The organism is Cryomorphaceae bacterium (assembly GCA_007695365.1).
In the GTDB taxonomy this organism is placed as follows: Bacteria; Bacteroidota; Bacteroidia; order Flavobacteriales_D; family SKUL01; genus SKUL01.
In genome coordinates this window covers 1-57671 of the sequence record REDV01000089.1, presented here as the reverse complement: position 1 = coordinate 57671, position 57671 = coordinate 1, and the positions used below count along the sequence as shown (strand labels likewise).

The following is a 57671-nucleotide window of genomic DNA, read 5'->3' as shown; positions in this document are numbered from 1 at the left end:
TGAACTCACTTTCCATCAAGCCCAAATCCCTGGCCTGCTCAAGTGTGGCTACTTCTTTGGTTGCACTTTCCATTCTAACTTGTATTTGCCGCAAAGGTAGGTAAAGTCAAGCGGTAAGCAGTCTTGAGCCCGCATTAGTTTTCCCCCAAATTGTTGAAAAAATTGCCGAATGCCAGTAATTTTAAGGACGCCATCAAAAACCAACATCCGTTATATTTGTACGGGATGTTACTTGCATCCTACAAACAATGAACCAAGCCCAGGTAACCGGTGCCGCGCAGAACGATTCTGAGTACACCAATCTTAGCACAGTATCACCGTCGGAGCGTCGTTATTTGCAGTTGCTCAAAGAAGTAATCATTGACGTTGATAATGCCCATCGCTTTCAACTCACTCCTTACCCGCCCGACCGCAGCTACTGGCTGAAACGCACAGCCATCAACTCACTCATCAACACCCTCAGTAAGAAAGGCCTTACCATTACGGGGGTGAATGCGCGCGGATCCTCCGACCGTGAAATAGGCCTTGGGTGGCCCATTAACGGATACAGTATGATTGGCATGAAGCGCCTCAACAACATCCAATATTGTCTTGAGCAGGTATTTGCTGAAGGCATTCCCGGCGACTTTATCGAAACCGGTGTTTGGAGAGGGGGAGCCTGCATTTTTGCCCGTGCCGTTTGCGAGGTGTACAATGAAAACCGAATGATTTGGGTAGCTGATTCATTTGAAGGGCTACCCAAACCCAACGTGGAACTGTACCCGGCAGATGAGGGCGACGACCTATACAGCATTGAACAACTCAGGGTTTCCCTGGAGCAGGTAAAGGAGAATTTCAAGCGTTTTGATTTGCTGGATGACAAGGTGCAATTTCTGAAAGGCTGGTTTAAAGACACGCTGCCATCGGCTCCCATAGGGCAACTGTCAGTGGTGCGGTTAGACGGCGATATGTATGAATCAACCATGGACGCCCTGAAAAGTCTCTACCCAAAGCTATCGGCCGGTGGCTTTTTAATTGTGGATGACTACGGCGTGATCCCGGCCTGCAGAAAAGCAGTTCACGATTACCGCAATGAACACGGCATCACCGATGAAATCATAGACATTGACGGGTCAGGGCACTTCTGGCGGAAGTCGGGCAGCTAAGCCCAAGCGCTGAAAAACCTATTTTTACGAGCCAAAGCGCCAAACTGTGATTCTCTTTCTGCTATACCTTGTTGCATTCAGCTTTATCATCTGGCGCTCAGGATGGTTTTCGTTGGCAGGGATTCCAAGGTGGTTTGTTCTGGGAGGTTTCTGGTTGAAACTACTCGCCGGAATTGCTTTTTGGGCAGTGTATTCTTTTCACTACGGTGTTGATCACGGAAGCGATGCCTTTGCTTACTTTGATGAAGGACAGATTCTTCACCGCGTTTTTTACGAAAGTCCGGTTGATTTTTTCAGACTGCTTTTTGCTACCAACCCAAGCGACCCGACCTTGCAGGAATATATTGCCCCGATGGATCGCTGGAACCGAGCTGTAAACTATGGCGTGCTGAATGACAACCCCACCATCATCAAATTCAATGCACTGGTGATGTTTTTCTCAAGAGGTTTCATTCACACGCACACGCTCTTTATGGCATTTGTCAGCTTTTCGGGGTTGGTGCTGTGGTATCGCTTTTTTATCATATGGCTCACGAAAACACCTCGGATGTTCCTGTTTGCAGCACTCCTATTGCCTCCTTCGCTCTTGTTTTGGGGAAGCGGCGTGATGAAAGAAGGTCTTTTGATTTTCGGACTCGGACTGCTTTTTTTCGGAATGGCAAAGTTGAAGAACAAAAACTTCACAGGCATCATCTGGATGTTACTGGCTGGTCCTTTATTACTATTCACCAAAGCATATGTGCTCATTGCTTTTGCACCTGCCATACTGTTTTTGGGGCTCATGATTTCTGGCAACACCCGTCACCAGCTTGTCAAATTCGCCGGACTTCACGCCGCGCTTTTTGCTTTCGTACTTTCATTGGGCTTATGGGTGGAGGATTACAATGTATTTCACATGTTTCAGCTCAAGCAGAAAGACTTTTACAATGTGAGTGAAACGCAGCATGCAAGCAGCACCGTAGCCATTCCGCCGTTGAATCATTGGACTGATATGATTCTGAATGCACCCACGGCCATTTTCAACACCTATTTCCGGCCTCATTTGCTGGAGGCCAACAGCCTCACATTTGTGGTTTCGGCACTTGAAAACCTCTTTTATCTTCTGCTCATTGCTGCTACCATTATCCGCTTTAAAAGGCCCCGGGGCGATATGGCCACCATGGCGCTGTTTTGTGTGTCGTGCCTCATTGGTTTAGGGCTCCTGGTGGGTTTGGTTACTCCGGTGCTGGGCGCATTGGTTCGCTACAAAATACCCGCACTTCCTTTTCTGGTGGTGCTATGCGGAATCGTTATGCACCCCTCATTAGCATCTTTATCTTTGAGGCTTCAAACGATCATTCAACCCAAGCAAAAGAAACCATGAAAACCGTACTGGTAACCGGTGCTACAGCCGGAATCGGAGAAGCCATTGCCACCATTTTTGCGCGTGCAAACTACCGCGTTATCATCACCGGAAGGAGAAAAGAGCGCTTGCAAAAATTGCAGGAACAGCTCGAAATAAACTATGGCGCTGAGATACTTTCTCTTTGTTTTGATGTGCGCAACCGCAACGAAGTAAACCATGCTTTTGTAAGCCTTTCAGGCGACTGGAAGCAGGTTGAGATACTCGTGAACAACGCGGGTCTGGCGATGGGGCGTGATACGGTTGACAAAGCCGAGCTCGACGATTGGGATACCATGATTGATACCAACTTCAAGGGTTTGCTTTACATCACCCGCGCACTTACACCTCAAATGGTTGAAAGAAAAAGTGGGCATATTTTCAACATCGGCTCCATAGCCGGGAAAGAAACCTACTACCAGGGAAACGTGTATTGCGCCACCAAGCACGCCGTAGATTCGCTCACCAAAGCCATGCGCATTGACCTGCTGGAGCACAACATCAAGGTTACCGGTGTTTGTCCCGGGATTGTAGAAACCGAATTTTCGTTGGTGCGATACAAAGGTGATGCAGAGCGTGCGAAGAAAATTTACGAAGGCTACCACCCTCTTCGTCCGCGGGATGTGGCCGAAGTAGTCTTTTTCGCAGCTACTCGTCCGCCACACGTGTGCCTGAATGACATTGTGCTTACGCCCACTACCCAGGCAAGTTCGTTTTACTCAAGAAAAAACAACCCGTAATGCGTTTTTCCATCGCGCCGCTTTTGGCCTCACTCTTATTTTTGATTTTATTTTCCTGCCACTATCAACATATGGACGCCGACCTCATCATACACAATGCAACGATTTATACCATGGATGCCGCGCGCACCAAAGCCGAAGCCATGGCCATCAAAGACGGTGTGGTGCTCGCCACCGGTCCTGAGCGCGAAATTTTGAACCGATACAGCGCCCCGGAAAAAATTGACGCACGCAAACAACCTGTTTACCCTGGTTTTATTGATGCGCATTGCCACTTCCTTTACTATGGGCAATCGCTCAGAGAGGCCGAGTTGATGGGGTCTTCATCTATGGAGGAAGTGATTGAACGATTGCAGAATGCTACTCCGGGACGAGGAGGTTGGCTACTGGGAAGAGGTTGGGATCAAAACGAATGGGAAGACAAAAACTTTCCCACGAGCGCTTTGCTCGACGCAGCCTTTCCTGATGTACCTGTGTACATTACCCGCGTGGATGGCCATGCAGCTGTTGTGAACAAAAAAGCACTTGAACTCGCCGGGATCGACAGCTCCCGTGAAGTTGAGGGCGGAAAGATTGAGACTGCCAATGGCATACCCACAGGTTTGCTGATTGACCGCGCCATGGAACTGGTTCAAGCGGTGATACCTCCCTTTACGGATGAAGACATAGAAGCAGCTGTCAAACTCGCACAAGACAGGTGCTTTGCTGCAGGTATCACCTCGGTAGCAGATGCAGGACTTCCGGCATCCATGATTCGCAAATTGCATGCACTGGACGAGAGCGGTGTGTTGAAAATGCACATTTACCAAATGCTATCGCCGGATGATGAGGCTGAAAGCTGGATGCAAAACGGTCATTTTGAGTCGGAGCACATTGTGGTGCGTTCGTTGAAACTTTTCTCTGATGGGGCATTGGGATCGCGGGGTGCAGCGATGATAGAGCCCTACTCAGACGACCCTGGCAATTACGGCCTGATACTCAATCCGGCGAGCTACTACCAGAAATGGGCCGGCCGATGCACAGAATACAACTACCAGCTGGTAACACATGCCATTGGCGACAGCGCCAACCGCGAAGTGCTGGGTTGGTATGCCCACGAGTTGGGGGGCACCAACGACAAACGCTGGCGCATTGAACATGCACAGGTAGTGCACCCCAATGATATTGAGAAATTTGGCCAATACAGTATCATTCCCTCCATGCAGCCCACACATGCAACGTCGGATATGTTTTGGGCTGTAGACCGGCTGGGTGAACGCATCGGCGATTCATACCGTTTGGAAACCTTGAGGCAACAATTGGGAATGGTTCCGCTGGGCACTGATTTTCCTATAGAAGGTATTGACCCACTGCAGACTTTTTTCGCGGCGGTTTTTCGAACAACCCCGGACGGCAGGCCTGAGGGCGGTTTTCAGATGGAAGACGCTTTGAGCCGCGAACACACCCTGATGGGAATGACCATGTGGGCGGCCATTGCCAACTTTGAGGAAAACAGACGCGGAAGCCTGGAGCCCGGTAAAATGGCCGACGTGGTGATACTGAACCGCGACCTTATGACTGCTTCTGCATTTGACTTCAAAAATATTGAGGTGCAGATGACGTTGGTAAAGGGTGAAAAAGTGTATCAGGCATATTAGCGCTGCATGGATTTTGCTCCTGGCTACAGCGGGAGGTAGCATTGCACAGGACATCTTTCCGGGATACTCGAAGTCGGAGGTTAGCGCATTGCACACGGCGAAAAACGACGCATCCCATAGTAAGGAAGAACAAAAAGTGATTCTCATTATGAACCTTGCCAGGCATAATGGCACTGTGTTTTGGGACTCCATCGCCGCACCTTACATCCGTGAGAATGAAATGGCTGCAAGCAGCTATGTAAAAAGCCTGGAGCGCGACCTGAAGGAGGTTCGTGATTTACCCGCTCTTAAGCCCGATGAAATTCTGCGCAGAGCTGCCCAAAAGCATGCCGTTTCGAGCGGAAGGGCTGGCACATTGGGGCACGATTCGCCGGCAGGCAGTTTTGAATCCCGGCTCAAACACGTACTCAAAACCCATCACTTTGTACTTGAAAATTGCGACTACGGATCTGGTGACGCGCTGGATATTGTGATGAACCTACTCATTGATGAGGGCATTCCAGGCGTGGGGCACCGAAAAAACATTTTTCATCCTGACACCGACGCTGTGGGAGTATCCATAGCCCCACACAAAAGCTATGATCATAATTGCGTACAGGTGTTTGGTCAATTGAAAAGCCCGTAACTTTTACTAACTTCGGGCAAAAACTATGTTATGAGATTTTCTGCCTTTGTGTTCATGATTCTTTTGGTAGGTTGTGGGATTGAGCCCTCAGAGCCAAGTGTGAGGCATTTCTCGGTTTCTGACAGGCCCGATCCGGCCCACAACTCCCGCAATTCGCTTGATTACTGGGGGGTTTACCAGGGCACTGTGCCTTGCGCTGATTGTGAAGGTATTGAAATGACACTCGTTCTCCACGAAAATGACACCTACGAGCGGTTTCTCAAATATCTCGGGAAAGGCGATTCCCAACTCATAGAACAGCGAGGTTCTTTTGAATGGGATGACGCGGGAGGCGCCATTACGCTCGAAGAACGACACGGTTCCACCAAATACAAAGTTGGTGAAACATCGCTTCTTCAACTCGATACAGAAGGTGAAATCATAACAGGAGATCTCGCGAATATGTATATTCTGGAGAAAAAGTAAACTGAATACTGTTCTCACCAAACTGTAAAAATCTAAAATTTTGCTCAGTTTACGAGCAATGATGGGTTATCCTCCCACCGGATATCATAAACCCCCTCAAGAGCCACAACCATGATGCCTTGGTCGGTAAAAAACGCAGCATTGCCATTGGGTAATTCAGCAATCATTGTTAGCTTATTGTCAGCCAGGTAATGTGCATTACCATCTGTAAAGATGTGCATACCATTGTATGAATCCATCAGTCGATACGCCTGTTCCAGCGGAATTCGATCAATCAGTTCGTCTTCATCATCCATGATTAAAATATCTCCGCTATCAACGCCAATGACATGTGAAAACCTTGGATGCTGACTCACAGGAAAGAACTGCTCATTGGAAAAGTCGTACAACTCCTCGTAAACAAAAAACGCATCCTGATTACCTTCGGCGCCAGCAAACATGCGGGTGTAAGCCCAAATGCCATTGGATAGGTTGTAGCGAATAACACTGTTTCGCGTGAGCATTCTGGCCTCTTTGCCACTGATGTGGAGATCCAGAATATGTTCTCCTCCGCACTCAATAGGTTTTAAAAATCTGGGAGCTCCGTCGTACTCATCAAAGGCTGCGATGGTTGGAACGCCCGTTCTCATGGGGTGGCCATACGAATCATAGCCCAAACCGGTGTTCACCAACGACACCAATCCCTGATAGACCGAGAGCAATGATTGGCTTCCCATTTCTTTTGGAAGTGATTGCGTCCAGACCTGCCTGCCGTCCGGGCCAATTTTGGCAATGTGTTTTTTATCGGCTGCGTAAATAAACTCATTGTTCACCACCATGTTAGACTGTAATCTCTGCTTGGTATATCCGTCCGGGTCAGGCACAACCATCACTCCCAAAAGTCCAAAGAGTATTCCGGCGCCGATGGATGCTCCGATTGCAGCACCATCAGCCTTTTTTGTTTTCAGCTTGTAATCCCAGGTATCACCATCCTCAAAACGAACGCGATGCAAGGCATGCATGGACCTAAACACCATTACGCTATCTCCGTAAATATGCAGGTCTTCAAACTCCTGACCGAAAAACACCGGTGCTCTCCAGATTTCTGAGCCGTCATTTAAATCAACAGCTCTTGTTTTTTGGCCTAAATTACCGTCGGCTAATTTGTGAAACCCCACCCCTACGTTGTTTTCCCTATCGAAATGGATGAATCGTGTTTTGGTGGACCACAATTCTTTACCCGTTTCAAGATCATGCCACCCACAAAACTTTGAACCCTCCACAACAAGAAAACCTCCCTCAACCTGCAATGATGTGTGATGGTCTTGAATGTTCAGCCCCCAAAGCCTGTTCCCGTCTGAAACGCGGTATGCAGTCAAACTGCAACCTTGAGGCTCGCTCCATTTGTTATAGGCCTCTATTGACTTTACGAGAATCATTTGTTTTTCAGGCACTGACAACACTTCCACGAGATTTCCCGGGAAATCGTATTTCAAGCCGTGAATGGGCTCAACTGTTTCTACCACATATCCGGCTTCAACCGGTTCACCTATGGGCTGAGCTTTCACCACGAATTGGTTTATTGCAATCGCATTGAGCACGAGAAAAAAGATGAGCTTTTTTAGCATAGTGCAATGGTATTGATGTTAATTAGCCAAAAGTGATGGGTTTTCCTCCCACCGGATATCGTACACTCCATCCTCTGCGACAACCATAAAGCCATGTTCAGTAAAAAACGCATTGAAGCCTTTGGGCAGTGTGGTAATCAACTGAAGATCGCCATCCGCAAGGTAGATGACCTCTCCACCAGCAAGGAGATGATAATTATTGAAGCTGTCTAATTTCGTACAGCTTTGATTCTCTGACACACGATCAATCAGTTCATCATCCTCGTCCAGCATCAGGAACTGACCATCATCTAATCTTACCATGTGCGAAAATCTGGGGTGACTGTTCACCGGAAAAAAACGATTATCGGAAAAATCAAACAGGTCATCACTAGCGAAAGAAGCTTGTCTGTTTACATATTCTACCGGTAACTTTCGTTCGTATGCCCATAATCCGTTTGACATATTATAGCGGATGACAGCGGTTCCGGTAAGTAATCGACAAGTGTTTCCTTCCATCAATACATCGAGAATAGCTTCATCTCCGCATTCAACAGGTTTGAGAAAACGTTGCGCCCCATCATACTCATCAAAAGCGGCAATCATGGGAGTTCCTGACCTTTTCGGGTTGCCATAATTATCGTATGCCAGGCTCGTGTTCACAACCGTTACCACACCTTTGTGAAGGTTGACAATAGACTGGCTGGCCATTTCCTTGGGTAAGTCCTGTTTCCAAACAGCCTCACCGGTTGGGCCCAGTTTTACAATGTGCTTTTTATCTGCAACATAAATAAAGCCGCCTTTCACTACCATATTCGATTGCAAATTTCCTTTAACCATGAAGTCTGTAGCAGATATGAACGCGGCACCGAGAAGGCCAAAGGCAAATCCCATTCCCACCGCTACGCCAACAGCCACGCCATCACCCTTGCTTGTTTTAAGTTTGTAATGCCAGGTATCTCCTTCCGTAAAGCCAACCCTGTGCAATCCGTTCGGCGCCAAAACGAACATCACGCTGTCTCCATAAATCTGCACTTCATGGTATTCTTCGCCATACGGAACCCCAGTTTTCCAAATGGGTTTTCCGTCATCAAGGGACAACGCGGAAGCTCTTTGTCCGGTTTTTCCGGCTGCGATTTTGTTGAATCCCACCGCATAGTTCTTCGACGGATCAACATGAAGCAACCTTGTTTTGCTCAACCAAAGTGGCTCACTGGTAAGAATATCACACCATTCGGTGAGCTTCTCTCCTTCTATGAGAAGGTGGTCATCATAAATCTGATAAGAATCAACAGACTGCTCGAACTCAACCCTCCATAATTTTTTACCATCGGTGACCCTCTGCCCCCACAAACTGCCGGATATGGGGTTACCCTTTTTAGTCATTTCATCAATCGTTTCAACAAGAAGTAACTGATGTTTGGGATTCCAGTACGCAGCAGACACCATGCCTTCAAAATCACACTTATTCCATTTTACAGACAGCTCTGATTCAGCAATATCTCCTGTCTTCATCGGCGTAGCGGAAGGTTGAGCGAATGAAACGAGCGCATAGGCTGAACACAAGAGCAAAACAAATGAATAACTGAGCTTTCCTGACATGGCAGCAGTGTTTTGCTCAAAAATAGCCATGAAACCGGTATAAAAACAAATCTAACCGGAGAAACCTTAACCTCTTTTCAAAAATCTTCAGCGCAAATGCACGTTGCCAAAGACTGCATTGGCTTTGATTCGCAGATGGCGCCCTTTGGAGGCATCGCCCCACTCTGATTCCTGCTCTCCAATTCCGTCAATAGAGCGCTCGGCGCCACGCACCGAACCAAACACACTGCTTGCCTCCAAACTGACAAATACGTCGGGCGGAAGCTTCACATCCATGGATCCGAACACGGCATTCAACTCCAGCTTGGTACCACTTTCAAACTGCGTATTGCGCAAATCAATTTTGCTGTTGCCAAACACAATGCTGAATTCGTCTTTCTTGCTCAGCGACTCCGGTGTCATTTCTGTCTTTGTAAAAACACCCGACCGGTCATCCTCGTAGCTGCTGCTCTTGAAATTGAAGCTACCCAACAGAATCTTTACCCCGATGTAGATGATAAGCAGCGCAAAAAGAATTTTGAAAACCGGTAAATCAATCTTAAACAGGTAGTTCACAATGAGCGAAACACCTATAAAAATGATGACAATACCCCAAAATAGCTTTGAGTCCATAGTATTACGTATTGGTGTAAGCGAAGGTAAAAAGCTTTTCGGAACTACAACCAATCTCGTAAAAGGCAATTAGTTGTCGTACTCTTTGAGCAGGTAGCCTATTTCTTTGATAAGGCGTTTTACTTCTACATCAGAGGTGCCGTCGTAGAAGCCGCGCAGGCGTCTGTCTTTGTCAACCAATACAAAATTTTCGGTGTGAATGAAGTCTTGCACGCCGCCATCGCCTTCATCTAAACAGGCGAAATACGACTTACGGGCGAGTTCATAGATATGCTTTTTGGTACCTGTGGTGAGGTGCCACTTTCCGGGAATGGCTCCGTATCGCTCACCGTAGGCAGCAAGTGCAGCTACAGAGTCAATATCAGGGGTTACCGAGTGGCTTAGCAGCAGAACGTCGGGGTTATCTTTAAAAGCTTCCTGTACCACTGCAAAGTTTCGGCTCATGTCTTTACAGATGGTTGGACAGGTGGTGAAGAAGAAATCTGCTACGTAAATCTTTCCTTCAAAATCGCGGTGGGTGATGGTATCGCCCAGTTGGTTTACCAGTTCAAAATCAAGGGTTCGGTGCATGCGGGTAACCCGCTGAAGAGACTCATCTACCAGCTTGGGGTTGATATCGGCCGGATTGTAAATACGCAGCTTGGGTGTTTTTTGCACCATGGGGAATACAATCCATACGCCCAGCGCAAAAATCATCAGAAAGGCTACCACCGGATACCACCACTTTCCCTTTTTCCTCTTTGCCATGTTACTTATTGTATGACGTCGCGAGAGACCCTTTCCTCGTCTCTAAATTTCCTGAATACCTTTTGAAAACACCTGAATTGCCGCAGTGGTTGACTTTAGTAATCGAAAATAATGATGTCTTCCAATTCTACCTGCTCGTTTCTGTCGATGGTCACTTCACGAAAAATGGGATACTGCCCTCCAATTTGCACGCAGCCGGACTCTCCCAACCAGCATTCCGAAAATGCATAAATGGTATAGGTACCGGCGCGCAACCAACGAAAACGAAACCGTCCGTCAAAATCAGTCCGCATATCATCGTCGTACACTCTCGTTGTATCGCCGTAGATGATGTACACCCTTTCTTCGGGAGCATAAAACTCAGCCCTAACTGTTCCGTCCGGGCGCATTTGCTTCACATAGATTTTGCCAGTTATTGAGGCTCGTCCTCCTTCGCCTTCTGCTTTTTGGCATCCATAGGGTACCATTGCCCCTGCAACCAATAAAAGAGCAAGACTAAAACGGATGATAATTTTCATGATGGTTTCTTCAGTAACCACAAAGTAACGTCAATTTCACGAAATCGTGATGTACTCCCTGAATATTGACTTAAAGATACGACCAAGGGGTTTTATCAACTAGCTGTACAACGCTTCAATTTGCGATGCATAACGTTGGTGAATCTGCTTGCGTTTGAGCTTAAGCGTTGGGGTGAGTTCATCGGCCTCAATGGTCCACAATTCAGGGAGGAGCGTAAACTTTTTCACCTGTTCCCATTTTCCAAACCGCTCGTTGGCTTTGTCCACATCTTTCTGAACTCGATCAATGATCTTTTGGTTTTGAACCATTTCCTTGTCGGATGTATAGGAAATCCCGTGCTTTTCGCACCAGGTTCGCAAAGCGTCAAACGAAGGCACAATCAGCGCCGAGGGGAAATTCTTTCCTTCGCCCACCACAATACACTGCTCAACGAAAATGGATTCTTTCAGGGCGTTCTCAACAATTTGCGGGGCGATATACTTTCCGCCTGAGGTTTTAAAAATTTCCTTTTTGCGGTCGGTGATTTTCAGGAATCCGTCGCCGTCGAGCTCACCAATATCACCGGTATGGAACCACCCATCTTTCAGCACGTCGGCCGTGCGCTCGGGGTCTTTGTAATAACCCATCATCACATTGGGCCCACTACAAAGGATTTCACCGTCGGCTGCAATCTTTACTTTCACGTTGCTGATGATTTTTCCCACCGTGCCGACTTTAATCATTCCGGGTTGGTTGATGGTGTTTACCGAGATTACGGGAGAGGTTTCGGTTAATCCATATCCTTCGAGCAAGGGTATTCCGGCACCATTAAAGAATCGTGCAAGTTTGGCCTGCAGGGCGGCGCTTCCGGATGCAACACCGGCAATTTCAGTGAGCCCCAAAGCTTCTTTTACCTTGGAAAACACAAGTTTGCGCGCCAGGTTGATTTTGAATTCGTACCAGCCTCCGTTTTTTCCATCGGGCTCCCACTGCAACGCGGTGGCCACGGCCCAGGCAAAAAGTTTGGATTTGATGCCACCGGCAGCGGCACCCTTAGCCACAATACCGTCGAAAAATTTCTCAAAAAGGCGAGGCACTCCTGTGAACATGTGCGGTCTTGATGCCTGAAGATCTTCCTTAATCGTTTCGAGACTTTGGCCGAAGTAAATGGACACCCCGTTGTACATGTACATGTAGTGCAACATGCGCTCAAAAATGTGGCATACGGGCAAAAAACTGAGGCATCGGCTTTTTCCGGCGTACAAGGTTGGCACGCGCTCACTGCTGTCTATGGCATTGGTACATATATTATGGTGCGAAAGCATAACCCCCTTGGGTAGCCCTGTGGTACCGGAGGTATAAATCAAAGTGGCAAGTTCTTCGGGTTTAATGCCCGCAGCAATCTCGTCAACCTTTTCCTGGGCAACATCGCCCGATGCATTCAACACATCATGCCAGTTGGGTGCGCCATTTACTTTTTCGAAAGTGTACACCTCCTTTAATGTAGGCACCTGCGATTTAATGCTCTGCACTTTATGGAAGAGCTCCTCGTTGGACACAAAGCAAAGTTTAACCTCCGCATGATTGAGGATATACTGAATATCCTCCGGTGACATTGTGGGGTAAATGGGCACATCGATAGCCCCTATTTGCAGAATCCCCTGATCCATCACATTCCACTCACAGCGGTTGTTGTGCGAAATGAGACCGATTTTGTCACTCGGTTGCACACCTTTTGCGAGCAACCCACGACTGGCTTTGTTCATTTGCTCAATAAATGACTGGGAGGAGTACTCTTCCGTACTGTCGCCCAATGATTTCATCATCAGTTTGAGCGGGAATTTTTCCATCTGGTAGTATGGAAAGTCGAAAAGTCGGGTGGGGTTCTGCATGGCTTTTATCGTTTTAAAAAGGCGCCCTAATGTACAAAGTTTGTGGTTTTGAATGCTGTTCTATTCGTTGTTGTTAACCTCGTTTAACAGGTTGCGCAGCTCTTTTACCTCCGCGTTCAGTTCTTTAACAGCCTCGAGTAACACCGGAATAAGCTGGATATAGTCTACTGTTTTGTAATGACTGTCGTCTCCTGCGTTGCTGAAAAGTGCCCGCTCACTCACCATCTCCGGGAAGACGGCCTCCAGTTCCTGTGCGATGACACCGTATTGCTGACGTGTGCGCTGTTCAAGCTCACCTTCGGGTGTTCGAACCGGTGTGGTGATGGTGTAGTGCGTACCCCGCAACCCGGTAATTTTATCGAGCGCAGTCTTAATTTGGCGCACCTCACTTTTGAGTCGGGAATCGGAGGCGTTCACCCATCCGCCCAGGGCAAAGCCGGTTCCTTCTACGCCGACATCTGCGGTAAAATAGCCCGCCCAGCCTTGCACTACATCCGTAGTTTGCCCAAAAATTCCATTAAATCCAATACCGTAGGTTCCGATGCTAAGGTTGTCACCCGAGGCGGGATTTTCATTGGCTCCGAACACGCCAAAACCCTGTGCATTCGTGGCAATACCCACCGTGCCATTGAAGCCAACCCCTCTTAGGCCTGAGCCACCATCTGTTCGAAAGTTAGAGCCGAGAACAGCGGCATTTCCCGTTGCACCGACCGGTATCTGGCCTGCCAGTGCGAAACCGGCCCCTGCGTTCTGAGCGGTGAGGGCAGCATTATCCGCCAGTGAGCTGTTCGTCTCTACCTGCACGGCGGCAAACGTATTGGCCGGGTTGGTGCTTTCAGCTCGAATAGCCACACCAGAATTTTGCTGCGACGCATCGATAACGAATGAATTGGCAACGCTGCTGCTCACTTTCAGGGCGGTGGTGTTGCCTCCAGCATTCTCAATTTCAACTGCGCCTGCGTCGGCAATGATGATTCTACCCTCGCCTGCTCCACCTCCGTTGTAGGCTTCGTTAAGAGTAGTTTGGCCCCCTCCTTCTCCCGCATTGGCTGCATAAAATGCATAGGGCACACTCAGAAGATTACTCGTTCCGGATACGGTGTAATCCGTACCTCCATTTGGGTCGGTATCTACCTGAATGGAATACACACCATTACCCCAATCAATGGACTCCAAACTGCCGCTGAGGATATTACCCCCACCGATTTCAAGTGTTACCAATCCGTTTTGGTTTGTATTGGCAGTATGTTGTTCCAAAAACACCGGGAAAAAAGTTGATTCCTCAATGATACTGATCTGTATGCCTACCTGGGTATTGGTGAGCAGCATATCTGACTGATCCCGAATCACCGCCTGATAGTTCATGCGCTGGGGCGCTTGCGCTACAACTTCCATCCCTGCCAACAAGAAGGCAAAGGCCCAAAATATTCGTTTCATGCTTATCTGTTTTTGATGATTCTAAATGATTGGTTATTGGCTCCACTGATGCGAAGCACATAAGATCCGGGGGCCACATGGGCCATACTGATTTCGGTTCGGTTAGAGGTAATCATACCTGAGCCAAGGTGCTGCCCCGATACACTCACCATCTGATAGTGTGTTTCGCCAAGTTCAGCATCACCCAGCACCTCAAGCCACAGCACATCCGCTGTGGGATTGGGATAAGCCACGAGCTGAAAAAGATTTTCATCCTCTTGGAGTGATGTAACAGGAGATATTTCATACACCTGCTGCACACCTTCATTCACCGAGGCAGTTCCCTGATAGTGTTTGTACGCCACCTGACCCACCGAGAACGACACGCTCCCACCGGGTCCAACGGCATCACCTCCGCCGGCTACCGGCGATTGCTGCGCCAACACCCATGTGGGCAGGAGCATAAAGAGTAAAAGAAAACTTCTCATGGCTGTGTTTTTAATGTTCGTGCGTTCCAAAAATAACAATCCATTGGTGAAACCATTTCTCACCCCATGGGTCCATCCATTATACAAACGGCTTTGAGTTCGTCCCAGTAATGGGGAAAAGACTTAGCAACAACCGCAGGATTTTCGATTTTCAACTTTGGAAAGAGTACGTGCAGCGGTGCAAACGCCATAGCCATGCGGTGGTCGCCGTAGGTTCGAATAGTAACCGGCTTTGCCTTGCGGAATGAAATCAGTTCCAATCTGTTTTCATCCCAACTCATCAAGACTCCGAGTTTCATAAGCTCGAGATACAAGGCCCCCAGCCTGTCGGTTTCCTTATCCCTTAAAGTTGAAATACCTGTAAACCGGGCTGGTATTTTTAAGGCCGCACAAGCACAGGCAAAACTTTGCACTAAATCGGGGAAAGCGCTGCAGTCAATATCTATTTTCCCGGGAAGCTGTTGGTGCGGATTGTATTGAATGTGCACTCCTTTGCCGGTGAACTTACTCTCAACTCCCAACCGGCCATAAAAAGTTGCAGCGAAGGCATCACCCTGAAGGCTGTTCTTTTTTAGTCCGGGCAATACAAGAGAGCCTGTTCGCGCAACTGCCAGCAACTGGTAAAAAAACGCGGCAGAGCTCCAATCAGACTCTACCGAGCTGGGAAAGGAGTGATATAGCTTGGGCGGTACGATAAATCGGTTGTTAGTGATTTCTACTTCTGCGCCTGCCTCGCGCATCAGTGCCGCTGTCATCAGTGCGTAGGGCTTTGAATGAAATGGTGGCCGTACATCCAGTTCAAGCCCGTTCTTGAAATAGGGAGCCACCATCAGCAAGGCCGAAATAAACTGAGAGCTGATTTCACCGGAGATGCTCGCCTTGCCGCCTTTCATGTTCACTCCACCGATGCGCAAAGGCAGGAACCCTTCGTTACCCAGGCACGTGATGTCTGCACCCAATGATTGCAGAACATCAATGAGCGGGGCCATTGGGCGCAGCAGCATTCTGTCGGCTGCGGTAAGCAAATGCTCACCAGGCAGAATGGCCAATCGGGCGGTGAGAAAACGCGCTACCGTGCCGGCCATTCCGGCATAATATTGCTCCGGTTTTCTTTGCAGCAGGTTGCGCAAAAGGACCGAATCGCCGGAGTCTGAACTTGATTGGGGCGGTAGCTCCTGACCGGCAAGGTCGGCAATGATCAGAAGCCGGTTGAGAATGCTTTTGGAAGGAGGCAATTGTACCTCTCCCGAAATGATTTTACAACCCGATATATCAGGAAGCATGAATCTGGGTTTGGATTCGGCTTTGGTAATAATTGAGCGCCCGCACTACCTCATCGGCACTCACCTGCTGGTCGTGCACGGCATCGCCGGCATTGCGAAGCAGAGAAAAGTTCAACTCGTCGCCAACATTCTTTTTATCGTTGCGCATGATTTCAATGAGCCGGTGATGAGCCAGGGCATCCATGGCGAATGGCGGATAATGGGTTAGAACAAAGGCCGAAAGTCTCTCGAGCACCTCCGGATTCAGCTCCAGCATTTCCCTACTCAGATAGGCTTCACAGAGCATGCCGATGGCCACCGCCTCTCCGTGCAACAAGCCCCGCTTCATGGTTTCCATGCTGTAGGTTTCCAGCGCGTGACCGATGGTATGTCCGAAATTGAGCAGCTTCCGCACTCCTTTCTCAAGCGGGTCATCCAGTACGACACGGTTTTTGATTTGAATACTCTTAATGATATGAGGCTCCAAAGCTTCAAACTGCGAAAAACTGAATTTGAGCAAATCATCAAAATGCTTCGCATCCTGAATCAAGCCGTGTTTGAGCATTTCCGCAAAACCCGCCATTACCTCAGATTTCGGTAGTGTTTTCAAAAATTGCGGGTACACATACACGCCCTTCGGGTTCCGAAAAAGGCCCACCATGTTTTTGAGGCCTTGTAAGTCTACACCCACCTTTCCGCCCACCGACGCATCCACCTGTGCAAGGAGCGTGGTGGGAACATTGATGAAGTCTATTCCGCGTTTATAGGTTGCTGCTACAAATCCACCCAAATCACCAATTACACCACCGCCCAGGTTTACCATTAAACTCCGACGGTCGGCCTGAAGCTCGGCCAGCACAGCCCACACACTGCTGCAAATATCAATGGTTTTGTTTTTCTCCCCGCTCTCAATCTCAATGACCTCTGCTTTTCTGAGCGATGGCACATCATTCATAACAATCGGCAAACAGTGTTGAATGGTATTCTCATCAACCAAAATATACTTTCGCGAATAATCGAGAAGACAGAGGTCTCGCTCAAGCTGAAAAAGCGCACCATTGCCTACATTCACGGAATAGTCCGAGGCAAATATTTCGGTGTTTTTGGCGGCTGCAGGCACGGATGGTTGGTACAAAGGGAACCAAAGATAGTTTTTTGTGCTGCAATGAAAAGGTGCGTGCATTCAAATTTTAAATTTGTCGCGATGAGCAGTGATCCATTCAACAATACAGAGGTTGCTTTTAGCAGCAAAAGCAACAAAGACCTAAACCGGGCATACTGGCTATTTAAGATGATCAGCTATCCGTGGTTGATGAAGATAGGAAAGGGATTGACACAGGTTGGTTTAGCCTTAAGGCTACCCATTCGGGGTGCTGTCAGGGCCACCATTTTTCGGCAGTTTTGTGGCGGCGAAACCATTGCAGAATGTGCAAAGACTACCCAACTGCTGGATCGCTACAACATCGGAACCATTTTGGACTACTCTGTGGAAGGCAAGGAGGATGAGCGCGATTTGGACGCCACAGCCGAAGAAATTCTGGCCACCATTCGCACCTCGAACGGCAACCCACACATTCCTTTTTGTGTGTTTAAAGTGACGGGTATAGCGCCCAACCGCATTCTCACCAGACTCAGTTTGGGCGAGGAACTCAATGACCGCGAAAAAGCGCGACTGGCAAGGGTTGAAGAGCGCATTGACAGCATCTGCAAGGCGGCTCACGATTCAGGCACTCCTGTTTTTATTGATGCAGAAGAAACGTGGATACAGCCTGCCATTGACCATTTTGCCACCAAAATGATGGAGCGCTTCAACAAGGAACGCGCTATCGTGTACAACACCATACAATTGTACCGAAAAGACCGGCTGCAGTTTCTTAAAGCTTCGTACGACGCCGCGGTTCAAGGAGGTTACTTTCTGGGCGAAAAGCTTGTACGGGGGGCTTACATGGAAAAGGAGCGTGATCGGGCCGAAGAAAAAGGCTACCCATCGCCCATTCACGATACCAAAGCAGATACGGATCGCAGCTTTAATGAGGCTCTGCGATTTTGCCTGCAACATCTCGACCGCATTTCGTTTTGCTCCGGCACACACAACGAAGAAAGCTCCATATTGCTGAAGCACCTGATGGAAGAGAAAGGAATTGATGCCAGCGACACGCGCATTTATTCTGCTCAGCTCTTCGGAATGAGCGATCACATCAGCTTTAACCTTGCCAACATGGGGTACAATGTGGCCAAGTATGTGCCTTACGGTCCGGTGCGGGAGGTGCTACCCTACCTTATCCGACGAGCAGAAGAAAACACCTCAGCACAAGGACAAACAGGGCGCGAGCTGAGCCTGATTCTAAGGGAAAAAGCGCGCAGGAAGCAGGTGAAAAAATAAGATTTGCTCTATCAGGCCGGAACCGCGTTACCCTGTGACTCGGGGCGACCCCATCTTTTGAGCTGGCGGTAATGAGAGGCAATGGCTTCGCCAAAGGTTTCGTAATAGTTGTAGGGAACGCCGAATTCCTCTGCCGTTTGCTTCACAATGGGACTGATAGCCGTGTAGTGTATGCTGCAAATGTTGGGAAACAAGTGATGTTCAACCTGAAAATTCAGGCCACCCACATACCAGTTGATGAACCTATTGTTCATGGCAAAGTTGCCCGTGGTCTTCATTTGATGCACGGCCCATGAATCTTCCATTCTTCCTTCAGCATCACTTTGCGGCTGCTCTGTGTTTTCTACTGTGTGCGCCATCTGAAACACAATGCCAAGAATCATCCCGGCGGTAAGGTGCACTGTAAGAAACCCAATAATGAACTGCCACCATGTAATATCCAAAACAAGCAATGGAATAGCGATAAGATAGGCGTAGTAAAACAGTTTTGTTACGATCAGCATCACAATTTCTTTCGTGGGGTGCTTTTTACCGTCGTACGGACCAATACTTTTTTGAGCGAGTTTTTTATAGTCCTTCACAAACACCCAGAAAAAGCTGGCCAGACCATAGGTTAAAAATGCAAGAATGTGCTGAAACCGATGAATAGGTCGCAACGGAGCATGCGGAGATAAACGAATAAATGAAGCTACCTCAAGATCTTCGTCGTGATCATGTATGTTCGTGTAGGTGTGATGCACCACGTTGTGTGTAATGCTCCAAACGTAGCGGTTCCCGCCGATGAGATTCATAGTGAGACCCAGCAGATAATTGAGCTTTTTACTCTTGAAGTAGGCCCCATGAATAGCGTCATGTGCCACACTGAAACCAATACCGGCAGTAGCTACACCCAAGCCAACGGCCATAAGCCACATGACCCAAATGCTAAACTGACCGCTGATAATTGCCAAGTACAACGCGAAATAAGATGTCAATAGAACCACCGTTTTCAACTTCATTTGCCAGTTGGCGTAAGTAGAAATACCGTTGTCTTTGAAGTACTGGTTAACACGAGCGATTACGGCCTTGTGAAAATCCTGACCCTCCCTGCTGGGAAAGCGGATTTTTGTGTTAACATTCTTCTGCTGGAACTTGGAGTAGGTCGTGTTGGCTGGGGATGATGGAGATATAACTTGAGCCATAAAAAGGATTTAGAAACCCCCTGTAACTGATGAATAACCTTCTTTGTCTTTCAAATGGCTACTCAACTTGCAGGGTTCAGGTACAACGGCAAAGGTAAGGAATAAAAGGTAATTATGTGCAAATCTAATATAGGAAGGATAAAAGTGCTTTCACCAAAAACTACTTCAAAGCTACTTCACTATTAACTTGCCGCTGTGCACAATGCGGCCATCCGTCCAAACCTGATAGACGTACAATCCGCTGTGCAAACCTGCCACATCTATTTGAATATCACTTCGCTCCAAGAGGTTCACATCGCGATGCTGCTTTCCGAGTTGATCAAAAAGAATGATGTTTGCTTGCTGAAAACCAAGCATCGCCTGGTCATTGAAGCGAAAGTTAACCACATGGTTTGCAGGATTGGGAAAGACGATGGGTACCATCGCGTCATATTCGTTCAGAGAAGTTGAAACATCATTGACTGTTACCGTACCTGTCATACCAACAAAAAGATGAGGATCACATCGGTAATCGTACGATCCGGGGGTGTTAAATACGTGGGTAAGTACCCAGCCCGGCCCCGCCACAGCGTTTCCGAATGACTCCGGGTTGTTGGGATAGGTAGCCTGTGTGCCGTTTACATTGTGATTACCCTGAATGTTAGTCCAACGAACGGTGTCTCCTACATTAATGGTGATGTTAGCCGGAGTGTACACGTTGTTTGACACTGTGACATCAACCGTAGTCTGGGCGGCAACCTTTTGCAAAGGAAGAGTCAAAAGAGCCAAAATGATAAGGAAAGGGGTAGATTTTGAAATCATAGGTTTTTGTTTGGTTTACATCTCAATGACGCATTCGTCGCCAAAAGGTTTTCCATTCAGTTCTTTTTTTTGTTCCCATCCCGTGGAGTATTGTTCCATTTCCCGAAAAACCGATTAAATCTCTCAAGGTCATCTACATTCATCCACTGCACGCCGGCATCCAAAAATTCCTGCCAAATATTCTCGTTTTCAGGCATTTTCCAAAATCTAAGCTTCCTGTTGTTTTCAATGGCCTTGCCAACAAGATTCTTCAATATGCTTCTTTCGTTTTCCGGCATCTCGCCTTCTCCGGTCCACGAAAAAAAGGATGAATATTTTGCGCTGTTTCGCGCAAGGATGGAGCTATCAGCCGCACTGGCCAGGCTACCCATGCCGCCATCAAAAAAGTATCGCCTCACATTTAAAGTATCGGCCCATTGAATGCGCGCGGCACCGGACAATACGATTCTCACAGATCCGGATAGTACGCGATTGTTCTCCACGCGCTCCAACATGCCTTCAAATTGAGCGAGAAGTGCATTCAACCCATGAAGACGGTCGGCATCCCACCTCCCTTTCAGGTCGAGCATGAGCTCAAATACCTGCGGACAATCACAAAACACCCTGCCGTTGCATGAATCTACGCGGGCTTTTAAGGGCTCGAGATACATCTTGCGCAGGTTTCGTTTATTGCGACGACCGAATACCGTGTGGGCCACCGTAAAATTGCCATTGGCGAAAAAAATGTCGGCCTCCACGCTGAGAAAACCCCGGTTCAGAGCGTCAAAAAGTGGGCTCTCACGCAGGTAATCGTTGTGCGAATGTCCTGCTTCAACCAGGTTACAATCGCTCTGAGCGAAAGAGGCAGTTGAGGCTAACAGGCATTGTAAGACAAGGAATGAGGCCGACACAAGTATCAACCTCAACCCGCTCATTACTTACTTGCGAACTGATTTGGGTGGCATCAAACCTCGCTTGCGAAGCAATGGTTCAATGGTAGGCTCGGCCCCCCTGAAAGCCACGTAAAGCTCCATGGGATCAGCCGTTCCACCCGAAGAATAGATGTGCTCACGCAAGAGTTTCGCTTTTTCCGGGTGGAAGAAATCACCTGTTTCGGCAAAAGCTTCATAGGCATCCGTATCCAACACACCCGACCAGATATAGCTGTAGTAGCGCGCAGAATAGCCCCCCGAAAACACGTGCGAAAAGTAGGTGCTTCGGTGGCGAGGCACGATGGCATCAATCAAGCCAATCTCCTTCATGGCCGCCTTTTCAAAGTCTTCTGCGCTGCCCTCAAAAGGCTCCTCCAGCGTATGAAAAGCCATATCGAGGAAAGTGGATGCCAGGTACTCTACAGTAGCAAAGCCTTGTCCGTAGGTGCCGCTGGCCTCAAGTTTGGCAATCAACTCATCAGGAATCACTTCACCGGTTTTGTAATGACGAGCGTACATTTTCATTACTTCGGGCTCAGTTGCCCAGTTTTCGAGCAGCTGTGAGGGTAACTCAACAAAATCGCGGGCTACCGAAGTTCCTGACAACTCATAAGACTGTACATCGCTCAGTAATCCATGGAGGGCGTGTCCAAACTCGTGGAAAAAAGTAGTAAGCTCGTCAAAAGTGAGCAAAGAGGGAGTGTTTGCTCCTGGAGGAGGAAAGTTGCAGGTGATTTTAATCAGCGGAGCCTGGCGCTCGTCGCCATCGTAATACTGCTTGCGGAATGAAGTCATCCAGGCACCTCCGCGCTTTGAGTCGCGAGCAAATAGGTCTTCGTACAAAATGCCAATGTGCGAGCCATCGGCTTCCATCACTTCAAAAACGCGCACGTCTTTTTGGTAAACAGGCAGGTCGTTGATTTCGCGAAACTTCAGGCCCCAAAGTTTTTCGCAAACCATAAAAATACCGTTGCGAACGTTGTCAGTGCTGAAGTAAGGCTTCACTTCTTCATCATCGAGGTCAAAACGCTCTGCCTTGAGACGCGATGCATAGAAACGCCAGTCGTAGGGTTGCAAGGTAAAATCATGACCTTCGCTTTCAATCATGGCCTGCAAATCTGCGGCTTCGCGACTGGCAGCCTCCAGGGCAGGAATCCAAAGCTGGTCAAGCAGTTCATTTACACGATCAACTGAGTTGGCCATGTTTTCCTCCAAAGCATAAGCTGCGTGGTTTTCGTAACCCAGCATATTTGCTTTCTCAATTCGGAGGGTGATGATCTCGCGTATGATTTCGTTGTTGTCGTTGTCATTACCATTGTTGGCTTTGTTCACGAAGGCTGTCCAAAGCTCTTTGCGCAGCTCCCGGTTTTCGGCATTCTGAAAGAAAGGCATGGCTGATGGCCACTGCAGTGTGAATACCCAACTTCCTTCTTTACCGCGGCTGGCCGCAGCATCGGCGGCGTTATCAACCAACCATTGGGGTAAACCCGCGAGGTCTTCTTCGTTGTCAATCTCGAGGGTAAAAGCATTGGTTTCGGCCAATACGTTCTGGCCAAACTGCAGGCTCAGCATGCTCAATCGTTCGTTGATCTCTCGCAGACGGCTTTTTTGCTTTTCGTTCAGCAATGCACCACCGCGCACAAACTCCCTGTATTTTCTTTCCAACAGGCGAAGGTCCTCACCGGTGATATTTTCAGCATCGCGCTTCTCCCAAACGGTTTTGATCCGCTCAAACAAATCCGCATTGAGGCTGATATCATTGTCGTGGGCGGTTCGGAGCGGGGAAATCTGCTTGGCAATTTCCTGCATTTCATCGTTGGTGTGCGCCGAGTTCAGGTTACTGAAGATGGTATTTACGCGGCCCAGCAATCTGCCGCTTTGGTCGAGTGCCATCAAGGTGTTCTCGAATGTTGGAGGCTCCTGGTTGTTGACGATGGCCTCAATTTCCTCTTTGTGCACAGCTATACCCGCTTTAATCGCAGGGAGGAAATGCTCATTTCGGATTTTATCAAACGGAGGGGCACCGAAGGGAAGGGTAAATTCTTCCAACAGGGGATTGGCTTCGTCTGAAACTTTTTCTTGAGTGGCACTATCGGCACCGGGTGTGCATGCGTGGAACATAAAGCTCATAACAGCAAACAGAATAAACAGGTTTTTCATTACGTCATCAGGTTACAAGGGCGCAAAGGTAACATTTGCGCACTTTTTTTTAAGGACTACTGCAATGCCATCGCACCAGGGAGAATGCCTTTCCGGGTTTTGCCCTTTTCCCGCGCCTGCCAGAACCTTCCGGAAGGCAGATGCAGACAGCTTAACCACTTGCCGCCATAGGCATAAGTATCCAGACAAATAGCATGACCAAAGTCTGCAATTCTTCCGTCTTTGCGGGGTGTGTGGCCGCAGATCACAACGGCATCTTCTGAGTATTTTTCGGGTTTGGGGTACTTTCTCCAAAAGAGAGCGGCCTTGCTTTGCTCGTGCATCGGCACCCCGTTTTCGAGACCGGCATGCACAAAAACAAAGTGCCGCCACACATAATAACTACGGGTACTCTTGAGGAATTTCCAGTGGCTTTTGGGAACCGCTTCTCGCCAATTGGAGTATTCAGTAATGCCATAAGATTTCAGTGTTGATTCTCCCCCAAAGCGATACCATTGCATAAACTGGCGTTTTCCCTTCCTTGCGCGGCGCATCATGATCTCGTGGTTGCCCCTCAAAGCGATGATATGGTAGGTGCTTTGATGTTCTAGAATCCAGTCAATGACTCCTTTTGAATCGGTTCCGCGGCTGATGTAATCGCCCAAAAAAATGAGGGTGTCGCCGGGCTTAATATCCGTAGCGGCTACCAGGGCCTTAAGGGCTCCGAGGCATCCATGAACATCGCCTATAACGTAGGTTGACATCGTTTTGAATTGCGCACCAAAAAACGAAAATTTATCGTCGATGGAAAACTGCATTGTACATTTATCGCGTGAGAAGGATACTCCGGTTCATAGCTATTTGGGCGTTGATGTTGATTTTATTGTCGGCATGTCGACAAGCGACGCGTATTGCAGAATCGGCGGTTGTTGCTCCGGAGGATAACATTCATCTGCTGCTCAGTTCAGATTGCCTTGAAATTGGTTACCATATTCCTTGTAAACAGCCCCATTGGGTGCGTTACACCTTGCGGCGCGAAATGACCGAGGGCCTGATTAGACGAAAGGACAATTTTCGGCCTGACCCGCGCATCGCGGAAGGCAAATCTGCCCAACTAACTGACTACAAGCAAAGTGGTTATGACCGTGGACATCTGGCTCCGGCGGGTGATATGACCCACAGCCAGGAGTGCATGGACGAGTCGTTCTGGCTCTCGAATATCTCTCCGCAAACAGCAGGATGCAACCGCGGTGTTTGGAAACGCCTGGAAGAACAAGTAAGAAAATGGACGCACAGCCACGACTCGATTCTGGTGTACACCGGTCCGATTCTTCAAAACCATGAGAGCTTCTCAACCATTGGTTCGGGAGAGGTATGTGTGCCAAAATCGTACTACAAGGCGCTGCTATTTTACACCCAAAATGACTTTTATGCGCTTGCTTTTGTGATTCCGAATGAAAACTCACCGGAGCCATTGGCAAGTTTCGCCATGTCTGTGCGACAGTTGGAAACCAACAGCGGATTGTCTTTTTTCAGCCACCTCGCCGACACCACCCAGCAGCGCATCGAAGCGGTTGAAAACCATCCTAAGCTTTGGGAATAAATCCTTCTCCACAGGCCGTGCAATAGCTTTACTTTTGCCGCCCCATGGACAGCATCAAAAAACATCTGCGCACCAACCTGCACATTGCTGTTCCGGTGATGATAGGACAGCTTGGCCACATCGCCGTGAGCGTTGCAGACAGTGTGATGGTAGGCCAGCTCGGCACCCTGCCACTGGCCGCTGCGGCGCTGGCCAACAGCTTATTTTCGGTGTTTATGGTGTTTGGCATCGGAGTAGTGATGGGCATTACCCCACTGGTTGCCAATGCTGAAGGCCGCGGAGGAAGGCATTTGCAAGCTGTTGTGCTTCAGCACGGTTTCTGGATTGGCTTAGGACTGGGAGTGCTTCTGTTTTTTGGTTCCATGACGCTGGGCCCCTTCATTCATCTTTTGGGTCAGGACGAGGGCGTAGTGCCTCTTACCCTGCCCTATCTGGCCATTATCAGCGCATCGGTCATACCACTGGTTGTTTTTCTCGTCTTTAAGCAGTTTGCCGAAGGCCTGTCGGACACACGCACGGCCATGGTCATTAGTATCGGATGCAACGTATTGAACATTGGTCTCAACTACCTCCTGATTTACGGAAACTGGGGATTACCCGAACTTGGGCTCAATGGAGCAGGTTGGGCTACGCTGATTGCGCGTATCCTGATGATGGCAGCCATGTGGTGGTATGTTTTTCGTCATGTGCGCTTTGCAAAATTCAAACTGAAGCTCTGGGGTGCTGGGCTCAGAATGAAGGTTGCCCGCCGCATATTGGACCTCGGCATTCCCTCAGGGCTGCAATACATCTTTGAAGTAGGCGCCTTTTCAGCAGCGGCAGTACTGGCCGGAATGATTAGCGCTTCTGCCCTTGCGGCACACCACATTGCTATCAATATAGCCAGTGTGAGCTACATGGCCGCTACAGGGCTGGGTGCAGCAGCTTCCGTGCGTATTGGCAATCAACTGGGTAGAAGAGATGCGATGAACCTCAAACGGGCCGCTCTCACCTTATTCGCCATGACAACGGCCTGGATGGCCTTTGCCGGCCTCGTCATTCTAACCTTCAACAAAGCGCTGGCAGGTTTTTACACCGACGACCCCGTGGTACTTGGCCTGGCAGCCCAAATGTTAATGGTTGTGGTATTGTTTCAGCTTTCAGACGGACTTCAAGCGGTAGGGCTGGGTGCACTGCGCGGATTGCAGGATGTAAAAATTCCTACACTCATCACATTTCTTGCGTATTGGGTGCTCACCTTGCCAGCGGCCTATTTGTTTTCGCAGCATTCATCGTTAGGCGTGATGGGGATCTGGTATGCTCTTGCAGGAGGCCTGACTATTTCGGCGGTGTTGTTGCTGGCGCGCTTCTGGAAACTTCAGCGCAAGTTTTCGCAACGATGGCAAGGGGTGCTTTGATGGCTGAGCTTTTATGGAAAATTGAATGATTCGCAGCAATTCGGTGGGTACAATTCAGGTTGAGAATCCTTATTCGGCCAACAGTTAATTCCCGAATGTTTTCCTTTTTCCCTGTCGTACCGGCACCAAAACCCAATGAACAATCAGCGAGTTCAGAAAATAAAACCGAGACCTATTTCAAACCGATTACCCTCCAATTCACCTGTGGGAAGTTCTATGGTGTTCATGCGAAATTGATAGTTCGTTTTGAACACTATGTTCTTCCGCGGGTTGAAATTAACTCCTACGGTAATGGCTGTCAGGTTAGTTTGGAATCTTTCGAGGTCGGCCAGTTCCGGATCTATGTCTGCATGGGTGTTTAACCTTTCGTAACGCACAAAAAGCGGCAATTTTAACTCGTTGCTTCGATAGAGCCAATTTCCTTTGGCTGTTTTAGCTTTTCCTTTTCTGAAAAGAGGCAGTATGTCGTAGCCAACCTCTGCGTAGTACCCGTACACGCGACTGCCGAGCACCTGGCCGGACAGCGTACCATTTTCACTATTGGCAAAACCTGTAAAATCGTGAATGGCGGGGGTGCTTCCCATGCCACCAATAGAACCAAGCGCCAGAAATGTCCAGTTCTTCCAGGAATTTCGAATGTATGATGAAACGAGCCATGTATCGGCAGAAAAATCTTCCTGCCCCTTCATGTCGCGCGCCTGGGTGTAGAGTCCCGACAGGCTGATTGTGGTATTTTTCAAACCACTGTACTCCAATTGCCCGTTGAGTAATGCGGAATTGAACGCACCCCGAAATTCATCGCCTCGACCTCTGCGTATCCAGGTTCCCCCATTGTACACGGATGGATCCAGCCCCTGGTAAACCGACAACGAATAGCTCAGGTCTTTGGATATTGCTCCATAGGTCATAACACCCAAATCAATCCACTGCGAAGGAATAATCACACGCTCCACCTCAGGGCGATTTACTGAATAGAATTGAATGGGCTCATCGTTGTTGTTCACAAACCCAATTTGAACCTGATGGGTTCCTATGCGCACATTAAAGCGCTCGTGAATGAGGAAATCTGCGAAGAACTCCAGAAATAATTCGAAGTCGTTTTCCAGTCGCTGATCTTGATAAAATTCTGCAAAGACCTCACCGTAAAGAACCAGCCATGGCTTTGGTTTGTAGGCCAAATAGCTCACAAAACGGTAAAGATTGGTGTTGTAAAGCTCAATATCCTGACTGGAACGGTCTTTTGGACCATCGTAATGGGTGTAATTCACTTCTCCAAATCCTGAAAAGGTGAATTTGCGATCGGAGAAATAAATCTTGGAGGCAGCAATGGGAAGCCCTGCACGCATTTCGTAAGTGAGGGTATCAATGAGAGGTTTGTCTTGCTTATTCTCCTTCTTTGCTTCCTCCCCCTCTGCACCATTGTCATTTTCCTGAGCCTTGAGCAAGTCAGCGCTCAGAAAAAAGGAGAGGAATATTAAGGCAGAGAATTTTAACCGAACACAACACCAATTCAACGCGCAAAATCTCATTTTCACCACTTTTTTTCACAGCCCACATCAAGCGCCGAAGAGGTTCATGATGAAACCATCGTTCTTAAGCGCGGAGTGCAAAGAACACGTCAATAGGCTTAAAATACTCTTAACCCGGTTAAAATTTGGCTTTAGACCAAAATGCAGAATGACAAAGGCTGAGGAGGGGTGAGCTTACAGTGAAGGCAAGGTTGGAATTCGCAGGGTGAAACGGTTGTATTTTTTGTCGGTATTGTATTCGATGGCCCCATTGTGCAGCTTCATAATCTTGTGAATGAATACCAATCCCAAACCGAACCCACTTTTTCCTTTGCTGTTTTCACCTCTGAAAAAGTGCTGAAAAAGAAATGCTTGCTCTTTTTCACCAATCGTTTGGCCCTTGTTTACAAAGCGTATGTCAATGCTTTCCTCGCTGGGTTCAATGCTGATACGTGCATGGGTTTCTTCACTGTACTGAATACAGTTCAACATGAGGTTGGTAAAAGCCGATTTGAGCAACGTTGGATTGGCTTTTGCAGTCAGTTTCGACTCATTATCAGAAGCCCCCGCATATTCAATGGTGAAGGTAAATTCAGGGTATAGCCCTTGTAAATCTTCAGCGGTATCAAAAAGTAATTCATCCACCCTCAACTGCTGCATACTTACCTTTCCACCAGACTCTGCTTTGGATATCTCGAGCAAGGCGTCAATAATGTTACTCAGAGCTTTCGTATCCTGCTTTTGGTTTTTCAGCATCTCTCTCAGTCTATCACCGTCGGCCTCTGCTTCCATCCGTTCGAAATTGGAAACCAAAATGGCCACGGGCGTTTTCAATTCGTGCGAGATGTGATGAATAGCATGCTTTTGAAACGAAAAAGCCTTGCGCATACGAGCCATCAATTGGTTGAAGCGCTTTACCAGAACATCTATTTCCCGGTTGCTGTTCGATACTCGAATGGGCTCACTTTCGACCTCCACATCGTAGTTATCAATAGTTTCGGCCACATCCACAATAGGTCTTGACAGGAGCCTCGATAGATAAAACGACACGGAAATAATAAAAACACTGATAATCAACAAATTTATGATAAACACTGTGCGCAAATAGTTGAGCTTGGAGTAGCCAAACTCATCGTAAGCTTTGCTGATACCGTAGTAGCTTTCTCCTCCTACCACCAGATACATCCCGATCACATCGTACAAGCCATCTTTTTGCTCTATCCAGGGTGTCTCTGCCGAAAGTGCGGTCAAAATGTCGGCAAAGTAAGGGATGGACGTATCATCCAAACTCTCATAGATGAGTTCCCTCTGGCTGTTGAAGAGAAGAGTTTTTTCGTCATATATGCGCTCAATACTGATCTTGTCGATGGCTCTGAGGATATCACTTTCCATCTGCTCAACGGTGCTTAGGTACTGCACCGTGTTGGTAACCTGGGCTTTTTGACGCTGTTGAAATTCCTCTTCCCGAAACTCGTAAAACAAGGTGTAGATAAATGAAAGCGACAGGGCGCTAAGGCCAATGGCTGTGACCGAAAAGTAGAGCAAAATCTTGCGTTGAATGCTCATTGCACCTCAAAATAATAGCCGTAGCCAACTTTGGTCTTGATGGAGGACCGTCCAAAAGGCTTATCTACTTTGTTTCGCAGGAAATTAATATACACTTCCACAGTATTGGTATTGATGTCGATAGAGCGACCCCAAATTTTTTGAATCAGCTCTTTTTTTGACACCAACTCACCCGGTCTTTCCGTGAGCTTCAATAAAATCTGATATTCTCTTGGGGTAAGCGAAATTTCCTTGCCCTGCCTACTAACTTCAGCAGTAGAAGGAGTGATTGTTAAATCGCCCACAACAATTTGCTCCTGACTCCGTGCAGGGTTGTCTTCGTCACTGCGTTTAAGCAGCGCCTGCAACTTGAGCACAAGTTCGCGCATGTAAAATGGCTTGGTTAAATAGTCATCTGCTCCTGCCTCATAACCTGATACTTTATCATCCAGTTCGCCAAAGGCTGTAAGCATTAAAACCAATGTTTTTTTATCGCGTTGCCGAAGGTCGCGACAAAGCTCAAGACCATTTTTACCGGGCAGGTTAATGTCCAAGATAACACAATGAAACGAATCTCTTTGCAGCATTTTTTCCGCAATCTGGCCATCATATACCGATATAACATCAAGCGATTCAGCCTTCAGAGCATCACAAATATTGGCGTGCAGTACCGGGTCGTCCTCAACAAGCAGAATGCGTTTACCTGTGCTCATGGTTCAAAGTTAATTGAAGTTTGCCAATAGAACAGTTGAGGCGCTGGTGCCTTTTCATCCAACAACTCCTTTTTATCCATCTACCTCTTTCTAAAAGTAAAACCGTATTTGACTTGCTTTTTAGGCCTTGTATTTTCAGCAAAATTAGGCTACAAACCGCTTCCACTCCGGTTTAATCAAACCTCCGAATTGGTTAATTTTGCTCACATGCTAAACAGACACTCAACGCTGCTGCTTGCTTTCATTCTCTGCTTTGGAGTGCTGAAATTATGCGGCCAGTCATCGCTCCTGAGTTCGGGCAACTGGCATCACTTCACAACATCCAGTGACGGGGTGTACAAGTTAACCTTCGAAGACCTTGAAGGTTTGGGTGTATTGAGCGCTCCGATAGCCTCAGAATATTTGCGCTTGTTTAGCCACGGCCCCGGAATGCTCCCCGAGCAAAACTGGGTTCCGCGCCCTTCAGACCTCAGGGAAGTAGCGATATATGTGGGAGATGGGGGCGATGGTCATTTTGAACCCGGGGACTATTTACTTTTTTACGGATCTGATCAGACCACATGGACTTACCACGGAGCTGATGGTATATACCGTCACAGCACAAACCTTTACGACGATGAGGTACATTTCTTCCTGACTACTGACCATGGATACGGTTTACGGGTCACACAGGCTCCCGGCCAAATGGTCATCACTGAACACGTGATCAATCAAAGCCCTGAACCTTTTCTGCACAAAACCTACCTGCGGAACCTATTCAGTTCCGGAAAGAAATGGTTCGGAGAAAATTTTTACGATGTCCTAACGCACGATTTTGTATTCCAAATTCCGGGAGCCGTTGCCGGTTCTCAAGGTCTGTGCGAGGTAAATGTAATCAGCAGGGCGTTGGGGATGGGTAACACCAACACGTTTGAAGTGCAAGCGGCGGGCACTCAATCCAGCTTTGAGGTGCTGAATGTTACCAATAACTACCTCAATGACTATGTACGTGCTGCCCGCCACATTTTTTCCTTTGAAGTAAATGGAACCCTCACGCCTGTATCCGTTACGCTCGATCCTTTTAGCAGCGCCAGCGCGGCCTGGATTAACTTCATCACCCTTCAGGTAGAACGTCATTTGGTCTTACACAACCAGGAACAGTTTCTGTTTCGCTCCCCGCCTTCAGCGCCCAGTGATGAAGTGCTGGAATACCGCGTTGCCAATGGCAATACTGAAACCATGGTGTGGGATATTTCCTCTTTTGCAGCCCCGGTTCGGCTCAGCCCTGCCCTGTCATACAACGGTAATATGGTATTTCAACGAATCAATGATGAAGCTCGTCGCTTTGTCTGCTTCAACCTCAACAACACGCTGAGCCCTCATTACCTCGGTATTCTGCCCAATCAAAACCTCAAAGGACAACCTTTTGCCGAAGGCTTTATTGTAACCCATCCGGATTTTCTTGCACAAGCCCTTCAACTTGCTGCGTTTCACGAAAGTCACAATCAACTGAGCGTCAATGTAGCCACCACGGATGAAATTTACCGTGAGTTTTCCGGAGGCGCAAAAGACATTACTGCCATCAAGGACTATCTGCGCTACTTTTACAACAATGCACCATCGCCGGAAGAAAGACCTCGCTACCTCTGTCTGCTTGGCGACGCTTCTTTTGATTACAAAGGCCATGTTCACCCGAATTCGTGTTTCGTGCCCACGTTCCAGTCAGAGACATCTTTTGCGCTCATTACCACCTACTGTTCTGATGATTACTTTGTGCTGTTGCAACCTCAAAAATCCAATTTGCTTCAGGAATCCCTCGATGCAGGCGTAGGCAGATTACCTGCCAAGTCAGTAGAAGAGGCCCAGGCCATGGTGGATAAAATCATTGCATACAGCCAACCCGAAAATAACGGCAACTGGCAGTACAAGGTATTGATCGTGGCCGATGACGAAGACAACAACATACACATGACGCAGGCGGAGGCCATTGCCGAAAACCTGGAGAACCTCAACTGCGCGCTTCACCTCAGCAAAGTGTACATAGATGCCTATGAACAGGTAAGCACCCCCAACGGTAATCGCTACCCCGAAGCCAGCCAGGAAATCAGCAAGCAACTGAATGCCGGGCAGTTTATGGTAAACTATACAGGCCACAGCGGTCATAGCAACTGGGCAGCAGAACAGGTACTTGTGGATACGACTATTGAGCAGCTGCAAAACGGCACACGGCTTCCTTTTCACTTCATGGCTAATTGTGACTTCAGTAAGTTTGATGCGCCCCAGTTTGTTTCCGGCGGCGAACGCCTGATGATCAACCCTGATGGAGGAGCCATTGCCTGCGTGAGCAATGCACGGCTTGGTTACTCATCTTCCAACTTCACTTTTAACAACCATTTCAACAACAACCTCTTTACCCAATATGAAGACGGATATCCGAGATTGGGTGATTTAATTAGAAACGCAAAAAATGCGAGTCTCAGCTCGAGTATCATGAGCCACCGTTCTATTAATCTGTTGGGCGACCCGATGGTGCGGCTCAAATATGCCGATTATTACATTGAGGTAAGCAGCCTTTCAGATCCAAATACAGGAACAGAACTGGATGAGCTAACAGGTGGCACCACCATCAGGCTGGAAGGCGGCATTGTTGATATTGACGGATTGCCGGCATCTCATTTCGACGGTCAGCTATCTTACCTGGTTCTCGACAGTCGCGTGCCGCAGATAACCCTTGGCAACGACGGATTCCCCCCTTTTGAGTACTCGGTTCATCTGGACACATTGGCGCACGGAGTAACCGATGTGATGTTCGGAGCATTTGACTTTACCGTTTACCTGCCGCAACAAGGTAACGGACACCCCGGCGAGGGTAAAATCATTTTGCACGCGTCAAATCAGGATCAATCAGCATTGGGTTGCAGGATGGGGTTTGACGTATCGGATATTTTTACAAGGGTTTATGAGAAGCAAGCCATGCAACTCAGTGTTTTTCCAAACCCTACTACCGACCGTATAACGCTTCGTTGGAGTGAAACGCAGCCGAACACTCAAATATCCTGCCTTAACAGCAACGGACAGCCCGTGCGCACATGGGGAAGCACACAAGGTGTTTCTCAGGAAATTTCGCTTGAGGGTATGCCCGCTGGAACTTACTTGCTCAGGGTTGAAAGCCCCGATGCGCTGGCCGTCATCAAAGTAATCAAACTACCTTGATGTAGCGGCTTCATCAAGACGAAATTTGATGGGCATCCCCAGTTGGGTATTTACCAGATTTCCGTCTTTGGTACCGGGAGTCCAGTGGGGCATGCTTTCAATCACACGAATGGCCTCTTTGTCGAGATGCGGATCCAGAGAATTGCGCACCAGAACCTGCTCAACCTGTCCTACCTTGTTCACTACAAAGGTCACGAAGACATCTCCCTCCACACGGTTAATTCGCGCAGGCTCGGGGTACTGAAGGTTCTCACGGAGAAACACCTGCATGGCGGGGTCGCCCCCGGGATATTCCGGATATACATCGGGGTCGTAAACGGGCTTTTCACCAAACTTGTAACCGGTGTAGTAACGCTCTGCTTTAGCTGTGCCATTTGCATTCCATCGCTCCCACACGCCTATTTTGGCTCCCATGTCAAAGGCCCCTTCAGACTCTTTGTTGCCGTTTTCATAATAGTAAGTGAAGTCACCATGTGCGGTTTCCAGCGCCGGATCCAGATAAAAGCCCTGCATTTTGAGGGTTCCATCCATAAAGTACACCATGGCAAGAAACTCACCGTCTTCCACCTGGTCCACTTTCATGAAGTACATGGCGTTCTTCCGCTTGCATTCATTCATTCTGGCATCCAGATAGATTCTGATGCCCGGAACGGCTTCTTTCTTGATGTCTTGAGCAACAGCGGTTAAACCATTCAAACATCCCACAAACAATGCAACAATCAACAGTCGGCTCATGATGGTACAATTGAAAAATATACCGGAGGATACGTCTTCAATCGCCGATGGGTTACGAAAAATCCGTCCCACTTTAAACTTTGTGCTGCAATTCTGTTTCACCTTACAAAAATACGGATTAGCCAAGCCATCCTTCCCTGTCGAGAGACCGATACTGGATGGCTTCTGCAACGTGCCTGCTTTGAATGGAATGTGAGGCTTCAAGATCGGCAATGGTTCGGGCAACCTTGAGAATACGGGCATATGATCGTGCCGAAAACCCGAGTCGCTCAACCGCGTTTTTTAACAAACGATTTCCTGCTTCGTCCACCTCACAATACACCTTCATCAATTTAGGAGTAAGTTGGGCGTTGCTGTGAATACCGGGATAGTCCATGTAGCGGGCTGTTTGAATCTCTCGCGCCACTCGCACCCGCTGGCGAATAGATGCGCTGCCCTCTCCTGCCGCTTTGTTCGACAACTCGTCAAAGGGCACCGGGCTCACCTCAATATGGAGGTCAATGCGATCCATTAGTGGGCCTGAAATCTTGTTCAGATAACGGCGAACCGCCATTTCTGAATCAGCCGTGCCTTTTTCGGGGTCGTAAAAATCGCCACTGGGACTGGGGTTCATAGAGGCCACAAGCATAAAGCTGGCCGGGTAATCCACAGTGATGCGCGCCCTGGAAATAGTCACCTTGCGGTCTTCCATGGGCTGCCGCAACACTTCGAGCACTGCACGCTTGAACTCGGGCAGCTCATCCAGAAAAAGAATGCCGTTGTGCGCAAGTGAAATCTCTCCCGGCTTGGGATTGGTTCCTCCACCAACCAGTGCCACATCGCTCACCGTATGGTGCGGATTGCGAAAAGGCCGGGTGGTAATCAATGCGCTGTGGCTGTCCATCAAACCAGCTACCGAATGAATCTTAGTGGTTTCCAGGGCCTCCATCAAACTCAACGGAGGCAATATAGTGGGAATGCGCTTGGCGAGCATGGTTTTACCCACTCCGGGCGGACCAATTAAAATGACATTGTGCCCGCCGGCAGCGGCTATCTCCAACGCACGCTTCACATTTTCCTGACCTTTCACATCGGTGAAGTCCACATCATATATATTGCCTTCCTTTGAAAACTCCGCGCGCGTATCCACCACCTCAGGATGCAGATTACCTTCGCCGTTAAAAAAGTCAATCACCTCGCGGATATTGGAAGCTCCATACACTTCAAGGTCGCTCACGATAGCGGCTTCCTTGGCGTTTTGTTTAGGGAGAATGAAGCCTTTGAATCCTTCCTTCCTCGCCTGAATGGCAATGGGCAATGCACCGCGAATGGGCTGTAATCCGCCATCCAGAGAGAGCTCACCCATAATCATGTACTTTTCCAAATCATCAGCAAAAACCTGCCCCGACGCGCCGAGAATACCCATGGCCAGGGTGAGATCGTAGGCTGAGCCCTCCTTGCGGATATCGGCCGGAGCCATGTTGATGACAATTTTTTTTCCGGGCACCTTGAACCCGTTGTTTCGGAGGGCAGCCCCAATACGCTGTTCACTTTCCTTTACAGCATTATCAGGCAGGCCCACCAGAAAAAACTTAACGCCTGTACTTAGATTGGTTTCCACCGTGATGGTGATGGCTTCAACCCCGTAAACCGCGCTACCATAGGTCTTTACCAGCATCTTTCTTTAGGATTTCTGTTCCAGATGGTCAATCAAAGCGTGAATCACCTTGATGTGAATTTCCTGAATTCTATCGGCCCAGGCCATGTGCGGCACGCGAATTTCAACATCGCATAAAGCGGCCAGTTTTCCTCCGCTGTGACCGGTAAGCCCAACCACGGTAATTCCAAACTTTTTGGCCGTTTCTGCTGCGCGAACCACGTTGGCAGAATTGCCGCTGGTGCTGATAGCCAGCAATACGTCACCTGCTTTTCCCACACCCTCAATAAAACGCGCAAAAACGTGCTCAAAACCGTAATCATTGGCCACACAACTCAGGTGCGACGGATCTGAAATGGCGATAGCAGGAAGTGGGGCGCGGTCGTCGCGAAAACGACCGGTAAGCTCTTCAGCAAAATGCATGGCATCACACATGCTTCCGCCGTTTCCGCAGGAAATGATTTTACCTCCTTGATTGAGAGAATCGCGCATGACTTCACCCGCACGCTCAACGGAAGCCAAAAATGCTTCATCGGCCAGTACCTTTTCCAGCACCTGACGCGCTTCTTCAAAATGCATTTTGATTCGGTCGTTCATACCACACGGTTTGAGCCAAATGTACAAAATTACCCCTGTTTGAAAGGGCCCTGGCAAAAATGCCAAAAACGATTTATTCAGGGGAGATTCCGTAAGCTTTTCGCCACAACTCAAACAGCATCAACGCAAACAAACGCTCTCCGTGACTTTTACCGCGGTCGTGTAACCGGAACAATTGCTTCACGGCGTCTTGCTGAAACATACAACTTTCATCGAGCAGCACTTCCTCAAAACTTTTTCTGAAAGCCCCAGTGCGCACCCAGCTATCCAGCGGAATGGAAAATCCTTGTTTGCGAACTGTATTGAACTCCGGGGGCAGAAGTTTCTGAGCCAATTCCTTTAGAATGATTTTACGCCCGGTGGCTGTTGCGCGCATGTTGACGGGCAAACGCCCAAACGCAAACTCCAGGAGATTGACATCAAGCATGGGCGCGCGCACTTCTAGCGCGTGCATCATGCTGGCACGATCTACTTTTACCAGCACGTCCTCTGCAAGGAAATGGGTAAAATCCATTCGTGTTGCGCGCTGAAGGAGATCCGGATGGTTTGGAACGCGCTGCGAATAGAGCCGTTCGGCAACTCCTGTGCCCGCCCTGTTGAGCAATTTTGCCCGCCATTGGGTATCGAAGTAGGTGGCAATCTGCGGCAAACCGCTGGTCCAGTTCACATCCAACGTTTGCAAGTAGGTACGCCCCCAGGTGCCTGCGGGGAGAAGATGAGTAGCCCCGGCTGAGATGATTTTCCTCAGTGGCAAGGGCAAAGGGCCAAGTTGCTTTTGAATGCGAATCAAGCGATTGTAACGCGGGTAGCCACCGAAAAGCTCATCACCTCCGTCGCCGCCCAGCGCCACCGTACAATGCTGCCGCACCAGTTTGCTCACAAGGTAGGTGGGAATCATGCTTGAATCCACAATGGGTTCGTCAAACTGCCGCGCCAATTCAGGGAAAAGTTCTACCGTGGTGGGTTCGGCCATCAGCTCATGGTGTCGGGTTCCGAGAAAATCGGCCACCAGCTTTGCGTGCGGACGTTCATCGTAGCGATTTCCTCCCGGAAAACCGATGGTGAATGTGCGCACTTCAGAGGCGTGGCGAACAGCCATGGCCGCAATAAGACTTGAATCCACTCCACCGCTGAGCAACACCCCAACCGGCACGTCGGCCACCATCTGCCGCTGAACGGCTTCCGAGAGTAGTGTTTCCAGCTCGCAAAGCAACATATCTTTTGTAAGAGACGGTACTTGAGCATTCGATTTCGGGAAGTCCCAATAACGCTTAATTTCGAGGTTACCGCTTTTCAAATCAAAGCTCAGTTGGTGAGCGGGTGGCAGCTTGTTGAATCCTTCAAGGATGCACAAATCGCCTGGTGCAAAACCCAGTCCGAGGTAGGTATCCAGCCCATCCGGATTAAGACTCCGCGGCACTAGCGGATCGGCAAGGAGAGCCTTGAGTTCAGATGCGAAACGCAGTTCATCATTGGCTGCACGGTAAAAAAGCGGCTTTTCGCCGGTCCTGTCGCGGGCCAGGAATATCTTTTGGCGAACATCATCGAAAATCGCGAAGGCAAACATTCCGTTAAGGCGCGATACGAAGCTTTCGCCCCAACAGTCAAAGGCGGCCAACAACACTTCGGTATCACTTTGTGAGTGAAAACTGTAACCTTTAACCGATAGCTCCTTCCTCAATTCCCGGAAATTGTAAATCTCTCCGTTGAAGATGACAGTAAGTCTCTTTTCCGGAAAATGCATGGGTTGATGTCCGTCGCTGCTCAGGTCCATGATGGCAAGTCTGCGATGGGCCAATCCGACCCTTAAATCTTCAGACCACCATGTTCCGGCATCGTCAGGACCGCGGTGTTGGAGGCCATCCCGCCCGGCATCGAGCCACTCCCGATGTTTTACTGGTTTTTGAGATACAATTCCGACGATTCCGCACATAGGCTGCTACCTGCGGCGAAAGATAGGCAATGCCGCGGGCAGACAATTAAGGGTTGCGCTTTTCAAAGGCGGCTTTGCCGGCATCGAGCCAGTCCACGTAACGTTGCACATCCAGGTCGTAGGCAGTGGGCTCTACAAGGTTTTGCTCGTCGTGGTCCATCAACACATACAAAGGCTGCGAGTTGCTTTGATAGCGATCTGCCTGGAAATGACTCCACTTGTTACCGATGGTTTTCAACGTTCTTGTTTTCGTTCCGATGGTCACCTCAACTTGCTCTTCGGCAGGAAGGGCTCGTTTGTCATCCACGTAGAGTGAAATCAGCACCACGTCTTCGCGCAGGCGAGAGAGCACATCGGGGTGCGACCACACCTGTTCTTCCATCTTGCGGCAATTCACGCAGGCCCACCCAGTAAAATCGAGTAAGACCGGTTTGCCCACTTCTTTGGCGTAGGCAAGGCCTTCGTCGTAATCCTTGAAGCACTGAAGGTTGTGTGGGCAACCTTTTCCGCTTTTTACAGGCGTTCCGCCCTCTCCTACCTGCACCACTGCAGTGCTGCTGCCAAAGCCGTCGGGTGATTCGCTGTAGAACATGGGGGGCGGAAATCCGCTGATGATTTTAAGCGGTGCGCCCCACAAACCCGGTATCAGGTATATGGTGAAGGTTACGGTGAGGATTCCAAAGAGCAGCCTACCGACGGACAAGCGATCCACGGGGCTGTCGTGCGGAAGCCTGAAAGCACCAAAGAGATAGAGGGCCATTACACCAAAAACGGCAATCCAAATGGAAATGAAAACCTCTCGCGTAATGATGCCGGCCTGCACTACGAGGTCGGCGTTGGAGAGGAATTTAAAGGCCAATGCAAGTTCCAGGAAACCCAGCACAACTTTTACAGAGTTCAACCAACCACCTGATTGGGGCAGGCTGTTGAGCCACCCGGGAAAGGCTGCGAAAAGTCCGAATGGGAGGGCGAGAGCCAGCGAAAAACCGAACATTCCCACCAGCGGACCAGACTTACCGCCTACGTATGCCGCCTCAACCAACAAAGTCCCGATAATGGGCCCTGTACAGGAGAAAGAAACCAGTGCCAGCGTAAAAGCCATGAAAAAGATTCCTATCAAACCTCCCCTGTCTGCATTCTTATCTACCTTGTTGATGAATGAACTGGGTAGTGTGATTTCAAAGGCTCCAAAAAACGAAATGGCAAAAATGACGAGCAGCAGAAAAAACGCCAGGTTAAACCACACGTTGGTTGACATGGCATTGAGCGCATCCGCACCGAAAATAACTGTTACGCCAAACCCGAGCAGTACGTAGATAAAGATGATGCTCAGGGCATAAATCATGGCGTTGGTAACACCTTTTGCCCTGGTTTTGCTCTGTTTGGTAAAGAAACTCACGGTCATAGGAATCATCGGAAATACGCAAGGCGTGAGCAGTGCCGCAAAACCTCCGAAGAATGCAATAATGAAGATTCCGAGCAGTGAGCGATCGGGTGTAGTTGGGGTGGGTGTAATGGCTGCCGTAGCATCTACGGGTTCAACTCCGGGAAGCGACTCGTTAAACTCTTCAGGATCGGGAAAAATGCAGCGTTCGTCGTCGCAAGCCATGAAACCAACAGAGCCTTTGAGCGCGGTGAGCCCACCTGTGTTCCTGAATTTCTGGCGGAACTCGGCTTCCTTGTCGAAATAACTCACCATCATTTCAAACAGAGAATCATACGCCGTTATGGGAGTAGGCTCCTCTACTACTCCTACCAACTCCAAACCGGGCTGCTGTTCGAACAAGAACTCGGTGGGAATTGGACCATCCAGACTTTCAAGGTGCTGTGAATAAAGGTGCCAATGCTCGTCAATCGTTGCTTTGGCGACAAAAACAAAGTTATTGTTGCCTTCGTCTTCAATAGAAAAGTCCCACTTCACAGGCTCCAGCATTCCACCCGAAGGAGGTTGATTGGCTGGAATAGCCATACCTTGCGTGGAGGATTCTCTTGCAGGAATTTCGAATGTGAAATTCACATCTTCGGGCGGCAGGCACTTTTCATCATCGCAGGTCATAAAAGTGAGCATACCTTTGATGGTAAAAGCCCCGGATGAAAGCAGATCTACCTTCTGGCGGAAAATAGCCTGATTGTCATGAAAATTCAGCTCCATGTCGAAATTCGGATCGAACTTGGTAATGAACTTTGGTTCCTGAATCTTACCGTCTAAGGCATAAGCGCCGGAGGGCTCGAACTCGAAAGAGGTGGCAATCGGGCCATCATCACTGGGCAACTCGGTGGCATATACGTGCCATCCCTTTTGTATATCCGCTTGCAGCACAAGTGTTGCGCTCTTACCATCGTGCACATCCACAGAAAAACTCCACTTCACCGGATCGTAAATCTGGGCATTCATGTAAGTGGGCCATGCAATTGCAAACAAGGACAAAAGGGAAAGAAACGCTGTGAATCTCAATAACATTATAGGGTCATTTAGCGAATGGCAAAGCTACTGAATTTAGGCTTAGCCATGGATTTCAAAGGGGGGTTAAAGTTGTATTCTTACAATTCTTTCTGAGAGGTCAGGCTGTTAAATCTATCTCCTCACCCAGTTTCAAGCCAAAGTATCGCCGCGCCAGCCACGAAGTGCCGTAGAAAAAGGGGGTATCAATAAAGGCTACCATCACCTTGAACAAAAAACCATTGAATACCAATGGCCAAAACCGCACCCAGTCAATGGCACCAAAGAGACACAGCAAGCCCACCACCGCCGCTGTATCCACAAACTGACTTACCATGGTAGAACCGTTATTGCGAAGCCACAGGTGCTTACCGTTGGTTAAGCGTTTCCAGAAGTGAAAAATGCGTATATCAATGAATTGCGCCAAAAGATAAGCAACCATTGAGGCCGTAACGGCCACTCCTGTCAATCCAAATACCTGCTGGAATCGCTCGTCATCAACAGGCGACCACTCGGTAGCAGGCGCTACATTGCTCAGGGTTACCATAAGCAATACAAACAGTGTGGCAAACAATCCGGCCATCACCACCCGGTTGGCGCGCTTGCGGCCGTAGATTTCAGAAATAAGGTCGGTAACCAGAAAAGTTACCGGGTAGGGTATGATTCCCACGCTGATTTCGAAGGTGAATTCGGTGAGGCTATTCAACCACGAGCCTTGTGAGCTCAAAGGCCCAAGAAAACCCAATGGCGTCCAATAGAAGAACTTCTGAAACATCAGGTTTCCGCCAACCAGTGCAGCAATAAAAAGCGCTCCTAAAAAGAGGTAAAAATTAAGCGCAGCTCCCCTATTTACAACTCTCTTCACAGCAATGTAAACAGCAATACCCGCTGTGTGTTTGGGGTGATTTTAAATCGTTCGGAGATACGCAGGCCCACCAGCCATGCGATTTCACCCTTCGACTCCAGAACAAAAATGTGGCGTTTTCTGTGCTGAGGAACTTTTTCGTCAATCAATATGTCGCTTACCAGGCGAGAGCCTTTCATTCCCAGAGGTGTCATTCGGTCACCGTACCGCCAGAGACGAACTTGTAAGGGAAAGTTAAGTTTTCCTGCATCAAGGGCTGCAATGTCGGGATTTGGCAAAGGCTGAAACCCCTCCGCGGACACTTCTCGAATGGTAAGATGAAGCGGACGCTCCAGGGAGATAGTGTCGGCGGCTATCCACACTGCTTCCATACTTTGTAGCTGCGGTGCGGACACAACCTGCCACACCCCGCGATTGAACCAGGCTGTGTAATCATTTGTGGCAATTTGTTTTCCGCTTTCGGTGATTTTCAACATGGCTTCGCATTGCTCATGCGAAAACCCTAAAGGGCGAAGCAAGGCAAAGAGCACAGCGCTTCGTTTACTTTCGGGCCGAAGGGCGTTTGTGTCAATGTGCAACACCTCTTCTTCGCGTCGGATGGCATCGGGGTTCAATTGCCAAATCAGTGTTTCCAAAAGTGCAAGATCTTCTCGCAACAGAAGTTGATTTGCCGAAACGCGCTTCACAGCCTGTGGGTGAAGTTCCTCCAGCACCGGCACGAGATGATGCCGGATGCGATTGCGTAAATAGGTATCCTGCGAGTTACTTTCATCCGCGCGCCAATGAATGGCTTCCGAAACAGCGTACTCCTCTAACTGGGCGCGGGTTGCAAACAGAAGTGGGCGCACAGTTTGGTTTTCATTGAGCGGAATACCCGACCATCCGTGGGCTCCTGCGCCGCGAAGCAGATTGGTAAACAGGGTTTCAAGGTTGTCGTTGGCATGGTGAGCCGTTGCCAGAAGCGAAAGAGAGTGTCGCTCCATCAACTCCCGGAACCATGCATAGCGCAGCTTTCGTGCATCGGTTTGAACGGAACTAAGCTCGGCCGGATCGGTTCGTTTTACGTGCAACACCCGATTGTTGGCTTCGCACCAATTACGCACCAGTTTTTCGTCGGCATCACTCTCGTTACCCCGCAATCCGTAATTCATGTGTGCAACTTCAAAAGTAGCGTTCATTTTTTGCAGCAAATGCAGCAGTACCATTGAATCGAGACCGCCACTTGCCGCAACCAGCAAATTGCTGCTTGCTGAGAAGAGCTTGTGTTTTTCTACAAAATCAAGAAACTGCGGGTACATCGGTGGGGTTGTTTATGGCACGAAGAAGCGCTTCGGCTTTCAGCATGCATTCGTCGTATTCCTGCTCTGGTACAGATGCAGCAGTAATGGCGCTACCTGTGTGCAAGGCGAGCATGCCATTTTCACGGCTGTACAGCAAGCTTCTGATTACCACGTTGAAATCAAAATCGCCGTTGGGAAAAACCAGACCGAAGGCACCGGAATACAATCCTCTGCGACGTACTTCAAGTTCTTCAATCAACTCCATGGCTCTGATTTTGGGAGCGCCGGTCATGCTTCCCATGGGAAACGAAGTCCGCAAGGCATCCCACCCTGAACAATCTTCGGCCAATTCAGCCCGAATGGTGGAAATCATCTGATGCACAGTGTGAAAAGTATAAATCTCGCACAGCTCATCCACTACGACCGATTTCGGTGCTGCCACACGCGACAGATCATTGCGCACCAAATCGGTAATCATGATGTTTTCAGCGCGTTCTTTGGGGTCGTTGCGAAGCATTTCTTTGAGAAGATCATCCTCTCCGGGGCTTCCCCGACGCATGGTTCCCTTAATGGGCTGCGAAATGAGTTCTTTGCCCGTTTTCCGAAGGTAACGCTCCGGACTTCCACAAATCAATGAGTGATGTTGGTCGTGATAATACACCGAAAATGGGGCTCGTGTTGCATTGTTTACTCGTTTGTAAAGCTCAAATGTATCCAGTGCGGGTACCCGGGCTTCAAGCGGAAAAGTATAGTTCAATTCGTACACATCGCCCTGCTGAATGTGCTCTTTCACACGATTAACCGCTTTCAGGTAGTCTTCGCGACTTAACGCAGGCTGAAGAACAGGAATGGGTATGGCATCAGTATTCTCGTTCGAGCCTTCTCCTATTAATTCGAAGAAATCATCCGGTTTTTGATCGGGCAACAGGTATAGCGTGGTTTCGCGGTCCTTCCACGCTACTATCCATTCAGGCCTGAAGAAGCGAAGCAAAGGCCACTGTTGTTGGTCGAGATTGGCAGAGGAAAGATTTTCCAGACTATCCTTGACTTCATAAGTCAGGTACCCGAAAATCCAGTCCTCATGCTTCTGGTGAAATTCGGCCAGCGCAGCAATAGGATTGTGCTTATCTGCTGCGCAAATAATCAGCTCATCGAGGCAACCGAGCGCCACAATGTTCCGACCCGTCGAATTGTTGGACCTCAACAAGGCAACTTGAGGAAATTTTTTCGTTAATCCTTTGAGGACTGATTCTGCCAGTTCAATAGCTACGGCTCGTCGCATGCTACAAAGTTAAGGCGACTGTGGATAAAAAGCTCACCTATTTCATTGGGCAGTTTCGGGTAGAATCCGTACCTTTGATTATTAACCAATCAGGCACCATGAAGAAATTCTATTTTCTGGTATTTTTGTCACTGATTCTCTGCGCACAAGGTGCTTTTTCTCAGGCTAGAATCGTATTTCAAAATGATCCGTATATAGTCATCAACGACAACGCCTACCTCGTAATCGGTAACGGCAACGCCAATGCAATCACCAATCCTGCACAAGGAAATATTGTTTCCGAGGATGAGTTTAACTATGTGAAGTGGAACATTGCCAACCAAACCGGATCTTACGTAATACCTTTTACCACGGCAAATGATGATAAGATTCCTGTAACCGTTGATATCAGCAGTGCAGGAAGCGGAGGAACCGCGCAGCACTTTCTTTTCTCAACCTACGGAGGGCTTGGCGGGGCCAACTGGGACAGCTTTGTAAACCGCCCCACTCCGGTGAATCACACTGTTGATATCGCCACCGGACTCGTGAACAACTCTCCCTACGTGATTGACAGATATTACATTCTTGACGGAATGGGTTACACCAACAGACCGTCGGCAACCTTAAGTATTGGATATGCCGATGAAGAGCACACAGCTATTGGTAATACAATTGTAGAGTCACTTCTTGGCGGACAGCGTTACAATTCCGACGAGGACGTATGGGGCGATTATCTACCTGAGGGAACTGCAAATACGAGCACAAATGTTGTAACCGGCATTCCAGCTCCTGCGGCTGACTTTTTCCGCGCCTGGACCCTGGTTAGCCGTGAAATGCCTCTTCCTGTAGAATTACTCTCTTTCAATGCCGTGTGTGAAAATGGTGTCATGCGGGTTCAGTGGTCTACAGCCACAGAGTTAAACAACGACTTTTTTATGCTGGAGCGCTCCAGAGATGCGCTCAACTGGGAATGGGTAAAAGATGTGGAAGGAGCAGGAAACAGCAGCGTGCGCCTGGATTATGAAGTAAGCGATCACAGCGTTTATGAAGGCGACACTTACTACCGCCTTACTCAATTCGACTACAACGGAACCCATAAAGTTTACGGGCCAGTTTCAGGAAATTGCAGCGACTTTGAACTCGACATTGTTACAGTACTAAACAACTTCAACTCCCAGGAGCTCACCCTGCGGGTTTCTTCATCCATCAATGAAGATTTTGATCTCTATGTGTTAAGCATGAATGGCCAGGTGATGATGGGACAACAAAGAGTGCCCGTTCGTTCTGGAATGAACGACATCGTCATCAATCGAAACAGATTGGCCATGGGTGTATATATTATTCAGCTTGTAAACGACAACCACCTTCTTACCCGGAAAGTGGCTCTCAATTGATTTTTCATGGTTTTGAGTTTAACAAAAAGGCCGCTAAAAGCGGCCTTTTTGTTTTTGACTATGGAGGAGTACTACTTGTCCAAACCAATGATATCTTTCAGACCATCTACCCAGTAATCTTCAGCGTTAAGGCTTGGCACCATGTGAAGCTCTTTGCCACCGTGTTCCTCAAAAATTTCGAGGTATTCGTCCTCAATCTCAATGATGGTTTCGAGGCAGTCTGCAACAAAAGCAGGAGAGAACACTAATATGCGCTTTGCGCCATTCTTTGCGAGCTCTTCAACCACGTCGTCTGAAAACGGACGAATCCATTTCTTGTCCAAACGCGATTGAAAAGCAGTGGTCACCTTATCCTCGGGAAGGTTCAGCGCCTCCACCAGTCTGCGGGTGGTATCAAAGCAGGTTGCTTTGTAGCATAACTTATTCTCGTCGGTGATGCGGTTCTCACAATCTTTATCCCGGCAAAGGCCTTCATCATACACCTTGTCAACCTGACGCTCGGGCAAACCGTGGTAGGAAAACAAGAAGTGGTCGTAAGACTTGAGGTCAAACTTTTGGGCATTTTTCACAAACGACTGGATGTACGCGTCATGATGATAAAACTGGCCGATGATCTCAATCTCAGGGATTACGTACCACTTTTTCATGATGCGAAAAAGCTCTTCGACTGTACTGCCCGTGGTTGCCGACGCGTAATGTGGGTAAAGCGGCACCACTATGATCTTATCGTAGCGCAGCTTGTACATTTCGGCCAACACATCGGGCATGGATGGATTGCCGTAGCGCATGGCAAAGTGAAATCGCAGTTTATCTTCGGGGTAACCCGCCTGCAACTTTCTCAGCAGCTCGTACCCATGCGTAAGCAGCGGAGATTCTCCATTGGAGCGCTCCCACAATTCACGATAAACCTTGGCAGATTTTGGCGCCCGAAATGGAACGATAATTCCATTAACGAGCAAAAAACGAGGTAACCACGGTATGTCAATCACACGTGGGTCGTTGAGAAACTGCGTGAGATATCGACGTACGTCGGATACCTTTGGGGAATCGGGTGTTCCGAGATTGATGAGCAGAACGCCCGTTGTGTGTGGAGGTTTTTTGGCCAACTTCTTTTAAACTTACAGGTGAATGGGTCGATTATCCGTTGCCATTAATGCCGCTTCTTTCATTCCTTCGGTGTAGGTGGGATGCGCGTGGCTCATGCGGGCAATATCTTCGGCGGTAGCCCGATACTCCATGGCAACTACAGCCTCTGCAATGATATCAGCTGCTCGCGGACCTATCATATGCACGCCGAGCACCTCATCGGTAGCTTCATCGGCCAGTATTTTGAAAAATCCATCTGTATCCATGCTAGCACGTGCGCGGCCTAGAGCCTTAACCGGAAACTTTCCGACTTTGTAATTAACACCGGCTTCCTTTAATTGTTCTTCGGTTTGCCCCACACCCGCAACCTCAGGCCAGGTGTACACTACATTGGGTATGAGATTGTAATCAATATGCGGTTTTTGGCCTGCAATTACTTCTGCAACAAAAATACCCTCCTCCTCTGCTTTGTGGGCCAACATCGCCCCACGAACCACGTCGCCAATCGCGAAAACGTTCTTCACATTGGTGCGGAGGTGGTCGTCAACCTCTATTCTGCCGCGATCATCCATTTTAAGTCCGATGTTCTCACCACCCAAGCCCGCCGTGTATGGCTTTCGCCCTACCGACACCAGGCAATAATCACCTTTAAACTCAACCGACTCTCCTTTGGCATCGTCGGCCTTAACAGTAACCGTTTTACCGCGAACACTTACATTTTTAACCTGGTGCTTAAAGTTAAACTTCACACCTTCTTTCTTAAGCACTTTCATCAACTCTTTGCCCAAGTCGCGGTCCATGGTAGGAATCAGGCTATCGGTGTATTCAACCACAGTTACTTCTGAGCCAAGGCGAGCGTACACACTACCCAGCTCCAAACCAATCACGCCGCCGCCAATCACAATCAAGTGTTTGGGAACTTCCTTCAGCTCAAGGGCCTCGGTACTGGTAATGATGCGCTTTTTATCAGGCTCCATTCCCGGAAAATAGTTAGGCTTTGAGCCCGTGGCGATGATAGTGTATTTCGTCTTGACTTCCTGCGACTTGCCTTTTGCAGGGCTGATAGAAATGGTTTCAGCATCTTTGAATGAGCCAACACCGGTAAATACAGTGATCTTGTTTTTCTTCATCAGGTAATCAATCCCCGATACGTTTTGAGCAACCACATCTGCTTTGCGCTTAATCATCTGCTCAATGTTCACTTTGGGGGCACTCACATCAATACCGTGCGTTTTAAAGTTGTGTACCGCATTGAAAAAGTGCTCAGAAGAATCCAGCAATGCCTTGGACGGGATACAACCCACGTTGAGGCAGGTACCGCCCAGGGTGTTGTACTTCTCAATAATGGCTGTTTTCATACCCAACTGGGCGCAGCGAATGGCGGCCACGTAGCCCCCGGGGCCCGAACCAATAATGGTCACATCAAATTGCTCCATGATAAACGTTTTTATATGCGGCTGCGAAGTTACTAAATGTATCGGCTACCCAACTTCGCTCTTACAACCGCCAAAACCAGTAAGATGGGCACCAGCCATGCAGATATCCGGTAAATCACATCACCGTAGCGCACATACATGGTTATCATTTGCATGGGTGCGAAATCAATACGCAACACGCTTTTCATGTTCCATGGAAGTTGATGTTCTACCTCACCTTTGGCATTGATGTACGCCGAAATGCCGTTGTTTGCGGCCCTGACTAGCGGGCGCCGGGTTTCAAGAGCGCGGAGCCTGGCCATTGAAAAGAGCTGTTTATATCCGGGGGTATCGCCCCACCATGCGTCATTGGTTACTACTACCAAGGCTTCGGCTCCGTTCTTTACGACTTCCTGACTTAACCATCCAAAGGCCGAATCGTAACAAATCATTACTGCTGCCTCGATTCCACCGGACAGGCGAATCGTTTGCGGGGGCTCATTTCCCAATGATCCTGCATATCCACCCAGATCGAGGGCAAGTTGGTTCATCCAGGGAAAAACATCGGCCAGAGGTATCTGCTCAACACCGGCCACCAACATGGTTTTGTGTCGCAAAGTGGTTTGGAGCGAATCCAGCACAACCACCGAATTGAAATGCAACACTTTTGCCCCTGCTAAACCGGGAACGGGCACTGCATACACCGGAGCCTCCTCACCTTTTGCAAAGAATCGGCTTGTAAAAGCTCCTGAAATCAGCGTCCCCGAGCCGTGTTCTTTCAGCCAACTGCGCGCTTCATGGAGCAATTCCGAGTTATCGGTGTCGTGATGCCAGATACCCGAAAAGCGCAATGTGTTTTCGTTTCCATGCATTCTGCCGGGGTCGAAAATTGCCGTTTCGGGCAAAACCACGAGGTCACTCTTTCCAGCAATTGCAGCATCATTCAGCATCTTTTGCAGCAATGAGAGTTGCTCATCCCGGTTAAACTTCTCGTCCTCCAAACTCAGGCAGGGCTGAATGATCACAGCGCTCATCCACGGCTTGGGCAGCTGGAAACTTCGGTAAATGAGCTGACTTACCAACATTGGCAGCAAAATCAGCCCTACCGGTAAACCCGCTACCAACCAGCGTCTGTTTCCGGACGAGGTTATAACGGTCTGCATGAAAAAGAAAAAGGCAAAATTCACCAGCCATATCCATAGCGTGCCTCCGGCCACACCGGTCAAGGAGTACCACTGCACCCATTGTGTGTGCTCGGCCATGGCATTTCCCAAAGCAAGCCAGGGAAAAGCAAGGCTGCCGTGGTGCTGCAACCACTCCATTGCGAGCCATAAAACAGGCCACAAAATCCAACCCAACGCTCTGCTCCAATGCTTAAGCACAAACCAGCTCAGGGCTGTGCACACAGACATCAAAAATGTGTTGATCAGTACAGGCGTAGCATACGAAATCAGCCTGGTACTCCAGCTTTGCTCAATTCCGGCTAAAAAGTAAAGTGTTCCCGCGTTCCATATAACCCATGTAATAATAGATTTTGAAACGCCCTCACGCAGGGATAACTCTCCGTTTTGCACCCAGAGGGCAATTTGCATCAACGGCACGAAAGCTACCAACCCGAGCGGCCACATAGCCCCTGTGCCCGGCCATGCAAAAACCCACAACAAGCCCGACAGAAGAGCGAGGAGTGTTGCTTGACGTGTGGGTAGAAGCTGCATGGGATTTGCAAAGATAGCCGCGCTTTGCAGAGACGCATGAAATATCGCATCTCACCGAACCTAAGCATGATTACATGTGTTACCTTTCGGCCGGAATGACCCAGAATAATACCACAAACGCTCAAAGCCCCGAAGCGCTCGGACTTCGTTCACAATACGACGCCATTGTGATTGGTGCAGGTGTGAGTGGTTTGACCTCGGCTGCTATGCTTTCGCGGGCAGGATTGTCGGTGTTGGTGCTAGAGTCAGATGCTCGTCCCGGAGGATATCTGGCCGGTTTCAGGCGCAAGGATTTTCGCTTTGACAGCGCGATTCACTGGCTGAATCAGATGGGGCCTCAAGGGCTCGTAACCCGCGTTTTTGATCTGATAGGAAAAGATCACCCCAGGGCCAAACAACAACGCCTCATCAAGCGATACATTACCGACAAGCATAATTATCTGCTCACAGACCATCCGGATGAGATGAAAACGGAACTCATCCGCGACTTTCCACATGAGCGCAAAGGGATTGAGCGCTTTTTCCATCACGCATACAAGTTGGGTAGTTCGTTTGCGATGCTCGGATATACCTCGCGCACAGACGAGAGTATGCGTGGTCTGGAGTACGGCTTGTTTATGCTTAAAAAACTCAAATTTGCGCTGCCCTTTATTCCCCACATTCGTTTCAACGGACCTGAGGGCGTAGTCAAGGGACTCAAGCGGTATTTCAGCGATCCTGATTTGCTAGATTTGTTTTGTTCGGAAATGGATATTCTGAGCTGCCTGGTGCCCATTGGCTGGGCTTACCACGCAGACTACCAACTACCTCCCGAAGGTGGGAGCCAGGTACTTCCGGAATGGCTGTGTCATGTGATGGATTCTTTTGGCAACGATGTTCAGTTTAAAGCGCAGGTACGGCGCATTTCTCTGAAAAACAATATGGCAACAGGCTGTAGTTTTGAGCACCGAGGAAAGATGTATGAGGTGAAAAGCGACTATGTATTGGCTGCATGTGATGTTCAGGCGCTGTACGAGAAGATGTTGCCCAAAGAAGTAGTGCCCGAAAAAATGAAGCACAAACTGAACCAGGCCAGGCTTTACAGTTCGTCCGTTACGCTATCTATTGCTCTTGACTGCCCTGTAGAAGAACTCGGTTTTGGTGAAGAAATGGTGTATCTGGCAGAGACTGGTATTTCGCGGGATGAACATGCAAATGGAAATCCGCATACCAGTGATATCAGTCTTTTGGCGCCTTCATTGAGAGACCCCTCTTTGGCACCGGCCGGCAAAGGCACCTTGACGGTGTATGTACCTGCGTACTTTCAACAAGACGATTACTGGCACACCGAGCGATCCAACAACGGCGAGTTTATTCGCGGTGAGGCCTACAAGTTGCACAAACAGGAATACGCAGATATTCTCCTTGAGCGGATTGAAAAGCGGCTGGCCCCAGGCCTGAGAAGCCACATTGAATACTGCGACATCGCTACGCCCATCACCCATTGGCGCTATACCCAAAACCGCGATGGCAGCATGATGGGCGCACGACCCGGCAAGGAGAATTACAAAGCGGGAATTGCGCATTACCGGACGCCCGTGAAGAACCTCATTCTGGGAGGGCATTGGGCTGAACTGGGTGGCGGTGTACCCATCGCTGTGCGGGCTGCGGCCAACGCTGCCCTGTTGCTTCTTCAGGACGCAAAGCATCCTGCCGGAAAACTCATTGCCAACTATATGGATGGCAAAATATCGTTGGAAGAAGCGTCACAATCTTCACATTGGTTGCCGTATAACGAAGATTGGCAACGCGAACCCACTCCGGCCGAGAAGAAGGCCATGCGGCGCGAAGTGAAACCGTAGCGAACAGTACATCATGCATTGTGATGGTTGCTCTTTACACATTTTGGCATAGAGTTCGTACTTTTCCGACTCCACCATCCAACAATTACACACATGACGCGAATTGCATTCAGCCGTGCCACATTGATTTTACTTGTCCTCACATCTGTTTCCGGGTGTCAAAAACCGAGAGAATCAGAAGAAATTGCACAGAACCTTATCTGGGCCAACTACGAAGTGAGTTATGACCAGTCAGAGGATATTACCAAAGTGAAAGCCAACTTCCGGCATCTTACAGCAGCAGGCCGGCAGCTAAAGCTATCAGGCACCAGCCACGTGCGTTTTAATGACCAACTGTTGCAAGAGTTTATTCAGCCTCTCACCAACGTCACCGACTATCAGCTCGAAATTCCGGGACTGATTCCTGTGGGTGTATTTACCTGGATTGACGCAGACGGCAAGGTGTACAACAATGAAATCACCATGCCTTGGATAGATTTCCCCAACGAGCTTTTTCCCATTGAAACCATCTCTGTCTACGAGCTTTTCTGGGAAGGTGAACCCCTCATAGAGGACGAGCGCGTGCAACTCAGGGTGAACATTGATGGAGCAGGATCCAAAACCTACACCGTAAACAACACCCACGAGTTGTCAGTGGTAATTCCGGCGGGTGACCTCGCTCAATGGACACCGGGTTTTGCTCAACTCAGAATGGAACGACGCTTGCGCACATCCTTGCAAGAGCGCACAACCTCGGGAGGGCGCATTACTGCAACCTACCTGCCAGTACAGCGTTCGGTTGACCTTGAGTAAAACTTGCAAAGGGCCTAACGGGCTACGATGATTCTTTTCGATATCACACCCGCTTCACCGTGAAGCTGAACAAAGTACAGACCGGCGGGCAGGTGGGCCACCTGAACCTCCTGTCGGCTCATGCCACCCTGCATGGTTCCGTCAGCCACCCGACGTCCTGCTACGTCGAGCATCACCCAGTTAAACACTGCGTTCTCCTTTCCTGTGAGTTCAATCACAAATGAGGTGCTGGAAGGGTTTGGAAAGAGATTTACATCAGAGATGTTTAACTCAGGTACAGACACACTTTCGATACAAAAGTTCACCGATTCCTCTGAACCAAAATCGCCTCCGGTGGCAAATGAATTACCCTCATTGTCTATGAGCTCATAGCTTCCATTTCCATAATCACAGCAAATACCATCACCAAAGGAATCAAAAATGGTAAAGGTGTAGCAGCCGTTTCCAAGGCATAGTTCATACTGCTCAAGCTGGCCGTCGGTGCCGTCGCTTCCCCAGCCGCCACCACCTGCATAAGGCCCACCGGAATAAAGCACGTTGCCATTTTCATCTGCAATCTCCCAGGTGGTTTCGGAGCCGTAATCATCCAGAACAATGTCCAACTGATATTCCACGGCATTTACAAAGGCGGTAAAATTACGGTTGCCAGTATTGTTGGCAGGATTTCCATCGGGCTGTCCGTTGGGATTAGCCAGCACTACCTGAAACTGGTTGTCACCATCCTGCGCGGTCATTTGCGGAACATTGATTACAGCCGTTTGCCCTGTTGAAAGGTTACCCGACCAGTTTTGGCTCAAGACTTCATTACCATTAAGGGTGGCTGTAATCTGAACCGAAGTAAGGTTCTCTGCACCATTGTTGCGAATGGTTACCTGAGCGTTGACATTTGATTCCGCACAGTACACATCTTCTATTCCGGAAATGCTCAATACAGCAGCATCATGAGCCACCAGCGGTGCTCCTCCAAGGCCATCGAGCACCGGCGGGTTGGTTCCCAGCGGGTCGAGCCAGTCGCGCAATCGGTTGGAAGCGCTGCTCCCGTCCCACGAAACATCAAAACGCCCGTAGTAATCATAGCTAATCACGGTACAAGAGGCTATACCTCCGTATAACTGGCCAATCACACGTCCGTTTTGGTCAAAAAGCGGAGAGCCACTTGAGCCAGGTTCAGTAGTTCCTTCTTCCCACTCGCCAATGTACCAGTTTTGTGAACCTGCATTCACGGTTTGGGTAGCAGGGTCGTGATCGTGAGAAATCTTCTTTACATCTCCGGCCGGATGATGAATACAGGTTTGTCCGTTGGGGATGGTTCCTGTCCTGTCCCACCCGTTAAAGTACACGTCAAAGCTTTCTGGTGGAGCTTGGTTCAACTCAAGCAAAGCCATATCTGACCCCGCGCTGTTGGCCCGCAATTGCGCACCCGACACGCTTTGATTGGTGGGGCCGTTGTTTCCCTGACAGGTAGGTGATTGATGGTTAAAATAAAATACCCAGTTGTTTACATTTCCTCCTAGACAGTGATTGGCTGTGAGGAAATAAGGCGTACCGTCGTTGGCGGTATTATTGACGAGGCTTCCTGTACAAACCGCATTTCCATTGGAAACAATGAGTGCCACAGAGCGAATCTGGTCTTCCCAGCCCTGTCCCGGAGGGCAAACCACATTAATGTTGCACGAGCCACTGTTACCGAAAGGGCCGCGGGCATTTTCCTCAAATTTGTGCAAAATGCCGCGATAGCCATGCGTAACCTGCTCAATGGAGATACGGCCTTGTCCAGCTACTTTGGGTGATTCGATGTACTCCAGAATGACGCGATCCGACTGAATGAGAGAAAGCGCCAAACCACCGTGGGGTTGATGACTGCGGTGATCAAACGAGCCGATGAAGTGGGTCATCTCCTCGTCGTACACAAAAAGTGCGGCCCGTTCAGGCACCTGAAACTGACCCAAAACCATGTTGATACTGGTAGCACCGGGACTGCTGATTCCCAAGCGCCATACTTTGGTTCCGTCGGGCAGGTACTGCGTATGACCTGCTTCCATGGGGATTTGCACATCGAGGTTCACCCCAAAGCGATAGGGAATGTCTTTGTACTGATCGTTGATGGCATCCTCGGCAAGGTATGTTTCGAGGTCAATGCGCTCCATTTCGATAAAAGGGGCTGGCTCCAATAATTCCGGGGTCTCCCATGCAATGGGCTCACCACCATAGCTGACCTGCGCCCAAGCGGAAAGCGAAAATAAAAGACCCAGTGCAAACAGTAGTGTAAATTTCTTCATAAATGATGTGATTTCTAGTATTTGAATCTTGCAGTTTTATCGGTGTTATTCAGGCGAATCACCACCTCATTGGTTCCCGGATACTCAGCATCTGAGATGTCGAAAACCAGCTCTTTCACGATCCACGCGCGGCACCGGTCGTTGTTGTCGATGTGCTCAAGGAAAAGCGTGAGTTGAGGCGGATAACTTTTGGCGTACATACCATTGGAAAACAGGTTGAAAAAGTGCTCCTCACAGCCGCCGCTGTATGCTACTCTTAGCTTCAGCAAATGATCTTCCATCTTCATGGATTCCACCTCAAAACGCCCATTGTCGCGTGGCGGCAAGAAATTCTCATCAATTACAAGCTTTTCAATTTCAGGAGCAGGCATAGTAACCTCTGCAGTTTCCTCGTTGGGGTTGGCCATGGCTTTCTTTTTTCCGCAACCCATTGCTGCCGAAAGGGCGAGAGCCAAAGAAACTATCAGTACGAATTTCGTTTTCATGGTGTTTTTTCAAATTTAGGCAAGATTCAGGCCGCAAAATAGAGAATGTAGGCACAACCTTGAAGTCCTATTTCGACTTCGCGATTTCCTCCAGTGCAAAAAGCTCGTCACGAAGTCGTGCAGCTTCCATAAAATCAAGCGCTTTCGCCGCCTTCTCCATGGCCTTGCGCGTTTGGGTCATGGTTTTTTCAAGCTGCTCTTTACTCATGTACTGCACCACGGGATCGGCAGCAACCGAAACAGGCTCTTCGTTACCACTGTAACCCGCCGCAGCAGCCGCCTTCTTGCCGTGTGTCATCATACCTTCGGTAGATTTTACAATTTGCTGTGGCGTGATACCATGCTCGGTATTATGGCTGATCTGCAATTCGCGCCTGCGGTTGGTTTCGTCCATGGTGCGCTGCATGCTACCTGTAATTTTATCAGCGTACATGATCACGAGGCCGTCCACGTTTCTCGCCGCTCTTCCTGCAGTTTGAGTAAGCGAGCGGTCGGAGCGCAAAAAACCCTCTTTATCGGCATCGAGGATGGCCACCAGCGAGACTTCGGGTAAATCCAACCCCTCCCGAAGCAGGTTCACGCCGACCAGTACATCGAACATCCCCGTGCGCAAGTCGCGCAAAATCTCCACGCGCTCAAGGGTATCTACTTCGGAGTGAATGTAACGCACCCTTACGCCATTTCGATCCAGGTAGCGGGTAAGCTCCTCGGCCATGCGCTTGGTAAGGGTGGTAACCAACACACGTTCTTGTCGCTCGGTTCGAAGAGATATCTCATTAAGCAAATCATCAATCTGGTTCAGGCTTGGGCGAACCTCAATGGGCGGATCGAGCAAACCTGTTGGCCGTATTACCTGCTCCACCACCACCCCTCCGGCTTTTTGTAATTCGTAATCTCCGGGCGTTGCACTCACATAGATGCTCTGGTGCAGCATGGATTCAAACTCTTCCTTTTTCAAAGGTCGGTTGTCCAACGCTGCCGGAAGCCGAAACCCATAGTCCACAAGATTCACCTTGCGCGACCGGTCCCCACCGTACATAGCCGAAATCTGCGGATAGGTTACGTGACTTTCGTCCATAACGAAAAGAAAGTCATTGGGAAAGTAGTCCAGCAAACAGAAAGGGCGTTGTCCCACCTCACGGCGATCAAAGTAGCGCGAGTAATTCTCAATGCCCGAGCAATACCCGAGCTCCTTCATCATCTCAATGTCGTGATACACGCGCTCGCTCAATCGCTTGGCTTCAAGATTTTTGCCAATCTCCCTGAAATACTCAGCCTGTTTTTCCACATCCTGCTGAATTTCCCAAATGGCATTTTGCAAAGTTTCCTTGCTGGTTACAAAGATGTTGGCGGGATAGATATTGAATTCCTGAAAGGTGTGGCGGCGCGAAACCGTCTCAGGGTCAAAGGTGGCAATGCCTTCAATCTCATCACCCCAAAAAGTTACCCGCACAAAATGGTCGGTGTAGGCAAGGTAGATATCGATGGTGTCGCCCTTTACCCTGAAATTACCGCGCACCGGGTCAATGTCCTTCCGGGAATACAGACTCTCAACCAACTGAAGCAGAAACTTGTTGCGACTGATTTTCTGACCCACCTTAATCGAAATCACGCTTTTGTGAAATTCGGCCGGGTTCCCGATACCATAGAGACAGGAAACCGATGAAACCACAATCACATCCCGCCTGCCGGAAAGCAGCGCCGACGTGGTTGAAAGTCTCAGTTTTTCAATTTCATCGTTGATGCTGAGGTCTTTTTCGATATAGGTATTGGTTACAGGAATAAAAGCCTCAGGCTGGTAGTAGTCGTAGTAGGACACAAAGTACTCCACGAGGTTCTCCGGAAAAAACTGCCGGAACTCACTGTAGAGTTGAGCTGCGAGGGTCTTATTGTGCGAAAGCACCAAAGTGGGGCGCTGCACACGCTCAATGACATTGGCAATGGTAAACGTCTTTCCGGAACCGGTTACTCCAAGCAACACCTGGTCCGAATCCCCTTGTTCAATGCCTTGCACCAATTGCTCAATCGCCGCAGGTTGATCTCCGGTAGGCGAGTATTCTGAATGAATCTTAAATTTCACGCTGCAAAGTTACGAAAAGCGGGGCCCTTAAAGCCTGCTCAAAAGCAGGCCTGGCCAGAGCAAAAACATTTAGGGATTTTCTTTTAAGCCATGATATGCCGGATTCAAAAAGTGTCGGGCGAGATGCGTCGGTGCTGAAGCTTCGGCATACAAACGAGGCGCATCAAGGGAGCGCAATCAACGCTTCGCGACTGAAAGTTTCGGTTGTATCGCGCAGACCCAATTGAACAGTCCCTTCCTGCCGGCAGTTGGGCCATTGAACGGGGTCAGAAGTTATACGCTTGAGACGTTTTTTCGCAACTTTTACTCGCCAAATTCTATTTACGCGACGAAATCACGGTAAAAAATAACGGATAGGTAAATCGAAC

The 57671-nt window shown here is 48.9% G+C and carries 47 protein-coding genes (1 of these 47 running past the window's edge); 14 read left to right on the top strand and 33 right to left on the bottom strand.

Going from position 1 to position 57671, the window contains the following annotated elements; translation table 11 throughout:
- On the bottom strand, positions 1-73 hold the start of the coding sequence (gene purL, locus EA392_08515) for a phosphoribosylformylglycinamidine synthase subunit PurL (protein TVR38903.1). Its footprint begins 2171 nt before the window's first position; 73 of the gene's 2244 nt are visible here — the first part of the coding sequence; its start codon is at positions 71-73; its stop codon lies beyond the left edge, outside the window.
- A gap of 175 nt (positions 74-248) precedes the next feature.
- Between purL and EA392_08510 the strand changes: the two genes are divergently transcribed.
- Genes EA392_08510 through EA392_08485 form a run of 6 tightly spaced genes read left to right on the top strand, consistent with a single transcriptional unit; the run spans position 249 to position 5993 of the window.
- The gene (locus EA392_08510) at positions 249-1145 is read left to right on the top strand and encodes a macrocin O-methyltransferase (GenBank protein ID TVR38902.1); all 897 of its coding nucleotides are present in this window, start codon (positions 249-251) and stop codon (positions 1143-1145) included.
- A gap of 46 nt (positions 1146-1191) precedes the next feature.
- Positions 1192-2508, top strand: coding sequence for a hypothetical protein (locus EA392_08505; protein ID TVR38901.1), 1317 nt, complete (start codon positions 1192-1194; stop codon positions 2506-2508).
- On the top strand, positions 2505-3266 hold the full coding sequence (locus EA392_08500; GenBank protein TVR38900.1) for an SDR family NAD(P)-dependent oxidoreductase: 762 nt from the start codon (positions 2505-2507) through the stop codon (positions 3264-3266). Before EA392_08505 ends, EA392_08500 begins: the two co-directional genes overlap by 4 nt.
- Entirely contained in the window at positions 3266-4903 is a 1638-nt protein-coding gene (locus EA392_08495; protein TVR38899.1) for an amidohydrolase, read from the top strand. Before EA392_08500 ends, EA392_08495 begins: the two co-directional genes overlap by 1 nt.
- Positions 4878-5528 carry a CAP domain-containing protein gene (locus tag EA392_08490; protein TVR38898.1) on the top strand — a complete coding sequence of 217 codons (651 nt, stop codon included), beginning with the start codon at positions 4878-4880 and terminating at the stop codon, positions 5526-5528. Before EA392_08495 ends, EA392_08490 begins: the two co-directional genes overlap by 26 nt.
- Positions 5529-5558: 30 nt before the next feature.
- A complete protein-coding gene (locus tag EA392_08485; GenBank protein ID TVR38897.1) occupies positions 5559-5993 on the top strand; it encodes a copper resistance protein NlpE in 435 nt (144 codons plus the stop codon).
- A gap of 44 nt (positions 5994-6037) precedes the next feature.
- Here the strand turns inward: EA392_08485 and EA392_08480 are convergent, their stop codons facing one another.
- The 10 genes from EA392_08480 to aroB form a co-directional block, all read right to left on the bottom strand.
- The gene (locus EA392_08480; protein ID TVR38896.1) at positions 6038-7600 is read right to left on the bottom strand and encodes a hypothetical protein; all 1563 of its coding nucleotides are present in this window, start codon (positions 7598-7600) and stop codon (positions 6038-6040) included.
- An 18-nt stretch (positions 7601-7618) separates the two neighbouring features.
- Positions 7619-9211 (bottom strand): hypothetical protein, encoded by a 1593-nt coding sequence (locus EA392_08475; protein TVR38895.1) that lies wholly within the window; start codon positions 9209-9211, stop codon positions 7619-7621.
- A gap of 57 nt (positions 9212-9268) precedes the next feature.
- Positions 9269-9793 (bottom strand): hypothetical protein, encoded by a 525-nt coding sequence (locus EA392_08470; GenBank protein TVR38894.1) that lies wholly within the window; start codon positions 9791-9793, stop codon positions 9269-9271.
- 69 nt (positions 9794-9862) lie between these two features.
- Positions 9863-10540 (bottom strand): SCO family protein, encoded by a 678-nt coding sequence (locus tag EA392_08465; protein ID TVR38893.1) that lies wholly within the window; start codon positions 10538-10540, stop codon positions 9863-9865.
- A gap of 95 nt (positions 10541-10635) precedes the next feature.
- Positions 10636-11058: a carboxypeptidase regulatory-like domain-containing protein gene (locus tag EA392_08460; GenBank protein TVR38892.1), complete on the bottom strand. Its 423-nt coding sequence runs from the start codon at positions 11056-11058 to the stop codon at positions 10636-10638.
- Positions 11059-11157: 99 nt separating this feature from the next.
- On the bottom strand, positions 11158-12930 hold the full coding sequence (locus EA392_08455; protein TVR38891.1) for a long-chain fatty acid--CoA ligase: 1773 nt from the start codon (positions 12928-12930) through the stop codon (positions 11158-11160).
- Positions 12931-12990: 60 nt separating this feature from the next.
- Positions 12991-14367, bottom strand: a complete 1377-nt coding sequence (locus EA392_08450; protein TVR38890.1) for a tail fiber domain-containing protein — start codon at positions 14365-14367, stop codon at positions 12991-12993.
- A 2-nt stretch (positions 14368-14369) separates the two neighbouring features.
- Complete coding sequence (locus EA392_08445; GenBank protein ID TVR38889.1) at positions 14370-14897, bottom strand: T9SS C-terminal target domain-containing protein; 528 nt, start codon at positions 14895-14897, stop codon at positions 14370-14372.
- Complete coding sequence (locus tag EA392_08440; protein TVR38888.1) at positions 14894-16117, bottom strand: 3-phosphoshikimate 1-carboxyvinyltransferase; 1224 nt, start codon at positions 16115-16117, stop codon at positions 14894-14896. Before EA392_08440 ends, EA392_08445 begins: the two co-directional genes overlap by 4 nt.
- A complete protein-coding gene (aroB, locus tag EA392_08435) occupies positions 16107-17279 on the bottom strand; it encodes a 3-dehydroquinate synthase (GenBank protein TVR38887.1) in 1173 nt (390 codons plus the stop codon). Before aroB ends, EA392_08440 begins: the two co-directional genes overlap by 11 nt.
- Before the next feature lie 21 nt (positions 17280-17300).
- Between aroB and EA392_08430 the strand changes: the two genes are divergently transcribed.
- A complete protein-coding gene (locus EA392_08430) occupies positions 17301-18479 on the top strand; it encodes a proline dehydrogenase (GenBank protein TVR38886.1) in 1179 nt (392 codons plus the stop codon).
- 11 nt (positions 18480-18490) lie between these two features.
- Here the strand turns inward: EA392_08430 and EA392_08425 are convergent, their stop codons facing one another.
- From EA392_08425 to EA392_08405, 5 genes are all read right to left on the bottom strand, one after another.
- Positions 18491-19660 carry an acyl-CoA desaturase gene (locus tag EA392_08425; protein TVR38885.1) on the bottom strand — a complete coding sequence of 390 codons (1170 nt, stop codon included), beginning with the start codon at positions 19658-19660 and terminating at the stop codon, positions 18491-18493.
- Between the two features lie 171 nt (positions 19661-19831).
- On the bottom strand, positions 19832-20461 hold the full coding sequence (locus EA392_08420) for a T9SS C-terminal target domain-containing protein (GenBank protein TVR38884.1): 630 nt from the start codon (positions 20459-20461) through the stop codon (positions 19832-19834).
- A 56-nt stretch (positions 20462-20517) separates the two neighbouring features.
- The gene (locus EA392_08415; GenBank protein ID TVR38883.1) at positions 20518-21375 is read right to left on the bottom strand and encodes a hypothetical protein; all 858 of its coding nucleotides are present in this window, start codon (positions 21373-21375) and stop codon (positions 20518-20520) included.
- A 3-nt stretch (positions 21376-21378) separates the two neighbouring features.
- A complete protein-coding gene (locus EA392_08410) occupies positions 21379-23532 on the bottom strand; it encodes a M3 family peptidase (GenBank protein ID TVR38882.1) in 2154 nt (717 codons plus the stop codon).
- Positions 23533-23588: 56 nt separating this feature from the next.
- Positions 23589-24329 carry a serine/threonine protein phosphatase gene (locus tag EA392_08405; GenBank protein ID TVR38881.1) on the bottom strand — a complete coding sequence of 247 codons (741 nt, stop codon included), beginning with the start codon at positions 24327-24329 and terminating at the stop codon, positions 23589-23591.
- A gap of 53 nt (positions 24330-24382) precedes the next feature.
- Here EA392_08405 and EA392_08400 point away from each other — a divergent pair, with 53 nt between their 5' ends.
- Together EA392_08400 and EA392_08395 are read left to right on the top strand one after the other, a co-directional pair.
- Entirely contained in the window at positions 24383-25114 is a 732-nt protein-coding gene (locus tag EA392_08400; protein TVR38880.1) for a DNA/RNA non-specific endonuclease, read from the top strand.
- A gap of 44 nt (positions 25115-25158) precedes the next feature.
- Positions 25159-26511: an MATE family efflux transporter gene (locus EA392_08395; protein TVR38879.1), complete on the top strand. Its 1353-nt coding sequence runs from the start codon at positions 25159-25161 to the stop codon at positions 26509-26511.
- 152 nt (positions 26512-26663) lie between these two features.
- On the opposite strand, the gene EA392_08390 is transcribed toward EA392_08395, so the two are convergent.
- Complete coding sequence (locus EA392_08390) at positions 26664-27956, bottom strand: porin (GenBank protein ID TVR38878.1); 1293 nt, start codon at positions 27954-27956, stop codon at positions 26664-26666.
- On the opposite strand from EA392_08390, the gene EA392_08385 reads away from it, so the two are divergent.
- Complete coding sequence (locus EA392_08385) at positions 27949-28212, top strand: hypothetical protein (protein ID TVR38877.1); 264 nt, start codon at positions 27949-27951, stop codon at positions 28210-28212. The two genes, EA392_08390 and EA392_08385, sit on opposite strands and share 8 nt — an antisense overlap.
- 2 nt (positions 28213-28214) lie before the next feature.
- Here the strand turns inward: EA392_08385 and EA392_08380 are convergent, their stop codons facing one another.
- Positions 28215-29585 (bottom strand): sensor histidine kinase, encoded by a 1371-nt coding sequence (locus EA392_08380; protein ID TVR38876.1) that lies wholly within the window; start codon positions 29583-29585, stop codon positions 28215-28217.
- Complete coding sequence (locus EA392_08375) at positions 29582-30277, bottom strand: DNA-binding response regulator (GenBank protein ID TVR38875.1); 696 nt, start codon at positions 30275-30277, stop codon at positions 29582-29584. The genes EA392_08380 and EA392_08375 overlap by 4 nt, the downstream gene beginning before the upstream one ends.
- 108 nt (positions 30278-30385) lie before the next feature.
- Here EA392_08375 and EA392_08370 point away from each other — a divergent pair, with 108 nt between their 5' ends.
- A complete protein-coding gene (locus EA392_08370) occupies positions 30386-33469 on the top strand; it encodes a T9SS C-terminal target domain-containing protein (protein ID TVR38874.1) in 3084 nt (1027 codons plus the stop codon).
- Here EA392_08370 and EA392_08365 read toward each other — a convergent pair.
- The 8 genes from EA392_08365 to EA392_08330 all read right to left on the bottom strand — a co-directional run bounded on the left by EA392_08365 (position 33461) and on the right by EA392_08330 (position 44237).
- Positions 33461-34306: a TonB family protein gene (locus tag EA392_08365; GenBank protein ID TVR38873.1), complete on the bottom strand. Its 846-nt coding sequence runs from the start codon at positions 34304-34306 to the stop codon at positions 33461-33463. The two genes, EA392_08370 and EA392_08365, sit on opposite strands and share 9 nt — an antisense overlap.
- Positions 34307-34322: 16 nt before the next feature.
- Positions 34323-35861 carry an ATP-binding protein gene (locus tag EA392_08360; GenBank protein TVR38872.1) on the bottom strand — a complete coding sequence of 513 codons (1539 nt, stop codon included), beginning with the start codon at positions 35859-35861 and terminating at the stop codon, positions 34323-34325.
- A 6-nt stretch (positions 35862-35867) separates the two neighbouring features.
- Positions 35868-36437: a D-sedoheptulose 7-phosphate isomerase gene (locus EA392_08355; protein TVR38871.1), complete on the bottom strand. Its 570-nt coding sequence runs from the start codon at positions 36435-36437 to the stop codon at positions 35868-35870.
- Between the two features lie 73 nt (positions 36438-36510).
- Complete coding sequence (gene asnB / locus EA392_08350; protein TVR38870.1) at positions 36511-38370, bottom strand: asparagine synthase (glutamine-hydrolyzing); 1860 nt, start codon at positions 38368-38370, stop codon at positions 36511-36513.
- Between the two features lie 46 nt (positions 38371-38416).
- Positions 38417-40831 carry a thiol:disulfide interchange protein gene (locus EA392_08345; GenBank protein TVR38869.1) on the bottom strand — a complete coding sequence of 805 codons (2415 nt, stop codon included), beginning with the start codon at positions 40829-40831 and terminating at the stop codon, positions 38417-38419.
- Positions 40832-40931: 100 nt separating this feature from the next.
- Positions 40932-41585: a VUT family protein gene (locus EA392_08340; protein ID TVR38908.1), complete on the bottom strand. Its 654-nt coding sequence runs from the start codon at positions 41583-41585 to the stop codon at positions 40932-40934.
- Between the two features lie 86 nt (positions 41586-41671).
- Positions 41672-42973, bottom strand: coding sequence for a tRNA lysidine(34) synthetase TilS (gene tilS / locus EA392_08335; protein TVR38868.1), 1302 nt, complete (start codon positions 42971-42973; stop codon positions 41672-41674).
- On the bottom strand, positions 42954-44237 hold the full coding sequence (locus EA392_08330; GenBank protein ID TVR38867.1) for an anthranilate synthase component I family protein: 1284 nt from the start codon (positions 44235-44237) through the stop codon (positions 42954-42956). Before EA392_08330 ends, tilS begins: the two co-directional genes overlap by 20 nt.
- A gap of 98 nt (positions 44238-44335) precedes the next feature.
- Between EA392_08330 and EA392_08325 the strand changes: the two genes are divergently transcribed.
- Positions 44336-45610: a T9SS C-terminal target domain-containing protein gene (locus EA392_08325; protein TVR38866.1), complete on the top strand. Its 1275-nt coding sequence runs from the start codon at positions 44336-44338 to the stop codon at positions 45608-45610.
- A gap of 71 nt (positions 45611-45681) precedes the next feature.
- Here the strand turns inward: EA392_08325 and EA392_08320 are convergent, their stop codons facing one another.
- Genes EA392_08320 through lnt form a run of 3 tightly spaced genes read right to left on the bottom strand, consistent with a single transcriptional unit; the run spans position 45682 to position 49826 of the window.
- Positions 45682-46716, bottom strand: coding sequence for a ferrochelatase (locus EA392_08320; protein TVR38865.1), 1035 nt, complete (start codon positions 46714-46716; stop codon positions 45682-45684).
- Positions 46717-46728: 12 nt separating this feature from the next.
- A complete protein-coding gene (gene lpdA, locus EA392_08315) occupies positions 46729-48132 on the bottom strand; it encodes a dihydrolipoyl dehydrogenase (GenBank protein ID TVR38864.1) in 1404 nt (467 codons plus the stop codon).
- A 32-nt stretch (positions 48133-48164) separates the two neighbouring features.
- Positions 48165-49826: an apolipoprotein N-acyltransferase gene (gene lnt, locus EA392_08310; protein TVR38863.1), complete on the bottom strand. Its 1662-nt coding sequence runs from the start codon at positions 49824-49826 to the stop codon at positions 48165-48167.
- Between the two features lie 95 nt (positions 49827-49921).
- Here lnt and EA392_08305 point away from each other — a divergent pair, with 95 nt between their 5' ends.
- Together EA392_08305 and EA392_08300 are read left to right on the top strand one after the other, a co-directional pair.
- Positions 49922-51667 carry an NAD(P)/FAD-dependent oxidoreductase gene (locus EA392_08305; GenBank protein ID TVR38907.1) on the top strand — a complete coding sequence of 582 codons (1746 nt, stop codon included), beginning with the start codon at positions 49922-49924 and terminating at the stop codon, positions 51665-51667.
- A gap of 93 nt (positions 51668-51760) precedes the next feature.
- Positions 51761-52459 carry a hypothetical protein gene (locus EA392_08300; GenBank protein TVR38862.1) on the top strand — a complete coding sequence of 233 codons (699 nt, stop codon included), beginning with the start codon at positions 51761-51763 and terminating at the stop codon, positions 52457-52459.
- A gap of 14 nt (positions 52460-52473) precedes the next feature.
- Here EA392_08300 and EA392_08295 read toward each other — a convergent pair whose 3' ends face one another.
- The 3 genes from EA392_08295 to uvrB all read right to left on the bottom strand — a co-directional run bounded on the left by EA392_08295 (position 52474) and on the right by uvrB (position 57303).
- The gene (locus tag EA392_08295) at positions 52474-54738 is read right to left on the bottom strand and encodes a T9SS C-terminal target domain-containing protein (GenBank protein TVR38861.1); all 2265 of its coding nucleotides are present in this window, start codon (positions 54736-54738) and stop codon (positions 52474-52476) included.
- A gap of 14 nt (positions 54739-54752) precedes the next feature.
- Complete coding sequence (locus tag EA392_08290) at positions 54753-55223, bottom strand: hypothetical protein (GenBank protein TVR38860.1); 471 nt, start codon at positions 55221-55223, stop codon at positions 54753-54755.
- Positions 55224-55290: 67 nt separating this feature from the next.
- Positions 55291-57303 (bottom strand): excinuclease ABC subunit UvrB, encoded by a 2013-nt coding sequence (gene uvrB / locus EA392_08285; protein ID TVR38859.1) that lies wholly within the window; start codon positions 57301-57303, stop codon positions 55291-55293.
- Positions 57304-57671 lie beyond the last annotated feature (368 nt).

Bases quoted from the DNA above. Each gene is read 5' to 3' on its own strand.
- EA392_08510 (TVR38902.1), top strand. From the start codon at position 249: ATGAACCAAGCCCAGGTAACCGGTGCCGCGCAGAACGATTCTGAGTAC.
- EA392_08500 (TVR38900.1), top strand. From the start codon at position 2,505: ATGAAAACCGTACTGGTAACCGGTGCTACAGCCGGAATCGGAGAAGCC.
- EA392_08495 (TVR38899.1), top strand. From the start codon at position 3,266: ATGCGTTTTTCCATCGCGCCGCTTTTGGCCTCACTCTTATTTTTGATT.
- EA392_08485 (TVR38897.1), top strand. From the start codon at position 5,559: ATGAGATTTTCTGCCTTTGTGTTCATGATTCTTTTGGTAGGTTGTGGG.
- EA392_08480 (TVR38896.1), bottom strand. From the start codon at position 7,600: ATGCTAAAAAAGCTCATCTTTTTTCTCGTGCTCAATGCGATTGCAATA.
- EA392_08475 (TVR38895.1), bottom strand. From the start codon at position 9,211: ATGGCTATTTTTGAGCAAAACACTGCTGCCATGTCAGGAAAGCTCAGT.
- EA392_08470 (TVR38894.1), bottom strand. From the start codon at position 9,793: ATGGACTCAAAGCTATTTTGGGGTATTGTCATCATTTTTATAGGTGTT.
- EA392_08465 (TVR38893.1), bottom strand. From the start codon at position 10,540: ATGGCAAAGAGGAAAAAGGGAAAGTGGTGGTATCCGGTGGTAGCCTTT.
- EA392_08460 (TVR38892.1), bottom strand. From the start codon at position 11,058: ATGAAAATTATCATCCGTTTTAGTCTTGCTCTTTTATTGGTTGCAGGG.
- EA392_08455 (TVR38891.1), bottom strand. From the start codon at position 12,930: ATGCAGAACCCCACCCGACTTTTCGACTTTCCATACTACCAGATGGAA.
- EA392_08450 (TVR38890.1), bottom strand. From the start codon at position 14,367: ATGAAACGAATATTTTGGGCCTTTGCCTTCTTGTTGGCAGGGATGGAA.
- EA392_08440 (TVR38888.1), bottom strand. From the start codon at position 16,117: ATGCTTCCTGATATATCGGGTTGTAAAATCATTTCGGGAGAGGTACAA.
- aroB (TVR38887.1), bottom strand. From the start codon at position 17,279: ATGCACGCACCTTTTCATTGCAGCACAAAAAACTATCTTTGGTTCCCT.
- EA392_08430 (TVR38886.1), top strand. From the start codon at position 17,301: ATGAGCAGTGATCCATTCAACAATACAGAGGTTGCTTTTAGCAGCAAA.
- EA392_08425 (TVR38885.1), bottom strand. From the start codon at position 19,660: ATGGCTCAAGTTATATCTCCATCATCCCCAGCCAACACGACCTACTCC.
- EA392_08420 (TVR38884.1), bottom strand. From the start codon at position 20,461: ATGATTTCAAAATCTACCCCTTTCCTTATCATTTTGGCTCTTTTGACT.
- EA392_08415 (TVR38883.1), bottom strand. From the start codon at position 21,375: ATGAGCGGGTTGAGGTTGATACTTGTGTCGGCCTCATTCCTTGTCTTA.
- EA392_08410 (TVR38882.1), bottom strand. From the start codon at position 23,532: ATGAAAAACCTGTTTATTCTGTTTGCTGTTATGAGCTTTATGTTCCAC.
- EA392_08405 (TVR38881.1), bottom strand. From the start codon at position 24,329: ATGCAGTTTTCCATCGACGATAAATTTTCGTTTTTTGGTGCGCAATTC.
- EA392_08400 (TVR38880.1), top strand. From the start codon at position 24,383: ATGTTGATTTTATTGTCGGCATGTCGACAAGCGACGCGTATTGCAGAA.
- EA392_08395 (TVR38879.1), top strand. From the start codon at position 25,159: ATGGACAGCATCAAAAAACATCTGCGCACCAACCTGCACATTGCTGTT.
- EA392_08380 (TVR38876.1), bottom strand. From the start codon at position 29,585: ATGAGCATTCAACGCAAGATTTTGCTCTACTTTTCGGTCACAGCCATT.
- EA392_08375 (TVR38875.1), bottom strand. From the start codon at position 30,277: ATGAGCACAGGTAAACGCATTCTGCTTGTTGAGGACGACCCGGTACTG.
- EA392_08360 (TVR38872.1), bottom strand. From the start codon at position 35,861: ATGCTGGTAAAGACCTATGGTAGCGCGGTTTACGGGGTTGAAGCCATC.
- EA392_08355 (TVR38871.1), bottom strand. From the start codon at position 36,437: ATGAACGACCGAATCAAAATGCATTTTGAAGAAGCGCGTCAGGTGCTG.
- asnB (TVR38870.1), bottom strand. From the start codon at position 38,370: ATGTGCGGAATCGTCGGAATTGTATCTCAAAAACCAGTAAAACATCGG.
- EA392_08345 (TVR38869.1), bottom strand. From the start codon at position 40,831: ATGTTATTGAGATTCACAGCGTTTCTTTCCCTTTTGTCCTTGTTTGCA.
- EA392_08340 (TVR38908.1), bottom strand. From the start codon at position 41,585: ATGTTTCAGAAGTTCTTCTATTGGACGCCATTGGGTTTTCTTGGGCCT.
- tilS (TVR38868.1), bottom strand. From the start codon at position 42,973: ATGTACCCGCAGTTTCTTGATTTTGTAGAAAAACACAAGCTCTTCTCA.
- EA392_08330 (TVR38867.1), bottom strand. From the start codon at position 44,237: ATGCGACGAGCCGTAGCTATTGAACTGGCAGAATCAGTCCTCAAAGGA.
- EA392_08325 (TVR38866.1), top strand. From the start codon at position 44,336: ATGAAGAAATTCTATTTTCTGGTATTTTTGTCACTGATTCTCTGCGCA.
- lpdA (TVR38864.1), bottom strand. From the start codon at position 48,132: ATGGAGCAATTTGATGTGACCATTATTGGTTCGGGCCCCGGGGGCTAC.
- lnt (TVR38863.1), bottom strand. From the start codon at position 49,826: ATGCAGCTTCTACCCACACGTCAAGCAACACTCCTCGCTCTTCTGTCG.
- EA392_08305 (TVR38907.1), top strand. From the start codon at position 49,922: ATGACCCAGAATAATACCACAAACGCTCAAAGCCCCGAAGCGCTCGGA.
- EA392_08300 (TVR38862.1), top strand. From the start codon at position 51,761: ATGACGCGAATTGCATTCAGCCGTGCCACATTGATTTTACTTGTCCTC.
- EA392_08295 (TVR38861.1), bottom strand. From the start codon at position 54,738: ATGAAGAAATTTACACTACTGTTTGCACTGGGTCTTTTATTTTCGCTT.
- EA392_08290 (TVR38860.1), bottom strand. From the start codon at position 55,223: ATGAAAACGAAATTCGTACTGATAGTTTCTTTGGCTCTCGCCCTTTCG.